Here is a 57,365-nt window from a genome sequence, read left to right on the forward strand (position 1 = left end):
AGCGGAGGTCCATTCGAGGCGGCCATCGCCGACGCTGGTGCGCCGGGCGTTGCTGAGGACGTGCACGGTCGTGTCGAGTGAAGTCATCGCAGTCCCTCCTTGTTGTTAATCAGTTGTACGGCGCTGGTGTTACTTGGGCGTTAAGGCGACATGCCCCACGGGTAAGGGCGTTCTCAAACCGGCATTGTCGGCATGCCCATGAGCACCGGTACCTTGCGCGGCCCGGTCTCGTCGAACACGACCGTCGGGTCTGCCTCGTCCGGCGCATTGACGAAAGAGACGAAACGAGAAAGCTTTTCGGGGTCCTCCAGAACGCCTGCCCACTCGTCCTTGTAACCGATCACGTGCTTTTCCATCGCGGCCTCGAGTTCGGCAGCAATTCCGAGACTGTCGTCACAAATAACGGCTTTCAGGTGCTCCAGCCCACCTTCCATCGCATCGAGCCACGGCGCCGTCCGCTGCAGACGATCCGCTGTGCGGATGTAGAACATCAGGTAGCGGTCGATGTAGCGGATCAGGGTTTCGTCGTCGAGATTGCCCGCCAGGAGCACCGCATGCTTGGGCGATTGCCCGCCGTTGCCTGCGACGTAGAGATTCCAACCGTGCTCGGTGGCGATGACGCCGACATCCTTGCCACGCGCCTCGGCGCATTCACGCGCGCAACCCGACACACCGAACTTCAGCTTGTGCGGCGAGCGCAATCCGCGGTACCGGTTTTCGAGATCGACGGCCATGCCGACGGAATCCTGGACACCGTAGCGGCACCACGTCGAGCCGACACAGCTCTTGACCGTCCGCAGCGACTTGCCGTACGCCTGGCCGGATTCCATCCCCGCATCGACGAGACGCTGCCAGATGGCAGGCAGCTGTTCGACTCTCGCACCGAACAGGTCGATGCGTTGGCCGCCTGTGATCTTGGTGTAAAGCCCGAAATCCCGTGCAACTTCACCGATCACGATCAGTTGCTCAGGCGTGACCTCGCCACCTGGCATCCGCGGCACCACCGAGTAGGTGCCGTTCTTCTGAATGTTGGCGAGGAAGTGGTCGTTGGTGTCCTGCAGACCCGCTTGCTTGCGGTGCAGGATGTGGTCGGAATCGGTCGACGCGAGAATCGAGGCGACCACCGGCTTGCAGATGTCGCAGCCAGTTCCCTTGCCGTACTTGGCGATCAGAGCCGAGAACGTCCGCGTCTGCGTCGCACTGACGATCTGGAACAACTCCGCACGAGACTGCTCGAAGTGCTCGCACAGCGCCTTCGACATGACGACACCCGACGACGCAAGCAGCTGCTTGATCATCGGAAGGCAACCGCCACAGGTGGTTCCAGCGCTTGTGCATTTCTTGACCGCTGGGATGTCGCACGCGCCGTCGGCGATAGCGCCGCAGATCGCGCCCTTGGTCACCGCGTTGCAGGAGCAGATCTCGGCGTCGTCGGGAAGTGCACCGACACCGACCTTTTCGCCTGCGGGCGAGATAAGAGACGCGGGGTCGCCAGGCAGCTCGCGACCGACGAGCGGCCGCAGGACCGAGTACGCGCTCGCATCGCCGACCAGAATTCCGCCGAGCAGAATCTTGGCATCGTCGGAGACGACGAGCTTGGCGTAGGTGCGCTTCGCGGCATCGCTGAGCACGACTTCGAGTGCACCGGGGGTCGCGGCATGCGCATCGCCGAAGCTCGCGACGTCCACGCCGAGCAGCTTCAGCTTGGTCGACAGATCGGCGCCTGGAAATTCTGCCGCGCCACCGAGCAGCCGATCGGCGACAACTTCAGCGGTCGAATAGCCAGGGGCGACGAGACCGTAGCAACGGCCCTCGACAGCGGCGACCTCGCCGATCGCATAGATGTAGGGGTCCGACGACGCACCGCCGAGGTCGGTGACGATGCCGCCGCGTTCGCCGATTTCGAGGTCGGCGTCACGGCCGAGCTGATCCGCGGGCCGAACGCCGGCCGAGAACACCAGCAGCGCCGCGTCGATGATCGAGCCATCGGCCAGGTGGACGTCCAGGCCGGAGCCGTCCTCGCGCTTTTCGATACGCGCTGTGCCGACGCCTGCGTGAACGGTCACGCCCAAGTCCGTCACGAGCCGTTCGAGCAGCGCGCCACCACCCTCGTCGACCTGCAAAGGCATCAACCGTGGTGCGAACTCGACGACGTGCGGCGTCATGCCGAGCAGCTTGAGAGCGTTCGCGGCCTCCAGCCCGAGTAGGCCGCCACCGACCACGACGCCGACCGCGCCAGGCTCGGCTGCCTCGGCTGCGGTGCGGATGCCGTCGAGGTCGGCGAGTGTGCGATAGACGAAGCATTCGGGCAGATCATGGCCGGGAATCGGCGGGACGAACGGATACGACCCCGTCGCCATGACCAGCGCGTCGTAGCTGAAGATGTCACCGGTACTCGTCGTCACCTTGCGCGAGTGCCGGTCGATCGACTGCGCGCGTTCGTTGAGCCGAAGCTCGACCAGCGCGTCATCGTCGTAGGTGTTGCCAGCCAGGGCCAGTTCCTTCGGGTCCCAGGCGCCGACGTAGGAGGACAATCCGACGCGGTCGTATGCAGGCAACGGTTCGTCACACAGGATGGTGACCTTCCATTCGCCCGCCTCGTCCCGGGCGCGCAGTGCCTCGACAAACCGGTGTCCGACCATTCCGTGCCCGACGACGGCCACGTTCTTGGGCGACACTGCTTTCGGGGACATGCTTGCTCCTTCTTGAAGATTTTCGATCGGCGCATGGAAACACTCCCGCTGCGTCGTCTCGACGACGACGCAGCGGGAGTGCAAGCGTCATACCGAGACAGAGACCTTGTCGTCGGATTCGCCGGTGACTGCGGGAGTTGCCTCGACCGTTTCTGGTGTCTTGGGCGACGGGGTGCGCAGGAAGACGGCCCATGTCACGATCGCGCAGACGACATAGAACGCTGCGAACACCATGAATGCGCTGGTAGCGGACTTGTCCGCACCGAGGTAGGACTGCCGGAGCACCAGGTTGATGAGCACACCACCGAAGGCGCCGATCGCACCGGCGAACCCGATGAGGGCGCCGGACATGTTGCGCGACCACGCTGCCTGCTCGAGCCGCGTCTTGCCTTCGAGGCTCTTGCTCTTGGCCTCGAAGATCGACGGGATCATCTTGTAGGTCGAGCCGTTGCCGATGCCGGACAGGATGAACAATGCGATGAACGCGACGATGTAGGTGACCAGCACCGCGCCGCTCGCGCCGGGGCGACCGTCGTTGTCATCGATGATGCCCGCCGTGACGAGGACACCTGCCGACACCATCATCAGAACGAAGGTGAACAGCGTGACCTTGCCGCCGCCGATCTTGTCGGACAGCTTTCCGCCGAACGGGCGCGAGATGGAACCGAGGAGTGGTCCGAGCCACGCGATCTGAGCAGCATGCAGTACTGCCTGGGGAGCCGTCTGGCCCGAGGCGACGAAGTTGATGTTGAGCACCTGGCCGAACGCGAAGCTGAAGCCGATGAACGATCCGAAGGTGCCGATGTAGAGGAACGCCATGACCCAGGTGTGGCTGAACTTGAACGACTCGGTCATGTACTTGAGGGTGGTCTGCTGGTTGGCCAGGTTGTCCATGTAGATCGCCGCACCGACGGCAGCGAGACCACACAGGACCAAGTAGATGGCGCACACGATCTCGGGGCTCGTCTTGGAGACGAATGCGATGACGAGGAGGCCGATGATCTGCATTGCCGGCACACCGATGTTGCCGCCGCCTGCGTTCAGGCCGAGCGCCCAGCCCTTCAACCGCTGCGGGTAGAAGGCGTTGATGTTGGTCATCGACGAGGCGAAGTTGCCACCACCGAGACCCGCGAACGCCGCAACGATGAGGAACGTCGTGTAGGAGGTCTCCGGATGCTGGACGAAGTACAAGGTCAGCGCCGCCGGGACCAGCAACGCGACCGCGCTGAAGATGGTCCAGTTGCGGCCACCGAACTTGGCCGTTGCCACCGTGTAAGGAATGCGCAGGATAGAGCCGACGAGGGTCGGAACCGCCAGCAGGAAGAATTTGCCTGCCGCGTCGATGTGATAGACGTTCTGCGGCATGAAGAGCACCATGACCGACCAGATCGACCAGACCGAGAAACCGACATGCTCGGCGAAGATCGAGAAGATCAGATTTCGCTTGGCGATCTTCTTGCCGCCAGCCTCCCAGGCTGCGACATCTTCCGAATCCCAGTCTTCGATCCAACGCTTGCGCGACTGTGTAGTCACCAGGGCCTCCTGATTAGTTTTGGTGGCCCAACGGTAGGAAACGGGTATTGCCGGAATGATGCGCTGAATGTCCTTGGCGTCAACTGGTCCTCACCTCCTCGGCGTTTGCACAGTGAGGGTTTCGGACATGTTACCGGCGCATTGCTACTAGTGTTTCGAGGCCATCCAGGAGTCTTCCAACACCCGCGGCTTGCACGCGTGCCATGCAGATATGACGACGATCACAACTGCGATGGTCAACATCGCGAACGGCGCGAACCAGGAATGTGTGGCCTCGTGCAGCACTCCGAAGCAGAGCGGTCCGAGGCAGGACACTGTGTAACCGACACCTTGCGTGAACCCCGACAGCGCAGTCGCACCGGCTTGCGTGCGGGTACGCAGATTGATCAGGGTGAGCGACATCGGGAACGTGCTCGGCCCCAGACCCAGGATCACCACCCAGACGACGGGTGCCGCCATCGGTGCCATGAGCAGACCTGTGAAGCCGATGAGATAACACGTCGCGCACGCCACGACCACAGGGAACGGGTTTGCCACACGGGTGACCAATGTCGGCGCGCCCAGCGCCGCAGCCAACCCGGTGAGGGCGAAGATGCCGACCATGCTCCCGCCGAACGCCTGGCTTGCACCGGCGTCGGTGAACAATTTCGGTAACCACGTGAACATCGCGTAGGTGATCAACGAGGTCATGGCAAACATGCCCGCCATCCCCCAGGCGACCGGCGAGCGCCAGACCTGGCCTTTCGGCTCGATATGGCTCGTCACGATCAAACCGTGGTGATCGGCTCGGCGACCGCGCAGCACCGCCACCCACGGCGCCGCCGCCGCGAAGCCCAACAGCGCCCACATTCCGATCGAGACGCGCCAGCCGAATGCGTCGGCGACGGGGACCGCGACAAGCGCAGGCACGACCGTGCCGAGCTGGACCATCGTGATGTAGACCGAGCTCACGATGGCGAGGCGGTCCGAGAAATAGCGTTTGACCAGTGGTGGGATCACAACGTTGCCGATACCCATCCCGGCGAGCGCGAGACCCGACAGCAGCAAGAGCGAGCCGACATCGGACACGACCGACCGTGCCAGCATGCCGAACCCCGCCATCAGCATCGCCAGCAGCGCAGTCAGCTCCAAGCCGAGTCGCTTGGCGAAATAGGGCGTGAGCAGGCCGGACAGGGCGAACATCGCCGGGGGAACCATGCCGAAGATGCCGACGATGGTCCCCGAGAAACCGATGTCTTCGCTGATCCGCGCAGCCAACGGCGTGAAGGCCGTGACTCCGACGCGCAACGTGAGGGCCGAGACGATGATCGCGGCGAAAACGAGTACGCGACCTTCGAGCAGAGCGCGGCGTTCCAGCACTGGCGGCGGTGGCGTCTCGGCTATTGCAGTCACCGATAAATCATAGGATGACCGGATGACAGGAGCAAATGAGTTATTCTGTGTCCATGGAGCCGGTACGACGCAATAGCCTGATTGCGCAGGTCACCGACCAGTTGCGTCGGGAAATTCGAGAAGGCCGCTGGTCCGTCGGGTCGCGCATTCCGACCGAACCCGAGCTCACCGAACTCACCGGAACCGGGCGCAACACAGTCCGCGAGGCGGTCCAAGCGCTGGTCCACGCCGGAATGCTCGAGCGTCGGCAAGGCTCCGGCACGTTCGTCATCGCGGCATCCGATCTCGGTGGCACGCTGGGCAAATACTTCGAAGACGCGCGTGAACGCGACATTCTCGAGCTCCGCCAAGCCTTGGACACCACCGCGGCGGCGCTCGCGGCGAAGCGACGCAACGACGCCGATATCGCGAACCTGCTCGAACTGCTCGAAGCGCGCCGCCAATCGTGGGACGACGAAAACCCGGGAGCCATCGCCGCCGACGTACAACTCCACCGTGCGGTCGTCGTAGCCAGCCACAACGCCGTCTACCTGGAGTTCTACGACTCGCTGCTCCCCGTCATCGAACAAGGAATTCGCCAACGCACCGCCAAATCCGGCGACGCCTTCCACGAAGAGCACGCCGAACTCGTGCATGCCGTGATCGACGGCGACGCCGACCGCGCGGCCCGCACTGCGCGGTGTTTCTTCAACGACCTATTGGCCGAATACCAGCAACAGAGCCCCTCGTGAGTCTTTTAGGAGTCCAGGGACTCCTAAAAGACTCACAACAGCATTCGGACTAAGTCGGAGGTTCGAGCCAGACCCGGGAACGCCTCGGCGGTGGAGCGTGGGTGCAGCGCATGGACCGCAAGGCGAAATATCAACGCACGCAACAGCATCTGCGGCCATTCGGGGAGATCGTCCCAGCGTTGGAGCAGTCCGTCGTCGGCGCCACCCCAGGAGAGCGCGTCGACGACCGCCACGCCCGACGCCCACGGCGCCGGCCGCCAGTACGGCGTGATGTCGGCAAGTCCGGGCGCCATGCTGCCGGAGAACAGAACAGTGCCGAACAGGTCACCGTGCACCAACTGCGGCGGCGTATGGATCGGTTTGCGCAGCGACGCGAGTTGCCCGATCAATTCGATGCTGCGTTTGCCGTCCGGCGACGTCGATTGCGGCGGCAGCGCACCACGCATGCCACGCAGTGGGACCGCTTCCCACGCCGCACGGTCCGCGGCGACGAACACGTCGACATCGACCCATGGGGCCGCGGGAGGTTGCACCAAGAAACGTGGCCGCTCGAGCTGCGCCGTCACCGCGTGGAGCCGCTGCGCCACCGATACGACTTCGTCATGACGCGGTTCCGGCGCCCCTTCGATGAAGGTGTCCGCGCGCCAGCCCGACACAACGTAGCGGCCATCGGTTGCGCGTACAGGCTTCGCAAGCCGAAGTCCGTCGACCTCTAGCGTCTCGCGCACTTTCGCCGACCAGGCGGCCCGAGCGTGGTCGGCGATGGGTGACAACACCACATCACCGCAGCGCCAACCGCCGTCCCAGTCCGCGAGCGGAACCGGATCGACGCCACGCAAGCCGAAGGTCGAGCGCACGTGTTCGGGGGGTTCGACTGAGCTCACAGCCGTCACGGTACCGGCGCAAACCCGCAGCACCGCGTAGGCGCTACACGGAACTGTGCGTGAATTTGGCCCCTCTGGGGGTCAGACGCGCGCACGGGGGCACGGTTAGTAGACAGGCAGGCTGGTGTCGACCTGGCGAGCCCAGGCGATAACACCACCCTGCAAATGCGTGGCGTCGGAGAAACCTGCCTTCTTCAACGCTGCCAAAGCTTCCGCCGAGCGGATACCTGTCTTGCAGTGCAACACAATCGGCTTGTTCTGCGGGAGCTCGGCGAGCGCTTCGCCGGACAGGATGCGGTCCTTCGGGATCAAGGTCGCGCCCGGCAAATGGACGATGTCCCATTCGACTGGCTCGCGGACGTCGATGATCGCCACGTCCTTACCTGCCTCGAGCATCTCGTGCAGCTCTTGGGCCGTGATCGTCGAACCCTCTGCGGCAGCCTGACCTTCGTCGGAGACGACACCGCAGAACGCGTCGTAGTCGATGAGGTGGGTGATCGGCTCCCGTGCCGGGTCGCGGCGCAGTTTGATCGTTCGGTAGCTCATGTCGAGTGCGTCGTAGACCATTAGACGGCCGAGCAACGGATCGCCGATACCGGTGATCAGCTTGATCGCCTCGGTCACCATGACCGAGCCGATCGAGGCGCACAGCACTCCGAGGACACCACCTTCGGCGCACGACGGCACCATTCCCGGCGGCGGCGCTTCGGGATAGAGATCCCGGTAGTTGAGACCGCGACCGTCGGGCGCATCTTCCCAGAAGACCGAAACCTGACCCTCGAACCGGTAGATCGATCCCCACACGTACGGCTTGCCTGCGAGCACCGCAGCATCGTTGACGAGGTAGCGCGTCGCGAAGTTGTCGGTGCCGTCGAGAATCAGGTCGTACTGGCGGAAGATCTCGATCGCGTTCTCGGGTTCCAGGCGCAGCTGATGCAGCCGGACCTCGACATGCGAGTTGGCTTCCTTGATCGAGTCGCGAGCGCTCTCACCCTTGGGCCGGCCGATATCGGACTCGCCGTGGATGATCTGGCGCTGCAGGTTCGACGAATCGACCTCGTCGAACTCGACGATGCCGATGGTTCCCACACCGGCCGCGGCAAGGTAGAGGAGTGCTGGCGAGCCGAGGCCACCGGCGCCGATGACCAGAACTTTGGCGTTCTTCAGGCGTTTCTGACCGTCCACACCGAGATCAGGAATGATCAAATGTCTGCTGTAGCGCGCAACTTCATCCCTGGTCAGTTCCGCGGCCGGTTCGACCAACGGGGGCAATGACGACACGTCGACTCCTTAAATCGGGGCATTCACAGTCGTACAACAGCTCGGTGGCCTTCGATCATCCCCTCGGGTAGGGCCACGGGTTGAACCTGCACACTTTGCCGTCCATCGGCACGACGCCTTCGGGGTCCAGCGTCGCGATGTCGTTATTCGCAGTGCCGAAGGACTGTTGCATCATGATCGGCGCCAGCCCGCCGTCGACGTCGCACGGCTGATGCTGTTCGTAACCGATCGCGTGCCCGACCTCATGGTTGATCTGGTACTGCCGATACGAGCCGATATCGCCGTCGAACGCGATTGCACCGCGAACCCAGCGGGCCTCGTTCAGCACAACCCTGCCCATTCCCTGGTTGTAACAAGACGTGTCGAGCGGAATGTCGTAGCCGCACGCCTGCCGCGTCGTCATCTGAGTGGTCAGCGAAACTCGAAAGTCCGGCTGGCCCTGGTCGATTCGGCGAAACGCGAAGCGCGGATCCTTCGTCCAACTCTTCGGATTCGCGAGCGTCAGATCGACCATTCTCGCGAACGATTCGTCGCCGCCGAAGCTCGACGTGTCGGTGCCGTCCTCGACCTCGACGGTGTAGGTGAAGACATGCTCCTGACCAGCCCCGACCTGGTTGGTCCCGCCGAGCACGATGTGCCACGTTCCCGCGCCTGCCTCGGTGAACGGTCCGCCGTCGGGTAGGGCCCCGGTGGGGATGTTGGCGGCGAATTTGCCACTACCGGGCGGGGGCGCACCGATGGTGGCGCTGCCCTTGGTGTTGGTGCTGAGAATTCCGAAGCCTGGATCGTCGAGACCTTCGACCGAGTCGGTGACGTTGCGGATCGCGTCGTAGCCGACCACGACCGTCAGAATTGCGAGGAACGGTATGGCATACGCGCGCCACCCGTACGTCGTCACAAATCGCCCGACGCGGCTCTGCTTCTTTGTGCGGCGTTCTGGACGTTGCGGCCGGGTTTTTCCGTCGGCGCGCGTCGTCGGATCCCATTGGGCCCGCAGCGGTTGATGGGTGCGTCCCGCTGCGGCGTAATGCGATTCCACATGGCCACTACGGCGCGACTCGTCGACGTCTGCGTCCCACTCGTCGAACGGCGACGGGGGGCGCCCGGCGGTCGGTAAGGACCCCCGCTCACGCGGTCCTCCGTGCTCGGTCACAAGTCCACATTCTCACAGTCAGGTGGTGTCGCTACTCTGCGCACCTCAACCGTCCGTCGAGGACAGTGCTGATCGCGGTGACGCAGGCGCGGGTATCGTGGCGAGACGATACACCCGAGAGAGCGGCGAATGTGATTGGAAAAGATATGACCGGCCTGGCCGACAGGACGCCGGTCGCCACACGACGCGGCACACGACTTCCGAAAGACGAACGGCGCCTGCAGCTGCTGGCAGCGGCCAGCGAGGTCTTCGTGATGCGCGGTTACCACGCGTCGGGGATGGACGAGATCTCCGAATGCGCCGGGGTGAGCAAGCCGGTCCTGTATCAACACTTCCCGAGCAAGCTCGATCTCTACATCGCCGTGCTCCAGCGCTATGTCGACAGCCTCATCGCGGGCGTGCGCCAGGCCTTGCGTTCGACGACCGACAACCGCCAGCGTGTACGGGCAGCCGTCGCTGCCTACTTCGACTTCGTCGACCATGACGCGCAAGGCTTTCGACTGGTTTTCGAATCCGATCTCATGGGTGAACCGCAGGTCCAAGCGCGGGTCGAACTGGCAACCGAGGCGTGCGTCGACGCCGTCTTCGATCTGGTGAGCCACGACTCCGGCCTCGATCCGTACCGGGCACGCATGCTGGCGGTCGGGCTGGTCGGGATCAGTCAATTCACAGCGCGCTACTGGCTGGAAGCAGACCGCCCCATTCCGAAAGAAGACGCGGTCGATACCACGGTCGCTCTCGCATGGGGCGGTCTGTCACACGTGCCGTTGCAGCCCAGCTGACATCAAGCTGCTAACAACTAGCTGCTTACAACGAAGCCGACCCGGCCGCCCTGCGACGCACCGATCTCGACGTAGGAGACCTTGCTCGACTGCACGAGGTACTTGCGTCCTTTTTCGTCGGTGAGCGTGATGACCCCGCCGTTGCCGAACGCCTCGTTCACCACGGCCTCGACCTCCGCCGGAGTCTGTCCGCTCGTGACAACCAATTCGCGCGGGCTATCCGAGATACCGATCTTGACCTCCACGGCCAACCTCCGCTGTGTGCTCGATTTCGACTGCTTCGACTTTCGTGACCAGGCTAGTGCAGACTGCGAGCGCGTATGGACGCGCGCACTGTGCTCTCAGCGAACAACGGCTTAGACCAGGCCGAGCAGCTCCATGCGCTGCGCGTGACTGTCCTGCATCCGGTCGAAGAGGGCGACAATATCGCCGAGCGCGCCTGCGGCGGTGATCATCAACTCGGTGAGATCGTCGCGCTGCGCCATCACGTACTGGGCCTGGGTGATCGCTTCGCCCAACAGCCGTCGACCCCACAACATGAGCCGATCCTTTTCCTGCCGGTTGGCCAGAACTGCGGACCGCACTTCCTCGACGACGAACTCCGAATGACCGGTATCGGCGAGGACATCGCGCACGACTCCCGCGATCTCCGGCGCCAACGCGCCCGCGATCTCACGGTAGAAATCGGCAGCAATTCCGTCGCCGACGTAGAACTTGACCATCGACTCGAGCCAGGTGGATGGGCTCGTCGACGCGTGATAGGCATCGAGCGCACGGACATACGGCGCCATGGCATCGAAAACGTCGACGCCGCGATCGGACAGCGCGCGCTCGACGGTCTTGAAGTGATTCATCTCGGCCGCGGCCATTTTTGCGACCGCCACCTTGCCGCGCAGACTCGGCGACAGCTGCGCCTCTTCGACGAGCCGGTAGAACGCCGATATCTCGCCGTAGGCCAGCACCGCGAATAACTCCGGAACGCCGGGGTGATCCAGCGCGACAGACGGCGTCAGCTCAGCAGACGAATTTGCTCCCATGACCGACAAGCCTAATCGCATTGCGGAGGTGCGTGCGCTGGTCCGGTCGGCGTCGATTCCACCATTTGGACGCGGCACGGTACCATTGACCTGGGTAACCGCTCGTATCGGCAATTTTCATATTGAGGCCGACGCGGATTATCCACCGATAATGTGCGCGCACCTGATCCGGATTGCTGCTGAGATCGCGAAGAATTTTCACGAATTCCTACGCTGAGGCGAGCAGCGAAATCACACCGGATTCGAGGGCAATCGGACTGTAAACCACAGGCCTGGCCCACACCTCGTGCGTGCAGAGGCAAGAGGAAGGCCAGTCCCCTGAGCAAGATCACCATCGACGACGAACCCGGCGTAGCCGAGACGTTCCTCGACGCAAAATTAGACGACACCCACACTCCCCCAACCTTCGCTGAGCTGGGCGTTCGCGACGAAATCGTTCGCGCGCTCGCCGAAATCGGCATCGATCGCACCTTCGCTATCCAGGAGCTGACGCTTCCGCTCGCGCTCGCAGGCGAAGACCTGATCGGCCAAGCCCGCACCGGCATGGGCAAGACTTTCGGCTTCGGTGTTCCGCTGTTGCACCGCATCGCTTCGGCCGATACCGGAACCGCTGTGCTCGACGGAACGCCCCGCGCTTTGATCATCGTTCCCACCCGTGAGCTGTGCGTTCAGGTCGCTTCGGACCTCGAAAATGCCGGTAAGTACCTCCGTGGTGACGACCGCAAACTGAAGGTCCTCTCGATCTACGGCGGTCGCCCGTACGAGGCGCAGATCGACGCTCTCCGTAAGGGCGTCGACGTGGTCGTCGGTACCCCGGGCCGCCTGCTCGACCTCGCCAACCAGGGTCATCTGATTCTCGGCAAGATCGGCGTTCTCGTCCTCGACGAGGCCGACGAAATGCTGGATCTCGGCTTCCTGCCGGACATCGAACGAATCCTCAACATGGTGCCCGATCGCAGGCAGACCATGTTGTTCTCGGCGACGATGCCCGGCCCGATCATCACCCTCGCCCGGACCTTCCTGAGCAGGCCGACGCACATTCGCGCCGAAGAGGCGCATTCGTCGTCGGTGCACGAAAGCACGACGCAGGTGGTCTACCGGGCGCATGCACTCGACAAGGCCGAAGTGATCGCGCGCGTGCTGCAGGCCCGCGGCCGCGGCGCCACGATGATCTTCACCCGCACAAAGCGCACCGCGCAGAAGGTCTCCGACGACCTCGCCGACCGTGGTTTCGCAGTGGGCGCAGTGCACGGCGATCTCGGCCAGGTCGCTCGCGAGAAGGCGCTGAACGCCTTCCGTAAGGGCAAGATCGACGTGCTCGTCGCCACCGACGTTGCCGCGCGTGGCATCGACATCGACGACGTCACCCACGTCGTCAACTACCAGTGCCCCGAGGACGAGAAGACCTACGTCCACCGCATCGGTCGTACCGGCCGCGCGGGCAAGACCGGAATCGCGGTCACGCTGGTCGATTGGGACGACATCCCGCGCTGGCAGCTGATCGACAAGGCGCTCGGACTCGACAACCCCGAGCCGACCGAAACCTATTCGAGTTCGCCGCACCTGTTCGACGATCTCGACATTCCCGAGGACGCGAAGGGTTCGGTCAAGAAGGTGAAGCCGGTCGTCGAGGCCGCCGCTCCCGCCGAGGCCGGCTCCGACGAGTCCGACAAGCCCGCGCGGCAGCCACGCAAGCGCAACCGCACGCGGACTCGCTCGGGTAAACCGATCACCGCGGATGTCGAGCATCCCGCCGAGTCGGTCCAGGTCGAGGTCGAGGTCGCCTCGGCATCGCCCGAAAACTCGGACGCTCCCGCGCCTGCTCGTCGTCGCCGTCGTCGCCGCAAGCCCAACGCCGATTCCAACGCCGCAGCTGCGGTCACCGACACGGTTTCGGCAGGCGCGGAGTAACCTCGCAGCGTGCTTGCACCCGAGCGCCGTACGCGCGGCGATCTTGCCGTCGCGGCGGCGATTGTGGTGGCCATAGTCGTTGCCGCAACGCTGATTTGGCTACACAGCGACGCCCGAGGCACGACATCCATCACCGCTGGAACACCGATCCCGGTACCTGCGGCAGCAGTGCAGGTACCGGACCGCCTTGCCGAGCTCTGGCACGCCCCTGACGGAGCGATCGACGCTCCGCTGACTGTCGACGGTGCCGTGGTGACCGCGGACGACGGCACGGTCACCGGTCGCGATCCACAGACGGGCAATGCCCTCTGGAGCTACCAGCGCAACATGCCGCTGTGCGGCGTTGCGAGCGCATGGCATTCGGCGATCGCCGTGTATCGCGATCGCCGCGGTTGCAGCCAGGTCACTGCGCTCGATGGCGCAACCGGGCTACGCAAAGGCCACCGGACCAGTGAGGCCGACGATTCGGTGCACGTCACTTTCGACGGCACCTACGTCATGTCGCAGGGTCCGACGCGGCTGGAATTGTGGCGCTACGACCTCGTCCGCACCATCGAGTACGGGCACGTCGATGCGCCGGTCAACTCCCATTCGCAACCACGGTCCGGGTGCGATCTCCTGTCCGCAGCATCGAGCAGCAGCCGCCTGACCGTTCTGGAGCGATGCCCGGACGAACCCGCGCTTCGGCTCACCATCTTGAATCCCGCACCGAAAGACTCCCAGAAGCCCGAGGAGTACGGGTCGTCCACCTTGACGAATATCGTTGCCGCGCCTGCCGACGTTCGTGTGCTCGCGGTCTCCGGCGACCGCACAGCCGTGTACATCGACGGCGGCAGTTCGTCGGGGCCGGTGATCGCCACCTACGACGGCAGCGGAAAGGCCGTCGCCCAGTTCCCGCTCACCGCTCCCCTGGCGCCCAACGCGACCATCGAGAAGGTGGGTGTGGGGTTCACGCTGTGGACCGGCACCCAATTGGTCGCGCTGCGATCGGATTTCGCGCCGATCTGGGCGATCAACGGCGCGCTCGGTCCGGGGGTGTTGATGGCCGCCAGCGTCTTGGTGCCGATTCCTGGTGCGATCGCCGTCGTCGACCCGGTCACCGGGCAGCTGCGCTCGCAAATTCCGTTGGACCGCAAAGGAACCGAGACCACACCCATCACGATGGCAGTACTGGGCAACGTAGTACTCGAGCAACGCGGCAAAGAAGTATTTGCACTGGGCAGCTGACGCGATTATTCGCTGAAGGTGACCAATTCTTCGCCGCCCCACCAGTAACCGGCCAACGACTCGGCCAGTTCGCGGTACGCCTCGGCGCCTTTGTTCTTGCGTCCCGCCATGACCGTCGCGCCCGAAGCCGTCGCCTCGGCGAAACGGACCGTACGCGGAATCGCTGGGGCGAGCACAGGCATGCCGTAGCGGTCCGCAACGTCGGCAAGAACGTCGCGAGCATGGGTGGTGCGTGAGTCGTACAGCGTCGGCAGCGCACCGAGCAATTGCAGATTCGGGTTCGTGATCTGCTGGACCTCGGAGACGGTGCGCAATAGCTGACCGACACCGCGGTGGGCCAGCGTCTCGCATTGCAGCGGAACGAGGACCGCGTCTGCGGCGGTGAGCCCGTTCAGCGTCATGATGCCGAGCGACGGCGGGCAGTCGAGAATGATGACGTCGAACTCGTCGTGCAACGGCTTGAGCGCGCGCTTGAGCGCGAACTCGCGGCCAGGCTTCATCAGCAGCACGGCATCGGCACCCGCGAGGTCGATCGTCGCGGGCAACAGCGACACACCTTCGGCGGTGTCGAGCAGGACTTCCTTCGCGTGGATATCCGATGTCAGAACGTCGTAGATCGACACGTCCAAGCGGTCCGGATTATGGCCGAGCGAGAAGGTCAAACATCCTTGCGGGTCGAGGTCGACGACAAGAACGCGCTGGTCAAGGCCAACAAGCGCGGCCCCCAACGAAGCAACAGTCGTCGTCTTTGCGACGCCGCCCTTTTGATTAGCAACCGCAAGCACCATCGTCACGGTGACGATCCTTCCGTAAATTCTCCGATAGAGCGAACGCTTGCTCATAGCTAGCGTGGCGCGCGACAGACTGGTCTGTCGACCATCTGCCGAACCCCAAATGAAATCCTGCCGGTCGACATCGGCAACCCCACCCGAAGACATACGCGGGCACGGCATGATTACGCCCATGAATGCCCCCGATCCCCGGCTCATCGTTATGAGACACGGCGAGACCGAGTGGTCGAAGTCAGGCCAGCACACCGGATACAGCGACATCCCGCTCACCGACGTCGGCGAAGCGCAGGCGAAGGCGGCAGGGCCTGAACTCGCCACGCTGGAGCTTCGAAACCCGTTGGTGTTGTCGAGCCCCCGCCAGCGCGCGATCCGGACCGCCGAACTTGCTGGACTATCGATCGAGCGAACGTGGGACGACCTCGTCGAATGGGACTACGGCGAGTACGAGGGTTTGACCACCCCGCAGATTCGCGAGGTGGTCCCGGACTGGACCGTCTGGACCCATCCGTGTCCCGGTGGCGAGACGGCCGCCCAGGTGCAGGCACGCGCCGACACTGTGCTGGCGGAGGTCATGCCGCAGCTAGCCGATCGCGATGTCATCCTCTTCGGCCACGGGCATTTCTCGCGCGTGCTGATCGCGCGGTGGATCGGCCTGACGGCAGTCGACGGCGTGCGGTTCGGGATGGCCGCGGCGGCGTACTCGATCCTCAGCTTCGAGCGTGGAGTACATCAGGTCGTCGCCCACAGCGTCTGTGCATGGCAGAGCTGACCGGCGTCGAATGATTCGACGCGCAACGCCCGACGACGTCGACGCGATGGTCGGCTTGGTCTACGAACTGGCCGAGTACGAGAAACTTCGCCACGAGTGCACGCTGACCAGCGACCAACTACGGACCGCACTGTTCGGTCCGCAGCCAGCGTTGTACGCCCACGTGGTGGAGGTCGAGGGCGAGATCGTCGGGATAGCGATCTGGTTCCTCAACTATTCGACGTGGGACGGGGTACACGGCATCTACCTCGAAGATCTCTACGTGACGCCGCAACGGCGAGGAGCGGGCTACGGGCGGGCACTGCTCGCCGAATTGGCCCGCGAATGCACTCGCAAGGGCTACAGCCGGCTGGCATGGTCGGTCCTGGACTGGAACGCACCCTCGATCGCGTTCTACGAGTCGCTGGGCGCGATCGCACAGGACGAATGGACGACCTTCCGGCTCAGCGGTGGGGCGCTTGCGAATCTCGCGGCACGCGAAGACTGAGGGCCTAAGCCTGCGCGGACCAGCGGACCGCCGCAGGCGAGAAGAGCAGCACGAGCGAACTCAACACCACGACGCCCAAGAGCACTCCGTAGAGCGGCTGGTGCGAGTCGGTCAACAACGCCCAGGTCACCGGCAGCAGGAGCAGTTGCGCAACGACCGCTACCGCTCGGCCCCACCGATGCCCGAAGACGAGCGCAACGCCGGAGGCGAGGACAGCGCCGCCGAGAGCCAGGAACCAGATCGCCGTGCCATACCCGTTGGCTTGACTTTGATCGCTGCCCGCAAGACCACGGATGACGAGGACCACCGCTGTGACGACCGCGACCGCGCCCTCCAGCGCGACGAGCGAGCCCGCCCAGCGAATCGGCTTGGGAGGCGAGTTCGGCTCGGTCTTCGGCACGGCGTCCAGCGTATTGCAACCCCACCCGACCGACCGACCGTGGGTTTGCGCTCATGTCCGTTTAGGCTGGTGACCCGTGCGAGCACTGTTGATCGTCAATCCGAACGCCACGTCGACCACGCCGGCGGGCCGGGATCTGCTCGCGCATGCACTGGAGAGTCGAGTCGAACTCGCCGTCGCCCACACCGGTCATCGCGGCCACGCCGCCGAACTGGCGCAACAGGCTGCCGCGGACGGAATGGGACTCATCGTCGTGCACGGCGGCGACGGCACGGTCAACGAGGTGATCAACGGCTTCCTCCCCAAGCCCGTCCTCGGTCCAGCGAATTCGCTGTCCGCGGGCTGGATGCCGCGCATCGCGGTCGTGCCGGGTGGCTCGGCCAACGTCTTCGCCCGCTCGCTCGGAACGTCGTCCGATCCGGTGGTGGCCACCAACCAGCTGATCGACCTGCTGTCGTCGGATACGACAAGGCGAATCGGGCTCGGCTACGCGGACGATCGGTGGTACACGTTCACGGCCGGAATGGGCCTCGATGCGCGGGTGTGCGAAGCGATCGATTCGAGCCGCAACGACGGCCATGCGGTGACGCCTGCGCGCTACGTTCGGACGACGGTCCAAGAGTTTTTCAAGTCGAAAGGCAGCCATCCGACGCTGACCGTGGAGCTGGAAGGCGCCGAACCGGTGAGTGGCGTTCATTACGCGTTCGTTTCCAACTCGAGTCCGTGGACCTACCTGAACACACTCCCGGTACATACGAACCCCGGAACGTCGTTCGACACAGGACTCGGCGTGTTTGCCATGCGATCGACGAGCATGGTGTCGACCCTGCGGCTCGCAAGGCAACTGTTGACACCGGGCGCAGAACCCAAGTTGGACAAGCTATTTCGCGTCGACGACGTCCCGTGCGCCCGGTTCACATCGAGTGTGCCGATCGGTCTGCAGATGGACGGCGACTACCTCGGATTGCGCGAAGAAGTGGTGTTTCATTCGGTGCCGCAGGCGCTCGAAGTGGTGGCCCCGAAGCCCGATCCGAAGGGCTGACATCGGCCGCGAAGGTCCGACAAGAGGGCATGGCAGAACATTCGTTCGCACAAAATCCCATCTTTATAGTGCGAAAACAGGATTGACGGAGTAAAAAGGACTGCGGACCTCTGAAGGGGAGCCTAACAGAGTGATGTACCCCACGGAGCGCGGCATACCTATTGACATCTCGCGTGTTCGTGAAAGCATTCACAAGCAACCGTGCGGAAACATTCGAGACGCACAAGTAAACGTGTAACGACTTAGTGGTGCTGCAAATACGCACCCGACGAAGGAGCAGAGGATGGACTGGCGCCACAATGCAATCTGTCGTGATGAAGACCCCGAGCTGTTCTTCCCGGTGGGAAACAGTGGGCCTGCACTCGCGCAGATCGCTGATGCCAAAATCGTCTGCAATCGCTGTCCGGTGACCGCGGAGTGTCTTTCGTGGGCGCTGAAGTCCGGACAGGACGCAGGCGTATGGGGCGGAATGAGTGAAGACGAGCGACGCGCACTGAAGCGTCGCAACGCGCGGACGCGGGCACGTACTTCAGTTTGATCGAAGCGGAATGGGGCCCGGCACCTCGGTGCCGGGCATTTTTTTGTGCGCGAACCGGACTAACCACGTCCCGCCCGCCGACCCAAGGGCACTCGGAGAACCGCATCGGTCCCACCGCCGGTACCCGGATGTAGGCCGATCGAGCCACCGAGTTCCGCGGTCACGAGGGTGCGCACGATCTGCAAACCCAACCGATCGGACCGCTCTAGACTGAAGCCGGGCGGCAGGCCACGACCGTCGTCGTGAACAACCACGTCGAGCCAGCGCGCCGACCGCTCGGCCTTCATCGACACCGTGCCGACCGCACCAGGATCGAAGGCGTGCTCGATCGCATTCTGAACTAGTTCGGTCAGCACCATCACCAACGGCGTCGCCCGCTCGGCAGAGAAAACACCGAGCTTGCCTTCGCGTCGGATGTGCACGGGGGTCGTGCTGACGGTCGCGACGTCAGCCATCATCGGCACGAGCCGGTCGACGACGTCGTCGAGATCGACCTCCTCGTCCACCGACATCGACAGCATCTCGTGCACGGCAGCGATCGACGTGACGCGGCGGACCGACTCGGTCAGCGCCACCCGCGCCTCTTCGTTGTCCGTGCGGCGCGCCTGCAGCCTGAGTAGGGCGGCGACCGTCTGCAGGTTGTTCTTCACCCGGTGGTGAATCTCGCGGATCGTCGCGTCCTTGCTGAGCAACGCGCGGTCGCGCCGCTTCACCTCGGTCACGTCGCGGACCAGGACCGCCGCGCCCGCGAGGACCCCTTTGGGCCGCAGCACGAGGGTCCGCAGCAGCACGGTCGCGCCGTGCGCATCGACCTCCATTCGCCGGCCGGTCAGCCCTGCCAGCGCCGCGCGGATGTCGTTGACGACCTCCTGTGCGTCGAACGGATCGGTGATCAGCGACCGTGTCATCAGTGCGAGGTCTTCGCCGTTCAGCTCGGCGGACATGCCCATGCGGTGATAGGCGGACTGCGCATTCGGACTCGCGTAGACCACGCGGCCTTCAGTGTCCAAGCGGATGAATCCATCGCCTGCGCGTGGGCTGGAGTGCGTGGCCGCGCGATCCTCGGGTGTGGGATATGTTCCGTCGCTGATCATTTGGAACAGATCATCCGCGCATGCCGTATACGCCAACTCCAGGGTGCTGCGGATTCTCGAGCGCAAAAAGTCGGTGTCGCGGCTCAGCACCGCAATCACATCGTCACCGCATCGGACCGGAATTGCCTCGCGTAGGGACGCAGGCGGTGGCTGGTCGGACGTCGACCCGTCCGCGCGGACGATCTGCCCATCGATCAACGCGCGAATCACCTGCGGGTGTTCGGACTCGGACGCCAGCTTGCCGACGAGGTCTTTGGCGATGACGGTCGGCGCAGTCGTCGGCCTGCACTGCGCCACACAGACCACGGCGCTGCCCTCGCTGACCGGTCCGCTCCCGACCCACATCAACAGGTCCGCGAAGGAGAGGTCCGCAAGCAACTGCCAGTCCCCCACCACTCGCTGTAGGTGATCGACAGCAGCCCCTGGCAAGTCGGTGTGCTCGGCCAGCAATTCACTCAGCGTCGACATATCAGCTCGCTCTTCTAGGAGATCACTGCGATGAGGTCGCCTTGTTGGATGACGTCGCCGACCTTGACGTCCAACGAGGTGACGGTCCCCGCGATCTCAGCGAAGACGGGGATCTCCATCTTCATCGATTCCAGGATGACGAGCGTATCGCCCACAACGACATCGTCACCGGTCTTGGCGACCACCTCGAAGACAGTCGAAACCATCTCGGCGCGCACGTCTTCCGCCATACGAGCTCCTCATCCACGGGCCTGCGATCTACAGCCAACCACACGTGGGAGAATGGACTTCAACCGAAGGGAGTCCCACATGGGCAAGCGTGGCCGTAAGAAGCGTGACCGCAAGAACAACAAGGCCAATCACGGCAAGCGTCCAAACAGCTGATGCAACAAGGGCCCGGAGAAATCCGGGCCCTTGTCTTTTCCCTCGTGAGTCTTTTCGGAGTCCCTGGACTCCTAAAAGACTCACGAGGCGCTAGTCTTTTCCGAACACACCACCGGGGGGAACCAGTGGGCGCATTCGTCGTCTTGATCTTGATTGCCGTGCCGTTCTCGATTTGGGCAATCGTCAGCCCGAAGGGCATGTGGTGGGCAACCACAGCATGGAAATTTCGCGATCCCGATGCGAACGAGCCGAGTGACAGCTCCTACACGGTGACCAGAATCAGTGGCATCGTCGCGATTGTGGCCTTGGCCGTCATGGGCGGCATCGCACTCGCCGCTCAGCGCGACAACAATGAACGGGCTGATCAGCAAGCCGCCGCCGAGAGTTCGCGAAAGAACCCGCCCAAGTTCGATGCGCCGCCCGCGGAGGATCTCGGTCCGTTGCCGGTGATCGGCTATCGCCTCATGGCCAACGGCCAGATCGGTATTTTGCACTTCGCGCCACCGGTCTTGCAGTACAGACACTGCGACCCCGCTGCGTCAGCCGATGGTCTGGGCACGGCATTGGTCACGGTTCACGTTCACGGCCGCTTCGCCCCCCAGAAGGCGGGTGACAAAATCGCCGACTGCAAAGTTGACCGGTACATGATCCACGGCAAATACGTCGTAGCCACAGACTTCGCTTACGTCGGGACGGCAGCTGAGGGTCAAGTCGTCATGACCGACAGCCCGATCGGCACGAAGGACGGCACAATCGTGGCGCCTGCCGGCAACAACGTCGTGCCGCTTCTGCCCTAGGTCTCGGTTTCGCGGATGACTACGGTCCGGCGGATCTCGAGCGAGAGGCGCTGCCGTAAACGCTCGGGCGCGCGCTCGCCGCCGCATTTGCGGCTCAGCAGGTTCTTGATCTGCTCCTCGATGCCGTAGACCGCCAGGCATGAGCTGCAAGTATCGAGGTGATGCTGCAACCGCTTTCGGCTCTCTTGGTCGCACTCGTTGTCGAGTACGAGCCACACGTCAGCGATGACCGCTGAACAATCGAGTTCCAGATCTTCCGGGCCGCTCACGACGTAACCTCCTGCTCCGCCACAGCATCTTCGACGCTGTCGCGGTTGAATCCGCGTTCTCGCGCAACCTCACTGAGCAGGCCACGCAATTGCTTACGTCCACGATGTAGCCGGGACATCACTGTGCCGATCGGAGTGCCCATGATGTCGGCGATCTCCTTGTACGGAAAGCCTTCGACGTCGGCGTAGTAGACCGCCATCCGAAATTCTTCGGGAAGCTCCTGCAGTGCCGCTTTGATGTCGTCGTCCGGCAACGCGTCCAACGCCTCAACTTCGGCAGAACGCAGACCTTGCGACGTGTGCTCCGCAGTTGCCGCGAGCTGCCAGTCACTGATCTCGTCGGTCGGATACTGCGCAGGCTGCCGCTGCTTCTTCCGATACGAGTTGATGTAAGTGTTGGTCAGGATCCGGTACAACCACGCGCGGATGTTGGTGCCGTCCTTGAACGACCGGAACGCCGAAAACGCCTTGACGTAAGTCTCCTGCACCAAATCCTCGGCGTCGGCCGGGTTGCGGGTCATGCGCAGCGCAGCGCCGTAAAGCTGGTCGAGCAACGGGAGCGCATCGCGCTCGAACCGTTCGGCCAGTTCGGTATCGGTCTGGTCGCCGCCACCCACACGTGCCCCTTCGTTTGCTGTAGAGAACAAACTTACCTCTAGCTCGAGGGGACGCTCATCGCAGAGCACTGGCACCGAGGACTCCTTCATCTGTTTGCCTCTTCAACACACCGCACGCGATGCCTGTTCCCGACGTCCTAAGGTGACCGTATGGCCGCGTCCGCGACACCCGCCACGACACTGTTGGTGGCGCGTGGCGTGCCCCACAATGTGCACGCGTACGCGTACGCGCACGATCCGCGGTCGACGTCCTACGGCGACGAGGCGGTCGAGGCACTCGGGGTCGCCGCGGCGCAGGTGTTCAAGACCCTTGTGGTCGAGCTATCGAGCGCACGGTTGGCGGTCGCCGTGGTGCCGGTCGAGACGAAGTTGTCGTTGAAGGCGGCCGCGGCAGCGCTCGGTGCTGCCAAGGCGGTCATGGCAGACGTAGCCAAGGCGCAGCGTTCCACCGGCTATGTTGTGGGCGGAATTTCACCGTTGGGCCAACGTCGACCGCTCGCGACGGTCGTGGATTCGTCTGCGCTGCAATGGGATCGGATATTCTGCAGCGCCGGGCGCCGTGGGCTGGAAATCGAACTCGCGCCCGACGATCTGGTCGCGCTGACCTCTGCCGTCGTCGCGGACATCACAGCAGGCTGATCTGCTCCGATTGCTCGGCCTGCTCGGCGCGCTCGACCAAGTCCGGACTGTTGTTCCTGACGCTGTTCACCTTCGGCGACACCGGACGGATTTCGAGGCTCGCGACCAGTTCGGCGGAGGGCGACTCGAGCAGGCCGGTGTCGACAGGGTGGTCCGGATCCAGCCATGCCGCCCAATGCTCCCTAGGCATGATCAGCGGCATTCGGTCGTGAATGCGCTGCAACTCCCCGACCGAGTCGGTCGTCAAGATCGTGCAGCTCAGCAGCGGCGAGCCACCGTCTCGCCACACCGACCACAGGCCAGCCATGTAGATCCGCGACCCGTCGGCAGGCGTCATGTAGAACGGCCTCTTCACCGCCTTTCCCGCACTGTCGGGTTCGGTGATCCACTCGTACCATCCGTCCATCGGGACGAGGCAGCGCTTGAACTTCAACGCGTCGCGAAACGCCGGCGTCGTCGCGGCCTTATCCGCACGGGCGTTGAACAGCGGCTTACCCTTTGCCGGGACTCCGGGTTCGGCCGCCTTCGTCCAGTGCGGCACCAGTCCCCACCGCATCCGGCGAACGCGCAAGGTGGCCTCAGCATCCGGCGCGTCACGGTCGTGACGCTTGACCACCGTCGCTACTTTGGTCGTCGGCGCAACATTGAAGTTGGGGCCCGCTTCCTCGGGCTTCAGCTCTTCATTGGGATCGGTCTCGTCGATTGCATCCAACTCGACCGCCAGAAGCCCCGGATCGACCGTCGTCGCGTATCTGCCGCACATCGCCCCATGCTGCCACGGGGTACCGACCAAAACCGGGTCTTATGTCCGAGCACGGTCCAGCACGTAACCCCGCAGCCGCTGCAGCGGCGGCATCAACCCGTAGATGACGATCGGCACCGCGACGCTGGCAAGAACGAAGGTCCGCACGATAATCGGCGTCTCGTCGAGTAAGCCGCGAAGCAACAGATTCAGCACAGTCAGGGTGGGGAATACGGCGACCCAGATCATCAGAGCCAGCTGGTGCCTGGATGGTGGTCCAACTCGCAGTTGCTTTGGGTCAGTTGAGTTTTCGGACATAACTCTTCTCCTTCTCGATTGGGGACTGCAGCCCGTGCCGTCGGTCGCCGAGAACTACCTCGGCGACCCGCCGCTCGGCATCAGTGGAAAACCACTCATCGGTCTTGTCGTGTTCGCTTGCTGCTTCGGTCATGCAGTCAGGTTGCGCCCATTCGTGCCCAATTGGCAAGCATGTTTGCCGTTTCAGCAATCTCCCAACGTAACGCTAACGGCACGGTGCGGGGGTAATCTGACGCGAGTGAATGTGCGATCGTCGGCGCGTATCCGCGCAGTCGTGCTGATTGTGGTCGCTGCGCTCACCGGAGCGTGCGGGTCGAGCCTCTCAGGTGCTCCCAAAGCCGGCGAGATCGATATCCGCCAGTTGAATATCGGCAGTTACTCCGTCGAACCGGTGACCCTTCCATCGCCATCGCAGGAGTGGGGCCGCTACCGCGAGGCGGACCGGATGGCCGACGCGGTTGCCACTGTGATCGACGTCGATCCGACACTGGAGTTTCAGGAAGCGGGAGTGGTCGACGACCCCGAGAGTGCGGCAAATGTGTTGTCGTTCATACCCGGTGTCCCAGTGATCAAGCCAGTCCTCGAGAAGTACGGCATGATCATCGGTTTCTACGCGAACGGCCTCAATCAGGAGTTCGTGAGAGGAATGAACCTCGACGGCGCGCAATTCTTGATGATCATGGTCAATCGGTTTCCGAGCGAGGACGCCGCGCGCCAAGCCGCAGTCGAGATCGATGCGACAGATTTCAACGTCAGCAAGGACAACGTGGCGGTGCCCATCGGCAAACACCCTGACGCGAAAGCGCATTGGCGACCGGGAAATGCGTCGATCGCGGCAACTCTCGCACGACGGCAGTTCGTTGTCTCGCTGCAGGCGGTCTATCCGACGCCCAACCTGGATGCTCTCGCCAAGCAGGTGAGTGACGCCTTGGATGCAGAGGTTCCGCTCATCGACGCCTTCGCGCCGACCCCGACCGACAAGATCGCAACCCTCCCCCTCGACCCGGATCACCTTGTTGTTCGGGCCCTGAACATCTCCTCCGACCACGCAATGAAGCCCGGTGATGTGCAGCAATTCGGTCCGCGCGGGGCGCTGCACTTCACGTGGAACGGCCATTACAAAGACCGATTGCTGCAGCAATACGGCGTCGACCGCCTCGTACTGGGCACCGCATCCTCGATCTACCGAGTCCGCGACGACCGCGCGGCCACCGAGATCTTCCCAACCTGGATCAAGGCCTTCGCAGACTCGAACAAAGCGGAGGAAATCGAGGCCAAGACAGGCGTCCCGAACGCCCGGTGTTTCGAGCGAAAGGATGCGGCGGTCGCCGAGGTCCCCCAACTCAGGTTCACGTGTTTCTTCACCTACCGCGACTTCGTGGCGCGGGTCTTCAGCGGCGACAAAGGCGACGCCCAAGAACGTGCGGCAGCGCAGTACGCCCTGTTGGCCAACACGAACTAGCACAACTGCAAAGATGAGGGTCGTGAGTTACTGGAGCGCGCCCCTCGCAACCCGACCTGTCACAGCGTCGGTGACGCTGCCAGGTTCCAAATCGATCACCAACCGAGCGCTCGTTCTCGCCGCGTTGGCAACCGGACCGTCGACCGTCAGTGGAACGCTGCGCAGCCGCGATACGAACTTGATGATCGACGCTCTTCGCACGCTCGGCATCGGGATCGAAGGCGACGGCACGACAGTTGCAGTCACGCCCGGACCGTTACACGGCGGCGCGGTGGACTGCGGACTGGCCGGAACCGTCATGCGCTTCCTACCGCCGGTCGCGGCACTGGCCAACGGCGCGGTCCAGTTCGACGGCGACGAGCAAGCCCGGACCCGGCCGCTCGGCATCATCCTCGACGCTCTCCGTGCGATCGGTGCCGATATCGACGGCAGCAGTCTGCCGTTCACGGTCTCTGGCAGTGGGTCGCTGCGCGGCGGCGACGTGACCATCGACGCGTCCGGCTCCTCACAATTCGTGTCCGGCCTGCTGCTGTCGGCGGCGCGCTTCATCGAAGGCGTGACGGTCCACCATGACGGCAAGTCCGTGCCGTCGATGCCGCACGTCGAGATGACGATCGAAATGCTTAGGGAAGCCGGCGTTCGCGTCGAGACACCGACCGACAGCGGCGAAGCCAACACCTGGCGGGTGTTCCCGGGTGCAATCGCGCCGGTCGACTGGATCGTGGAACCCGATTTGTCCAATGCGACAGCGTTTCTCGCCGCCGCGGCCGTGACGGCAGGCGAGGTCTCCGTTCCGCTGTGGCCGAGCAAGACCACGCAGCCAGGCGACGCCATCCGCGGCATCCTGACCGACATGGGCGCCGAAGTCTCGTTAGCGGACTCGATCCTCACGGTCCGGGGCCCGGAGCGGTTGCGCGGGATCGACATCGATCTGCACGACGTCGGCGAACTCACTCCGACGGTCGCCGCGTTGGCCGCCCTGGCGGACTCGCCGTCGCACTTGCGCGGAATCGCTCACTTGCGTGGACACGAAACAGACCGCCTCGCAGCGCTTTCCAACGAAATCAATCGCCTCGGCGGTAGGGTGACAGAAACCGCCGACGGCCTCGACATCGACCCGGAACCGCTGCGCGGCGGCCGATGGCACTCCTATGCCGACCACCGAATGGCCACCGCCGGAGCGATTCTCGGACTCAAAGTCGACGGAATCGACATCGAGGACATTGGCACGACAGCGAAGACGCTGCCGGACTTCGTCGGAATGTGGCAGCAGATGCTGGAGAACGAACCAGCTCGGGGCGAGCGAAGCGACGGGGCAACAGAACACTGAGAAAGCGCGAGTACGACGAGTCGGATGTCCGGGTTCGCCCGGGCAAAGCTTCGCGACCGCGCACCAAAATCAGACCGCAACACGACGACGCCGAAGCCGCAATGGTGGTCGCGGTCGATCGTGGTCGATGGGGCTGTGTGCTCGGCGGCGACCCGAACAAACCGGTCGTCGCCATGCGGGCTCGCGAACTCGGCAAGACGCCGATCGTCGTCGGGGACGAGGTCGGGATAGTCGGCGACGTGTCCGGGAAGACCGACACACTCGCCCGCATCGTCCGTGTCGAGGAGCGCCGGACGGTCCTACGTCGAACGCCCGACGACACCGATCCGTACGAGCGGATCGTCGTCGCCAACGCCGCTCAACTTCTCATCGTCGTCGCACTTGCCGATCCACCACCACGGACCGGGTTCGTCGAACGCGCGCTGATCGCCGCGTTCGCCGGCGGCCTGCAACCGATTCTGTGCCTGACCAAGAACGACCTGGCGGCCTACGAAGAGTTCGCGGCGTCCTTCAGCGACCTCGAACTTCCCGTCGTCCTGGCCGGCAGCAACGACCCGATCGATGAGGTCACCGCGATGCTGAACGGCAAGGTCACGGCCATGATCGGTCATTCAGGGGTTGGCAAATCGACCTTGGTCAACCGCTTGGTCCCCGACGCGTACAGAGCCGTGGGCGTCGTGTCCGGAGTCGGGAAAGGCCGGCATACGTCAACGCAATCCGTCGCGCTCCCTCTGCCCGGTGGCGGCTGGGTCGTCGATACGCCAGGCATCAGATCGTTCGGACTGGCCCACATTTCGTCCGCGGACGTCATCGCCGCATTCGCCGACCTTGCCGCCGCCGCGGAGGACTGCCCGCGCGGCTGCACGCACGCCGGTCCGCCCGCGGATCCCGAGTGCGCGCTCGACCTCCTCGAAGGCAAAGCGGCACGTCGGGTTACCGCGATTCGGCTACTGCTCGCCGCGGTCCGGTCCAACGACACCTATTAGAACCAACGACACCTATTCGAACCGTGCGCGATTTTTACCCTTGGAAGGGTTAGACGCGCGCACGGGAACGGAGGGCACTGAGCAGGCCGTGGCGCTTCCCCGTCACCGGATCGATAACCGGCTTGGGGTCGACGAACTTTCGCTCGGATGCCGTCTCAGGCGCATCGTCGGACGTCGACTTCAGGTACTTGTTCGGCAGCGCGAGCTTGGCGATCGTCCGCCACGACTTCAGGTACTGCAACGGCAGCGAGCCGGTGGTGTACGGGAGGTCGTACTTGTCGGCCAGCGCGCGCACCCGTACCGAGATCTCCCGGTACCGATTGCTCGGCAGGTCGGGGAACAGGTGGTGCTCGATCTGGTAGCTCAGGTTGCCGCTCATGAAGGCGAGGATCGGGCCCGACTCGAAGTTCGCGCTCCCCAACATCTGCCGCAGGTACCACTCGGCCTGTGTTTCGTTCTCGATGTCGGCTTTGGTGAACTTCTCCGCGCCGTCGGGGAAATGGCCGCAGAAGATGATCGCGTTCGTCCACACGTTGCGGATGATGTTGGCAGTGAAGTTCGCGGCCAGCGTCGAGAGAAACGCCGGGCCCGTCAACAGCGGGAAGATGATGTAGTCCTTGGCGACCTGACGGCCAGCCTTCTCCAGCACCTCACGACGCTTGCGTTCGAACTCGTCGCGATCCGCGCGCCCTGCCGCCACCTTGCCCAGCTCGAGATGCTGGACGGCGACGCCCCACTCGAAGAAGAGCTGGAGCACCAGGTTGTAGATCGGGTTGCCGAGATAGAACGGCTTCCAACGCTGGTCGCGCGTGACGCGGATCAATCCGTAGCCCACGTCGTCGTCCATCCCGAGCACGTTCGTGTACTTGTGATGGATGTAGTTGTGGGTCTGTTTCCAGTGCGCCGACGGGTCCGGGTTGTCCCACTCCCACGTCGTCGAGTGGATCTCCGGATCGTTCATCCAGTCCCACTGGCCATGCATGACGTTGTGGCCGATTTCCATGTTCTCGATGATCTTCGCGGCACCGAGCATCGCGGTCCCTGCGAGCCAGGCCGGCGGGAACAGGCTCGCAAACAAGGTTGCTCGACCGCCGATTTCGAGTGCCCGCTGCAGGCGGATCGTGTTGCGGATGTAGCGCGCATCGCGCTCGCCTCGTGAAGATTCGATATCTCGCCGGATGGCGTCGAGCTCGATTCCCAGGGCTTCTACGTCCGCCTCGGTGAGGTGTGCGTACTCCTTGATATGCGAAATCGCCATGATCCTACGATACCGTAAGTTACGGGACCGTAGGTTAGCGAACGGTGGTGTGAAATAGCTCTCAGTTGCTGGTGGGAGCGTTATCAGACGCGGCGAAACCGGCGCAAACCTCGCGCACGCTGCCCGTCGAGAGCCGCCTTACCCTTGGCTTTCTGCTCATCGAGAGCAGCCTTGCCTTTCGCCTTCTGCTCTTTCAGCGCGGCCTTCGCTTCGGCCTTCTTCTCTTTGAGCGCAGCCTTGGCCTCGTTCATTGCCGAACGCAATCCGCGGTGCTGCCCGGTCGCCGAATCGATGCGCAACGCATTCATCGTTTCGGTGAGATGGGCGAATCGATGCTCCGACGACGTTTCTGGCGCGTCGTCTGCGGTCCGCTTGAGGAATCGGTCCGGCAGGGCGAGCTTGTGAATCGTGCGGAAGGCCAGCATGTACTGCTTGCCGATGGACCCGGTGGTGTACGGCAGGTCGTACTTGTCGCACAACGCCCGCACCCGGACCGAGATTTCGGCATACCGGTTGCTCGGCAGGTCCGGGAACAGGTGGTGCTCGATCTGGTAGCTCAGGTTGCCGCTCATGAACGCCATGACCGGTCCTGATTCGAAGTTCGCGCTGCCGAGCATCTGGCGCAGATACCACTCGGCGCGAGTCTCGTTCTCGAAGTGCTCGACGGTGAACTTCTCGGCACCGTCGGGGAAATGGCCGCAGAAGATCACGGCGTATGCCCACAGGTTGCGGACCAGATTCGCGGTCGCGTTCGCGGTCAGCGTGGACTTCCACGCCGGACCGGTGAGGGCCGGGTAGATGACGAAATCCTTCGACGCCTGGCGCGCGACCTTCCCGAAAAACTCTTTGTTCGGCTCGGAAAGCAGCTGCATGGGATCTACTCCCATCAGCTCCTTCTGCTTGTCCAAGTCGTGCAGGGCAATACCCCACTCGAAGGTGGCCGCGAGCAGAACGTTGGCGATCGGCTGGATGAGGTTGATCGGCCGCCACTCTTCGTCACGAGTCATGCGCAGGATGCCGAAGCCGATGTCGTCGTCCATGCCGACGATGTTGGTGTAGGTGTGATGGGAGTAGTTGTGTGCGCGTTTCCACTGCGGCGACGGCCCGACCTGGTCCCACTCCCAGAACGCGGAGTGAATCTCCGGATCGTTCATCCAGTCCCACTGGCCGTGGCTGACGTTGTGGCTGATCTCCATGTTCTCGATGATCTTGGCGACCGACAGCAATGCCGTTCCCGCCAGCCACGCCGGCCGATATTTGCTGGCAAGCAGCGTCACACGGCCCGCAGCCTCGAGGTAGCGCTGCAGCCGGATGGTGTTCCTGATGTAGCGCGCATCGCGCACACCCCGTGACTCTTCGACGTCACGTCGGATGGTGTCGAGCTCGCGACCGAGCGCTTCGATGTCCGCCGCAGTCAGGTGCGAGAACTGTTTGATGTCGGTGATGGCCACCGCGTTCCTCCGATTATTTCTTTTCGAACACGGTAGCCCGTGCTAGCGAACTACGGGCAAAGGTTACAAGTCGAGGGTGCAATCGCCTGCAGCGACAGAGATGCAGGTTTGGATCCGGTCACCCTCACGCCGCTCCTCGCCGGAGCGGAGGTCGCGCACGTAGCCCTTGGTCAATGGGACAACACACGATTGACAGATACCCATTCGACAACCGAAAGGCATCTGCACACCGACCTGCTCGCCAGCCTGCAGGAGACTGGTCGCGCCGTCCACTTCCACGGACCGATCGGACCGCGCGAACCGGATCGTGCCGCCGGTCCCCTCGTTGTCCGAACGGGCGATTTCGAACCGCTCCTGATGCAGTTGATCCGCGAGACCCGCATCACGCCAGACCTTTTCGATCTCGTCCAGCATCGCCAGCGGCCCGCATGCCCAGGTCTGACGTTCACGCCAGTCGCCGAAGAGCTCGTCGAGCGACGCGAGCGAGAATTTCCCTTGCGATCGGGTGAGCTGGATATGCGACACGTACGTCGGATTCGTCGCCGCGATTCCTGCGATCTCGTCCGCGAACATCACGTCGTCGGTGGTCGGCGCCGAGTGAACGTGGACGACGTCGGGCAATTGCCCTCGCCGAGTCATCGTTCGCAGCATCGCAATCACTGGAGTGATGCCGCTGCCAGCGGTGATGAACAGAATCTTCTCGGGTGGCGGATCCGGCAGAGCGAAATCACCCTTGGGCGCCGCCAAACGGACGATGGTGCCGGACGGCACTCCCCCGACGATATGACTGGAGAGAAAGCCCTCCGGCATCGCCTTGACCGTGATGGAAATGAGCTTGCTCTTCCAACTCGGCGGCGTCGTCAGCGAATACGACCGCCAATGCCATCTGCCGTCGATGTGCAGCCCGATTCCGATGTACTGCCCCGGCTTGTAGCCGAAATCGAAACCCCATCCCGGCTTGATGACCAGCGTCGCCGAATCGGCCGTTTCCTTCCGGACCTCGACGATTTGACCACGCAGCTCACGCGCAGACCACAACGGATTTGCGAGGTGCAGATAGTCGTCAGGAAGCAGCGGCGTCGTAATTCTCGCTACCGCGCCGCGCAACAGATTAAGGCCAGGCCTCCGGGGCGCTGCCACGTTCGCAGCTGGCGCCTCGAGCCATTCCTTCAAGCCCATACCTATCCAATCTGTCGCCGACAGCCTACCCTCACCTTCCCAGAAATAGGTTACGGCATCGTAAGTTACTCGCAAGTAATACGCGTGGTCCGCTCACATGAGTTCGAGCAAGAACGGCAGCTCTTGCGTTGCGTACCAAGCCAATTCATGATCTTCGGCATCGCCGACCAAGAATTCCGCCTCGGTATCACCGAGGTCTGCGTCGTCGACCACCTCGATCGCCTTCGCAATAGTCGGCTCGGCCTCAGCCAGATCGACATGGGCCGACGCGACTTGCGTGTAGCTGATCGGACCGGCCAGACGAACCACCGCATCATCGAGGTCCGGCCGCAGTTTTGCGTCGTCGACGTCGGCAGCAATCACCGCGCGGCGCCACACCGGTTCACCCGTCACGTGAACCGCTTCGCTGCCGTCGAGGTGCTCGGACGCGAGCAGTCGAAGCGACGCCCGTGCGGCCTCGGCCATGGCAACCTCGCCGAGCTCGTCGTCGTCACCCGACGAATACGCCTCGCGCAAGGTAGGCGTGATGGCGAACGCCGTCCCGTTGATCGGCTGCAGCTCCCTATCTGCGACGAGCTGTCGCAACATCCGGATGGTCGCGGGAATGTAGACCCTCACGAAGCGCTCACGTCAGGCACAGGCATTGAGCAATTCCTCCAACGATTCGTACAAGAGTGCCGTCATCACATCGACATCCGCCATGGCTTCGCGGTCGGCATTCAAACCGTAGTAGACCTTGCCGTCATATGACGTGAGGCCGATGCTCATCGCCTGATTTCGCAACAGCGGCGAGACCGGATACATCTCAAGAGCTCGCGCTCCACCGATGTACATCGGGATCTGCGGACCCGGCGCGTTCGTGATGAGCAGGTCGAACGTGCGCTGGGAGTAACTGCTCGCGGCTCGCACGCTCATCGCATGCAGGCTTGCGGGCGCGAAACCAGCAAGGCGAACCAACGTGCGTGCGGTGACGCTGCGCGTTTCGCGTCCGTGCGCCTCCGTCGCATGCGAGATGTGCGACAGCCGGATCACCTGATTCGGCTCGCCGACCGGTAGATCGACGACGAACGACGACAGCTCACTGCCCGAGATGCTCGTTCCGTCGCCCAGATCGCCGACGTAGACCGACATCGGAACGAACGCCCGGACCGTCGTGTATACCGTCACCGGTTCGCCGCGTGAGAGCAGCCAGGTGCGCAGGGCGCCGGTGACGGTGGCGAGAATCGCGTCGTTGATCGAGCACCCGAAATGCGCTCGGATCTTGCGATAGTCCTGCAGATCGGTCTTCACGACGTCGAACCGACGGTTGCGCGAGATCGATGCGTTCAGCGGGCTCGACGCCGCGTTGTCGCTTTTGGAGTGCAAGCCGGCAGCGACTCGGCCGAACGCCTTTGCGGTGTAGCCCGCTGCCCTGCCAGCATTTCCCACGACGCGGCGTGCGATCTCCACTCCGTCACCTGGCCTGGTCACGACCTCAGCCAGTGCGCTGACCGCCAATTGCGCGTCGCCGGGCTCCTCGCCGGGCATCCACAGATCGTCCGCAACTGCGCGCGGAGTATTGCTCGAGTCCAGAATCACATGCCCGATTTCGAGGGCCTCGTCACCGTCGACCAGAGCACTGTGCGACTTGGTGAAAATCGCGCACCGGTTGTCCGACAGCCCCTCGACGAGATACATCTCCCAGAGTGGCATGTTGCGGTCCAGCGGCCGGGACGACAGCCGGGCCACCAGCTCGTAGAGCTGTTGATCCGAGCCTGGACGCGGCAATGCCGAACGGCGAATGTGATAGCTGATGTCGAACTCGCTGTCGTCCACCCACACCGGCCGACCGAGTCCGAACGGGACCTCACGAACCTTCTGTCTATATCTCGGAACCAGGCACAGCCGCTTCTCGACGATGTCGAGCAAGGTCTCATAGGAGAGCGCGCCGTTGACGTTCTCGAGAATCGCCAAGGAGCCGATATGCATCGGCGTACTGCTCGCCTCTGATTCGTAGAACGCCGCGTCCTGCGGTGTCAGCCTGCTGACCATTGTGTGCAATGACTCCATTCGGTGCTGCGCTCCAGGCGCGTCACACTTACCCTAATCTGCAGGGTCCGGACGGCGGTCGAAGTCCACCACGTAAGGTAGGCGGCGCTGGGCCAATGGGGGGAACATGAACCGAGCACGATCGTATTTGTCGCGCGCGCCGCACTGCGAGCCACCGCTCGCCGAGGCGCTCGACACTGCCGCGGACGCGCCGTCCGGGCGCTGCCTGCCGCAGCTGACGCACTCCACGCGCCGCTCACCGCACAGCGGCCGATCGCCCGGCACCACTGCCGTATCGAAACGCGAACTCCCGATCACTGCAAAGAGATTCGCCGAGACTGTGTTTCGGCTGGCACTCGAAGTCGTCGACCGCAGACGCTCACCAGCTCAGCTACGGACCGTGCTGGACCCGGCGCTCGTCGACATGCTGCGAACGCTCTCCACCGCCGCACTCCCAGGCCGCGACCTCGGGGCCGCGACGCTTGGGCACGTCCACCTGAAGACGATCGACGCCGGCAACGCCGAGGTCTTCGGCACCTACAACCGGGGTCCGCGCGTGTTCGCCATCGCGGGCAAAGTGCGCCTGCACAACGGCAGTTGGCAGGTCACCTCACTCCGCATCGTGTAGCCCCCTCGTGAGTCTTTTTGGAGTCCAGGGACTCCAAAAAGACTCACGAGGGTCAACGCCGACGCTTGGACCGCGGCGGCTTCGCGCTCGGCTTCGCCTGCTTGCGAGCAGCTTCGCGCCGATCCCTGCGCGACAGTCCGTCCGCGCCGGTATCGGCAGCTTGTGCGGTCTTGCGGACCGATGCACTGCCGTCCTCGGCCGGACCGGAGAAGGTCAGACCCTTGGGTTCGGACTGATCGAGCCCCTTGGCACGCAATGCGCTCGGCGCCGCGGGCTTGGCCGAGGTCTTCGCGTCCTCGGTCGGCAGCGGCTTCGACAGTGCCGGCTTGGCGGCTCGCGCACCGGCTCCGACCGGTGACCGCAGTCCCGCATCAACCGAGACGCCCTCGGGCTGTGCCGGTGCGGCCTCGACCTGCAGGTTGAACAGGAACCCGACGGACTCTTCCTTCATGCCGTCCAACATCGCGGCGAACATGTCGAAGCCCTCGCGCTGGTATTCGACCAACGGGTCGCGCTGAGCCATCGCGCGCAGGCCGATGCCCTCCTTGAGATAGTCCATCTCGTAGAGGTGCTCACGCCACTTGCGGTCGAGTACCGACATCAACACCTGACGCTCCAGGTTGCGCATGCCGCCCTCGCCGGCGATTGCGTCGATCTCCTTCTCGCGGGCCGCGTACGCAGCATGCGCGTCCTTCAGCAACGCCTCGAGCAGTTCGTCGCGCGTCAGCTCGCCCGCCTCGCCGACCTCTGTCTCGCCGGTCAGCGTCTTGTGATCGATGCTGACGGGATAGAGCGTCTTGAGTGCGGTCCACAGCTGCGCGAGATCCCAGTCCTCGACATAGCCTTCCGCTGTCGCGCCGTCGACATAGGCCGTGATCACGTCGGTGATCATGCCCTCGACCTGGCCCTCCATGTCCTCGCCCTCGAGGATCTGGCGGCGCTCGCCGTAGATGACCTTGCGCTGCTGGTTCATCACCTCGTCGTACTTCAGAACGTTCTTGCGGATTTCGAAGTTCTGCTGCTCGACCTGCGTCTGTGCACTCTTGATCGCCTTCGAGACCATCTTGGCTTCGATCGGCACATCGTCGGGCAGGTTCAGCCGCGTCATGATCGATTCGAGCGCTGCACCGTTGAATCGGCGCATCAATTCGTCACCGAGCGAGAGGTAGAAGCGCGATTCACCGGGATCACCCTGACGCCCGGACCGACCGCGCAACTGGTTGTCGATACGCCGCGACTCGTGGCGCTCGGTGCCCAACACATACAAACCGCCGGCCTCGCGCACCTTTGCTGCATCCTCGGCGACTTCTGCCTTGACCTTCTCCAGCGTCGGCTCCCACGCCTGCTGGTACTCGTCCGGCGTCTCGACCGGGTCCAGCCCCTGCTTGCGCAACGCGAGGTCGGCAAGGATGTCAGGGTTGCCGCCGAGCACGACGTCGGTACCACGACCGGCCATGTTCGTCGCCACGGTCACCGCACCGGCCCGACCGGCCTCGGCGATGATCGTCGCCTCCTGCTCGTGGAACTTGGCATTCAGAACACTGTGCGCCACACCACGTTTGGTGAGCTGCTTGGACAAGTACTCCGAGCGCTCGACGCTTGTCGTACCGATCAGAACGGGCTGGTCCTTCTCGTGCCGTTCGACGATGTCGTCCACAACCGCGGAGAACTTCGCCTCCTCGGTCTTGTAGATCAAGTCGGAACGATCTTCACGAATCATCGGCTTGTTGGTCGGGATCGGCACAACACCGAGGTCGTAGATCGAGTGCAGCTCTGACGCTTCGGTCTGGGCCGTGCCCGTCATTCCCGAAAGCTTGTCGTAGAGGCGGAAGTAGTTCTGCAGCGTGATCGTGGCCAGCGTCTGGTTCTCGGCCTTGATCTCGACCTTTTCCTTCGCCTCGATGGCCTGGTGCAGACCTTCGTTGTAGCGACGACCGATCAAGATGCGACCGGTGAACTCGTCGACGATGATCACCTCGCCGTCACGGACGATGTAATCCTTGTCGCGCTGGTAGAGCTCCTTGACCTTGATCGAGTTGTTCAAGTAGCTGACCAGCGGCGAGTTGGCCGCCTCGTACAGGTTGTCGATACCAAGCTGGTCCTCGACGAACTCCACGCCTGCCTCGTGCACACCGATCGTGCGCTTCTTGATATCGACCTCGTAGTGCACGTCGCGCTTGAGCAGCGGTGCAATGCGGGCGAATTCGCCGTACCACTTCGACGACGCATCCGCCGGCCCCGAAATGATCAGCGGCGTACGCGCTTCGTCGATGAGGATCGAGTCGACCTCGTCCACGATCGCGAAGTTGTGACCGCGCTGGACCAAGTCGTCGAGCGAATGGGTCATGTTGTCGCGCAGGTAATCGAAGCCGAACTCGTTGTTCGTGCCGTAGGTGATGTCGGAGTGATACGCCGCGCGACGCTCGGCTGGAGTCAGTCCAGACAAGATGACGCCGACGGACACACCGAGGAATCGATGCACCCGACCCATCCACTCGGAGTCGCGCTTGGCCAGATAGTCGTTCACGGTGACGACGTGGACGCCCTCGCCGCCGATCGCGTTCAGATACGCAGGCAACACACACGTGAGGGTCTTGCCTTCACCGGTCTTCATCTCGGCGACGTTGCCGATGTGCAGCGCAGCGCCACCCATCACCTGCACGTCGAAATGTCGCTGCGACAGCACCCGACTCGATGCTTCACGCGCAACGGCGAACGCCTCGAGCAGCAGCTCGTCGAGCGATTCACCATTGTCGTGACGCTTGCGGAACTCGGCGGTCTTCCCGCGAAGTTCGTCGTCGGTCAGCTTCTCGATCTCCGGAGAAAGGGCAGACACCTCGTTGGCGAGGTGGGCTAACCGCTTGACGGTTCGACCCTCACCTATCCGTAGCAACCTCGAAAGTGTGAACGTCGGCACGGCCTTGTCAATCCTCTGATCGGCGAATGTTTGGCGACTGGCACAGCACACAGCAAGCCGGTCGCATCGTCCATCGTATGCGACGACGAAGGATCAGCCCCGGGTCGCGGGGCTGATCCTTCGCAGGTGAGCTTTCGAGGTCGCGAGTTACGCGAGACGAATCAAGCCGTAGTCGAACGCATGCCGTCGATATACAACCGATGGCCGGTCGCTCGCACTGTCGTGGAAAAGGAAGAAGTCGTGACCGACCAACTCCATCTGATACAACGCATCGTCGACCGTCATCGCGGCCGCCGAGTGGACCTTCGTCCGTACTATCCGACCTGGACCGGCGTCCGACTTCGGCGGCTCGAAATCAGGTTCGGGTTCGGCCGCAGCCGCTGTGCTCGCTGCAGTATCGACCTCGATCAGCGCGGCCGTCGCCCTCGCAACGGACACCGGCGTCTTCTCGCCGTAATGGACCTTTCGACGATCCTTCGTGCGACGCAAACGATTCTCTAGCTTTGCCGTGACCGATTCGAGTGCGGCATAGAAGCTGTCGGCGCACGCTTCAGCCCGTACGACGGGACCTTTGCCCCGGGCTGTGATTTCCACACGCTGGCAGTTCTTGCGCTGGCGGCGGTTGCGTTCGTGAAAGAGTTCGACGTCGAACAGGTAGATCGACGGGTCGAAGCGTTCGAGCCGAAAGAGCTTCTCGGAAACGTAGATTCGAAAATGGTCAGGAACTTCGACATTGCGGCCCTTGACCACAATTTCGGCGTGTTGGGTGTCTGGCGATGTTGGTTCTGCTGGGTCTTCTTTGAATACCGAGGATTGTGAAGCGGTCGTCACGCGTACCTCCCGATTTCAGCCGCGCCACGTGTGGTCACGGCGATTGACTACGTGCCGAGAGGGGAACCGCCCGGCACCAGGATCCGAGGCACCACCTCCCACCTGTGTCTTTCGGGTGTTTCCCGACGGTAGTCCGTTCACCCACGCCGTGCCAGTGTTCACGCAGAATTTGGGTAAGTCGTGTCGAAAATGCATCACGCCGAGGCGACCACCAACACCACGGTGACTGCGATACCTGCACGGCGAAGGGTGCGGACCGACTCACGCGCGGTGGTGCCGGTGGTGATGACGTCGTCCAGCAGGACGACGTTCGCGCGCGGCGGAATCGAGGATCCCGACCGCAGCTGGACGCGGCCTGCGAGGTTGCGTTGCCGCTGATCGACGGTGAGACCGACCGAGTCGCGGGTACGGCCTGCCAACCCGAGCACCGGCGCGACCGTGCAACGTGGCAACGCCCGCGCCGCGACCGACGCGGTCCGGGTGACCGGGTCTCCCCCACGCATCCGTGCCGCTCGCGACCGCGTCGGAGCAGGCACCAGCGCGAGCGACGCTAATTCGGGCGGATCGAGCTCACCTTCGCGGCGCAGCCAGTCCAGCGCGGAGCCCAAGGCTGCTCCGAGCGGCTCGGCGAGGTCACGACGCCCTCGTTCCTTCGCCGCGAGCACCGCACGCCGCCGCGGACCCGAATACCGACCCAAAGCCCAGCAGGGCACTCCAGGTGAGACGCGTGGCTCCACGACGATCGGCTCGACTGCCAACTCCGCGCGACATCGTGGGCACCATGCGACTCCGGCAGCAGCGCAACCCCCGCACTCCATCGGCAGGATCAGGTCCAACAAGGTCCGCATCAGCGGAGTCTGACCTATGAGTCCGACAGATCAGCCCGGCAGCACGGGAATCGCGTTCAGCCCTGAAAGCCCCGGCACCTCGCGCCAGTTGCGGTCGGCTTCGGCGTCGGTATTGGTCAACTGAAACACCGCGCGAGCATCGGCGACGTACTCCGATGTCGTCGTCGCATCGACGACAGTGACCGGACCGGTCAAGTTGCGGTTCGGCAGCATCTCCAAGCGGGACCCGTCGATGCTGACCATCACCACGGGGATCTCCGTGGCATCCAGCGCCACAACGACATTCTCCGAGGTACTCCAGTCCAACGATCTCGCGATTCCGGCTCCTGTCGGCACCGCACGCGGATTGGTGATGGCATAGCCGGCAGGTCCTGGAATGACGTTCGCAATGTAGACCTTGCCGTCGATGATCATCGCAACGCGCACGCCGTCTCTGGACAGCCGCAGCTCGGTGATCTTCCCGATCGAGGAAACGGCAGTCGCATCGACGTCGACAACGGACACCAGACTGGTGTCACGGACCGCCCTGGTCACGCGGGCGCCATCGATCACAGCCCAAGCAGATCCGTCGTCGGGTGCCCACGACGGTCGCGTGATCATCCCGCCCTCGGCGACGGGAAACGCTGTGCCGTCGTAGCTTCCGACCATCAAGGCGCTGGTCGGGTCCGGCGCCTGACGCCCGGTATCGACAACTGCAGCGACGAGAGTGCCGTCACTGGACAACGAGACCGACCGGACATTTCGCACGCCGCCGAAGTATCCCGATGCCGGCGTGAGGATGCCGTCCTTCACGGCAACCAGCCCACCGTCGCGGATCGCGTGCAGACCCACATCGTTGAGAGTATTCGCGAGCGGATTCAGCTCGGCGACATCGGATGTTGTCCACCCGCTCGCGAACTGCTCGTCGAGCGGCTCACCATCGGCGAGCAACACGTACGGACCCGATATGTCCGCATTCTGCAGCGTCCAGATGACTTGACCGGCGAGAAGCTTGCGGTCCTTGGCGTCCATCCCGGCGAGGCCACGGAAATCCACCCGAATACCGCCGGGGCCGACGCCGACGGAGCTGGTCCGGCCGTCGGCTTTCGTGACGGGCCCGATCATCGAAATCTTGTCGTTGAACTGGCTACGAACGGCAGGCGCGAGCGACGGCGACGGACCGGCGAGCAGCAGCCCGAGCAGATGATCGGCGACCTGGTCCTGGCGCGCGGCGATCCAGCGCGGATCGGGCACGGTCTTGGTGCCGGAGGGATCGAGGTAATACAGCGCGACGTCACGGTAGTTCTTGACGAACAGTCCGCGTTCCATCATCACGCCGTCGGGAATCTCGGAGATCCGCCACTGGCCGTCGACTCGCTTGAAGCGCGCTTTCCCTTCGAACACCCCGTCCAGCGGCTCGTAGGTCCCGCCGGACGCAAGCTGCGCGACCTTGGTCGCTCTGATCGTGTAGCTGGCCTCGTCGCCGCTGCGCGGTTCTTCGAGAAAGTCCATCTTGTCGACGATGATCGTCGAGTCGCCGTCCTGCCAGGTGCGCGCCCGATCGGCGGTGAGGTACTCACGCGCGGTGCCGTGCCGATTCGACGGATCCGTGCTGGCCTCGAAGAACTTCCGCAGCAACAAGCTCGGCTCGGCGCCTGCTGCCGGCGGCGGCGCGACCGGTTCGGTGGGTTGCTGGCCGATCGTGCCGATCGCCTCCGGGGTCGACGTGTCCGGCAGACTCGCGCAGCCCGACAATGTCAGCGCGACGCTCACCACCGCAACCACGAGGACGCGCGGCCTAACGAATTTCATGCGAGCCATCATGCTCGATTGCTCTCGGAGTCGACCTTCACCGAGTCGACTTTGGCCGAGTCTGGACCGCCGGGGGTAGGCACGAGCGGATCGCTGCCATTGGACACCGGCGCGTCGTTGTTCGGCTTGCCCTGCACATGCTTTCGCGATCCAGGCCGCAACGGCAGCGGGCTGCCGGTCACCTTCGTTCCGCGAACGAGCGGGACGGTCAGGCGGAAACACGAACCCTGGCCGGGCTCGCCCCAGGCCTCCAGCTTGCCTTCGTGCAGATGTGCGTCTTCGACGCTGATCGCGAGACCGAGGCCAGTGCCGCCGGACCGTCGAACGCGCGACGGATCAGAGCGCCAGAACCTGTTGAACACCAACTTCTCTTCACCAGGACGCAGGCCGATTCCTTGGTCGCGGACGATGATCGCGGCCGCATCGTCGTTGGCGCGCAGTCGCAGCAAGACCGGCTTTCCTTCGCCGTGATCGATCGCATTGGCGAGCAGATTTCGCAGGATGCGCTCGACTCGACGCGGATCGACCTCGGCGATGACGGGGTGATCGGGCAGGTCGACGAGCAGCTCGATCCCGGCCTCGCGCGCAAGGTGGCGCACGGTCGAGATCGCGGCACGCGCGCACATCCGCATGTCCAGTTGCTCGCCCGCGAAATCGGCCACACCGGCGTCGTGCCGACTGATCTCGAGCAGGTCGTTCAGCAGTGCCTCGAATCGGTCGAGCTCGGTGACAAGGAGCTCCGACGACCGCCGTAGTGCGGGATCGAGTTCGTCGCTGCCGTCGTGAATAAGGTCTGCCGCCATTCGGACCGTCGTCAACGGGGTCCGCAACTCGTGGCTGACGTCGGAGGTGAATCGGCGCTGCAGATTGCCGAACTCCTCGAGCTGGGTGATCTGTTTCGACAGACTTTCCGCCATCTCGTTGAACGACATCGCAAGTCGAGCCATGTCGTCCTCACCGCGGACGGGCATTCGCTCCTTGAGCCTGCCGTCCGCGAATCGGACCGCGATGCGCGACGCCGAACGAATCGGCAGCACGACCTGCCGCGACACGAGCATGGAAATAGCGGCAAGCAGCACCAGCAGCACCGCGCCGCCGATCAACATGGTCCCGCGCATCAGCGCAAGGCTGCGGTCCTCGCTGGCGAGGGGGAAGACGAGGTAGAGCTCCAAGGTGGACAGATCCGACGCGGTCGGGCTGCCGACGATCAACGCAGGACCGCGGTATCCGTCGGGGTCGGAGACGGTCGCGAATTGGTAGCTGACCTGGCCCTGCTGGACGAATCGACGAAGGGCACCTGGGATCTGATCGTCGGGTCCGGTGGCGACGGTGGCCCGCGAGCGGTCACCGGGCACGATCAGCACCGAATCGAATGTGCCTGCCGCGCCTGCGGATTGGCCCGGGTCGGACTCACGATTCGATAATGCCGAACGCGCACCTTCGAGCCGGCCACGCAGCGTGCTGCCCTCGTCGGCGCCTGCCAATTGGGCCTGGACCTGGTTGCGAGCGCGATCCATTTCCTCGATCGCCGCCGAGATCTTCGCTTCGAGCAACCGGTCGGTGATCTGGCTCGTCAGCACCACGCCGAGGATCGTGATCACGATCAGCGACAGCGTGAGCGTCGAAACGACGACTCGCAGCTGGAGCGATCGACGCCATGCATGACCGAGCGAATTCGAAAGTGCCTGAAACCAGCGCAGCAGCGGAGCGAATGTAATCGCAATCCGCCGCCGCATCCTGGAAAAATTGATCACGGCGGTCCGGCCTTGTAGCCGACCCCCCTGACAGTGAGAACGACTTCTGGCACTTCGGGATCCTTTTCAACCTTTGCGCGCAGGCGCTGAACGTGCACGTTCACCAACCGAGTATCCGCCGCATGGCGGTATCCCCACACCTGTTCGAGCAGCACCTCACGAGTGAAGACCTGACGGGGCTTGCGCGCAAGCGCGACGAGCAGGTCGAACTCCAGCGGCGTCAGCGAGATCAGCTGGTCAGCGCGGCTGACCTTGTGCGCGGGAACATCGATCACGATGTCGGCGATCGACAGCAGCTCGGCCGGCTCTTCCTCGGTCCGACGCAGCCGGGCGCGCACACGCGCGACGAGTTCCTTCGGTTTGAACGGCTTCATGATGTAGTCGTCGGCACCGGATTCCAGGCCGAGCACCACATCCACAGTGTCGGTCTTGGCCGTCAACATCACGATCGGCACGCCCGAATCGGCGCGCAGAACACGACAGACATCGATGCCATTCATGCCAGGGAGCATCAGGTCCAGCAGGACGAGATCCGGGCGAGTCTCCCGGACCGCGGCAAGCGCCTGGGTGCCGTCGCCGACCACGAACGGTTCGAAGCCCTCGCCACGAAGGACGATGGTGAGCATCTCCGCGAGAGCCGTGTCGTCATCGACAACAAGAATCCTTGGTTTCATGTCTCTATCGTGTCACTTCCTGCTGTTCAACCCGCTGATTGAGGACGTTCGCGGCGAGTTGAGCCACGTCGAACGAACCTTCGACCACTAGCCACGGCGACACCCACGACCGCGCAGCCAGTTCGTCGTAGACCTGAGCTGTTCGATGTTGCAGACTTTCGTCCCGCTCGTAGGTATCGCGCTCTCTACTCGCATCCTGCTCTTCACGGCTCCTTGCGCGCTCGGCAGCCACCTCGACCGGCACGCGAAGCAGCACCTGGACGTCGGGAACCGGAATCGCGAAACGGTCGAACTCCAGCGCGCGGACCCACTCCACCGCCGCGCCCTCGGCGCCTTCGTTGAGGCGAGCGGCGCTGTACGCGGCGTTCGACGCGGCATAACGGTCGAGTAGCACGACATCGTTTCGATTGACGAGCCTGCGAAGATCGCGGGCTGCGTCGTGCCGGTCGAGAGCGAACAGCGCCGCCATTGCAAACACGCTGCTCGACAGGTCGCCGTGCTCACCGTGCAAAGCCTCGGCAGCCAGGTCCGCATGGAGCGATTCGCCGTAGCGCGGAAAACCCATGCGAAGCACATCGAGCCCTTCGGCTTCCCAAGCAAGCGTGAGGCCCCTCGACAGCGTGTGCTTACCCGCGCCGTCGACGCCTTCGATCGTGATCAGGATGCCCACGGCTCGCATCGTAGAAGACGACAGCTCGGTCGCGGACGAGTACACGACTATCGGAGGTTTCTGGCAAATGCGAAGGTCGGTGGCGATCCAGTACTCTCACACGTCCGGCAACCACACGTTTCGACGCAGGGGGATCTGTGACGTACCCGCCCCAAGGTCCAGGTCAGTATCCCGGCGGCTTCCCCGGTCCACAGGGTTACCAGCCACCGCAAGCACCGAATCGCACGCCGCTCATCGTCGGCATCGTCCTCGCGGTCGTGTTGGTCCTCGGCGGCATCATCGCCGTCGTCGTGATTCTGAGTTCGAAGAACGACGACTCCACCAGCGCATCGGCGACCACGACCCGTAGCAGCACGTCGACGACGAAGAGCAGCAATTCCGACAAGGCCGATGTCGAGACCGCTATCAGAGACTTTTTCGACGTCTGGGCCAGCGACGGTGTGAAAGCCGCGGTCAAGCTCGAGTGCAGCGACGTGCGCGCCGCCGACGAGAAAGACCTCCAAAGCAAGACAGCGGACGAGATCGCAGATCTCGACAAGGTCAGGCTGTCGGATGTCGAGAATATCGTCGTATCCGGTAAGACGGCGACAGCGGATATCACGTTGACCTCGGGATCCAAGTCGAAGACCGACCAAGTCGAAGTCAAGAAGGAAAGCGGCGAATGGAAGCTCTGCAAATTCGGAATGGGCAACTGACGCCGCCTAACTGAAAAGTCGACAGAGGTATCATTGCGAGTCACAGGGTCCGTGGGCGACTCCATCGCAGGGGTGCTGGGAACAGTGCACGAGGGTGCGATGCACGAACGCGGAGGTGAATGGTGGCCCTAGAGGCTGGATCGACCTTTGCCGGGTATCAGATCGAACGTCGCCTGGGCACAGGCGGCATGGGGGCGGTCTACCTGGCCAAACATCCCCGGCTTCCGCGGCGCGATGCGCTCAAGGTACTCGATGCCGGTCTGGGTGCGGACAAATCGTTTCGCATCCGGTTCGAGCGTGAAGCCGAGCTGACGGCTCGGCTCGATCACCCGAACATCGTGTCGATCCGCGACCGTGGCATCGAAGGCGATCAGCTCTGGATCTCGATGCAGTTCATCGACGGCACCGATGCTGCAGGCCTCATTCAGCAAGGACCTGCAGTGCTTCCGCCCGCGCGGGCGGTCAACATCGTCGCCGAGGCGGCGAAAGGGCTCGACTACGCGCATCGCCACGGGTTGCTGCACCGCGACGTCAAACCCGCGAACTTGCTGATCTCCACCGATGACGAAGGCGACAAGGTCGTCGTGACGGACTTCGGCATTGCCCGCACGCTCGACGACAACACGGCACTCACTTCGACCGGCTCGTTTCTCGCCACTATCGCCTATGCGGCACCCGAATTGATCGAAGGGCGCACGATCGACCACCGCATCGACGTCTACGCACTCGGTTGCACACTCTTCGAAATGCTCACCGGCTCCGTCCCTTTCGCGCGGCCGAATCCGGTGGCGATGATGCACGCGCACATCACCGCGCCGGCGCCGCACCCGTCGGAGAAGAACCGGGCCGTGCCACCGGCATTGGACCTGGTCATCGAGCGAGCGATGGCAAAGGATCCGGCCGATCGCTTTCAGACCTGCCGCGACTTCGCCAACGCAGCCCGCGCAGCGCTGACCGGTGTCGCGCCCCGACCGACTCCTCCCCCAACGGCGGTGCGGAACTTCACGCCGCCACCGACGCAGACCCGGCCACCGACTGCGTCTGGGCCGCACCCCGCGCCGTCTGGACCCCACCCTGCGCCGTCCGGTCCACATGCCGCCGCGTCAGGGGCCCATCCCGCACCATCCGGGCCGCATTCGCCGCCATCGGGACCGCAGCGTCCGCCGTCGGAACCCCACCGCGCACCATCGGGGCCGCAACCGCAGCCGCAAGCGACGTCCCAACCACAACAGGTGCCGCCGTCACAGCCGCGAATCTCGGCACCGCAGCAATTCGCACCAACCGGCGCGACGGCTGTCGGGACTCCGCCATCGCGGTCAGGGCCGAGCAAGAACGTGATCATCATGGCGCTGTCGACACTGGCGGCGGTCATCCTCGTTGTCGTGGTCGCCGTCGCGCTCTCCGGCGGCGACAAGAAGAGCCCGACCCCCAGCAAGTCCGACGAGGAGCAGGTCGAGGACGCGATCAGGACATTCGCAATCACTGTCCACGACAAGGGCTTCACCGCTGCTGCCAAGTTGGCGTGCGCCGACTCCCGTGCCAACATCGAAAAGCAGATCGAAGAAGGCAAGCTCGAGGGCGATGCCGGTGTCTACATGATCGTCATCGAAGAAGTGAAAGACATCATCGTCGACCGCAACCGCGCGACTGCCGACGTGACGTCACAGGTATCGAAGACCGGTGAAACCGCCGACAGCACAACCGATTCCGAGATCCTCGAACGCGAGGACGGCCAATGGAAGATCTGCGACCCGCCGACCTGACCCCGTCGGCGCCTGCACCACAATTCGAGCTTCAGGGGGAGTCGTGACCAATCCGCCTTACGGACCTAACTACGGTCCGCCGCCCAACTACGGCCCGCCGCAGTACAACCCAGGTCCCCAGTACAACCCAGGTCCCCAGTACAACCAGTGGGCGCCGAACAACCAGTGGGCGCCGATTGGTCCCCCGCCGCCGCGCCGCAACAAAACGGCGCTGATCATCGGACTGGTTGTTGCGTTGGTTCTCGTCGTGGGCGGCATACTGACCGCGATCCTGGTGACTACTGGGGGCGACAGTTCCAGCACAGCGACGTCCACCTCGACGTCGAACAAGGCCAAGACCGCCAGCAAGACGGCGACCAAAAGCGGTGCAGACGACGCAGCCGATGTCGAGGCCGCCATCCGGCAGTACGTCAAAACCTGGTCGAGCAGTGGTTACGGGGCTGCCCAGGAACTAGCCTGCGATTCGAAGCAAAAGGCGTGGAAGCGACTGAGCGAGTCGAAGCGAAGCGAACTCGAAGCAGAGCGCGATGGCACGCAGACCATAGACAGGATCCAGAACGTCGACGTCAGGGGCGACTCCGCGACGGCGGACGTCACCGGCCACAGCGGCACCGGAAAGATGGGCACCAAGCCGATCGAATTCTCCACCGCCAAAGAGGACGGTCAGTGGAAGGTCTGCAAGGATCTGTTCGACAAATCGAGCTGACCCAAAAAACTTTGGGTCAGCCCGAGCCGCACGTCAGTACCTGTAGTGCTCCGGCTTGTACGGACCCTCGACGTCGACGCCGATGTACTCGGCCTGATCCTTCGTGAGCTTGGTGAGCGTGCCACCGAGCGCCTCGACGTGGATGCGTGCCACCTTCTCGTCGAGCACCTTCGGCAAGCGGTACACCTCGTTGTCGTACTCTTCCGGCTTCGTCCACAGCTCGATCTGGGCGATGACCTGATTGCTGAAGCTGTTGCTCATCACGAACGACGGATGGCCGGTCGCGTTGCCGAGGTTGAGCAAGCGGCCCTCGGACAGCACGATGATCGCCTTGCCGTCTGGGAAGACGAACTGGTCGACCTGCGGCTTGATGTTGATTCGAACGACGTCGGACGCACGCTCGAGCCGAGCCATTTCGATCTCGTCGTCGAAGTGACCGATGTTGCCGAGGATCGCCTGGTGCTTCATCTGCTGCATGTGCTCGAAGGTGATGATGCCCTGGTTACCGGTCGCGGTGATGACGATGTCGGCGTTGCCGATCGCTTGCTCGACCGTGACGACGTCGTAGCCGTCCATCAGCGCTTGCAGCGCGTTGATCGGATCGACCTCGGTGACCTGGACGCGTGCGCCCTGACCGGCCAGCGACTCTGCGCAGCCCTTGCCGACGTCACCGTAACCACAGATCAGGACCTTCTTGCCACCGATCAGGACGTCGGTGCCGCGGTTGATGCCGTCGATCAGCGAGTGGCGCGTGCCGTACTTGTTGTCGAACTTGCTCTTGGTGACCGAGTCGTTGACGTTGATGGCCGGGAACACGAGCTCACCGGCAGCCGCGAACTGGTACAGGCGGAGCACGCCGGTCGTCGTCTCTTCGGTGACACCCTGGACCGACTTTGCGATCCTGGTCCACTTGTCCTTGTCCGTCTCGAAGCGGGCCCGAAGCAGTTCGAGGAAAACCTTGTACTCAGCCGAGTGATGGTCGTCGTCCAGCGGCGGCACAACGCCCGCCTTCTCGAACTGCGCGCCGCGCAGTACGAGCATGGTCGCGTCGCCACCGTCGTCCAGAATCATGTTCGCCGGCTCGCCCGGCCAGGTGAGCATCTGCTCGGCGGCCCACCAGTAGTCCTCGAGCGACTCGCCCTTCCACGCGAAGACGGGGGTGCCCTTGGGCTCCTCTTCCGTTCCGTGCGGGCCGACAACAACAGCCGCGGCCGCATGGTCCTGCGTCGAGAAGATGTTGCACGACGCCCAGCGCACCTCGGCGCCGAGCGCGACCAGCGTCTCGATGAGCACCGCAGTCTGGATCGTCATGTGCAGCGAGCCGGAGATGCGAGCGCCCTTGAGCGGCAACACATCTGCGTATTCGCGGCGCAACGCCATCAAACCGGGCATCTCGTGCTCGGCGAGGCCGATCTCCTTGCGACCGAATTCGGCCAGCGAAAGGTCGGCCACCTTGTAGTCGATTCCATTTCGGCGGTCGGCTTCGACCATGGTTATGCACCTCTCCTGGTTCGGAAATTCCCCCCAGCAAGGTTAGCCTTGCGTCCCGAGTGGAGTTACTTCGCCTCTGCCAGAACGGGACTGTCGTGCACAACGCCGGTGTTCACGCGGGTGATGTCGCCGTCGTAATGCGCGAGGACGCGGGGGTCCATGATCGCGCGCCACAGTGGCGGAATCATCGCGTAGACGACCATGGTCGCGTAGCCCGCCGGAAGTTGTGGGGCCTCATCGCTGGACCGCAGGGTCTGGTAGCGCCGGCCAGGGTTGGCGTGGTGGTCGCTGTGCCGTTGCAGATGGAACAGGAAGACGTTCGTGACCAGTCGATCGCTGTTCCAGGAGTGGCGCGGTGCGGTCCGTTCGTAGCGACCGTTGGGCAGCTTCTCCCGCAACAATCCGTAGTGCTCGACGTAGTTGACGGTCTCGAGCATCGAGAATGCGATGACGGCCTGCAGCAACAGATACGGAACGATCGGCAACCCGAAGACGGCGATCAGGGTGCCGAACAAGACCGCGCTCATCGACCACGCTTGTAGGACATCGTTGTGCACCGTGAAGGGTGACTTGCCTTTGCGCTTCAGACGCTCGGCTTCCAGACGCCAGGCTGACCGGAAGCCGCCGCTGATGCTGCGGGGCAGGAAGCGCCAGAGGCTCTCCCCATAACGCGAGGAAGCAGGGTCGGCAGGCGTGGCGACGCGGACGTGATGGCCACGGTTGTGCTCGACGAAGAAGTGACCGTAACCGGACTGAGCGAGCGCGACCTTGGCGAGCCAGCGTTCGTGCTTCTCGGCGCGGTGGCCCAGTTCATGGGCGGCGTTGATACCGATGCCCGAGACGATGCCGACGGTGACGGCGAGACCAATCTTGTTCAGGACCGACAGTTCGGTGCCTGCCCAAAGATAGCTGGAAACTAGCAGGCCGGCCAGCAAGATGGGCAGGAAGAGGTAGGTACACCACCGGTAGAAGCGGTCGTTGGAGAGTCGTTCGTACTCCGCGTCGGGGACATTCTCGCCGTCTTGACCGACGACAGCGTCGAGGATCGGGATCGCGACGAAAACCACGATCGGACCGATCCACCAGAAGATTTCCAAACCGGTCCAGTACACCAGCTGCGATGGCAGCAACGCGCACGATGGGGCGAGCAGTCCGAGAATCCACAACGAGCGTTTCGGATCACGCCATGCGAGTGCATGGCTGGCATCTCTTCGCACGACTCCTCCTGAAACATACCCTCGGTCTGTTTCAGTGAATATATCGAGCGTTGAGCAGGGCGTTAACCGCTCTCACGAAAAAGGGATGGACGTCACGCAAGCGAACGTCTGGCTATCAAAGCGTCGACGAAGGGGCTGAATACAGTCGACAGTTCGGCCGCGACGTCCCGAAACGACGACGGCGGCATGGCGATATAGCTCATCGCAATCCGAACAAGAGCCTCGGAAAAAGTGTTCGCTTCGGCTTCGGTGGCGCGCACCCAGCTCTTCTGAAATGACTCGCTGAGCCGTTGCCGCGCCTTGTCGATGATCGGTGCCGCGTCGAGGGTGATCAACCGCAGCAGGTCCGGCTTCACCTCACCCGTCCGCAACGAAACGATCAAGGGGTCCGACGCGCTGTCCAAAAAGAACGCACGTAAACCCTCGATCAACGCAGATCGAACGTCGTCGACATTTCGCCACATGGCGGCATCGACATGGTCGACGAAGTCCTCGGCCAACCGCAACGCGTACGCCTGACCGAGGCCGAGTCGCGAACCGAACTCGTTGTACAAGGTCTGCCTGCTGACGCCTGCGCGAGCAGATACGTCGGACAACGTCACCTTCGACCAGTCACGCTCCAGCAGCAGATCGCGCATGGCGTCGAGGACCGAGTTCCGCAGTAACGCCCGAGAAGCCTCGGGATACGGAACTGTCGTCTCGTTTCGCACCATGCCCGCGACATTGTCACGGGCATATTTAGTAGTCAATTCGACGTCACGATCGCTCGATCTCGACCATGAAGAAGTCCGACTTCGCGGCGCCACAGTCCGGGCAACTCCAGTCTTCCGGGATGTCTTCCCAGCGTGTGCCTGGCTCGATTCCGTCCTCCGGCCATCCGATGGCTTCGTCGTACTCGAACCCACACTGAATACATTGGAAAAGCCTGTAGTCGTTCATCGTCTACTCCTCACACACTCGCGTTGGTCGCCTCGAAGTCGACTTTCTCACGAACGCCGCAGTCGGGACAGCACCAGTCGTCCGGAATGGCATCCCACTGCGTTCCAGCTGGGAATCCTTCGCGGGGCGCGCCTTTCGCCTCGTCATACACGTACTGGCACACGGGACAGATGTACGCACTCACTGCGCATCCTCCGTCACCCCGTATTTGGCCAGAATCTTCGCGCGCTTGCTCGGCTGAATGTTTGCCTTGGTGATGTCGCCGTTGTAGTGCGCCAACACCTTCGGATCCATCACCTTGCGCCAGATCGGCGGGAAGTAGGCGAGCAGGATCATGCTGGCGTACCCACTCGGGAGGTTCGGCGCGCCGTCCCAGCTACGCAGCGTCTGGTAGCGGCGAGTCGGATACGCGTGGTGATCACTGTGCCGCTGCAAGTGGTAAAGCAGGATGTTCGTGACGATATGGTCGCTGTTCCAGCTGTGCTCCGGAGCCGGCCGTTCGTAGCGTCCGCTTGCCGTCTTCTGCCGCATCAGTCCGTAGTGCTCCAGATAGTTCACGGCTTCCAGCAGGCTGAACCCGATGATCGCCTGCAGCACCAGGAACGGCAGCAGCTTGATCCCGAAAATCCCGACGAGAACTGCCCAGAGTGCGGCCGACATCAGCCACGCGGTCAGAACCTCGTTCTGCAAAGACCAGGCGGACTTGCCCAGACGCTGCAAACGCGTCTTCTCGACCGACCACGACGACTTGAAGCTCCCCGAGACCGTTCGCGGCCAGAAACCCCAGAACGTCTCGCCGAAGCGCGAGCTAGCCGGATCCTCCGGCGTCGCGACGCGTACGTGGTGGCCGCGATTGTGCTCGATGTAGAAGTGGCCGTAGAACGTCTGCGCCAGCGTGATGCGCGAGAGCCAACGCTCCAGGTCTTCCTTCTTGTGCCCCAATTCGTGGGCGGTGTTGATACCGATACCGCCGAGGCAACCGACGCTGATCGCCAGACCGATCTGATCCCAGCCGCGGAGGCTGCCGTCGATACCGAGCCAGCTCAGGTTGTCGGCTGTGATCAAGTAGCACGCGAGCAGGAGGGTTCCGTACTGCAACGGGATGAACGCGTACGTGAGGTAGCGGTAGTACTTGTCGTTTTCCAAGTACTCCATCGCTTCTTCCGGCGGATTCTCACCGTCCGGACCGAAGAACAGATCGAACGTCGGAATCAGCACGTAGATGAGGATCGGACCGACCCACCACAACACGTGTGAAACGGGATCCCACCCGATGTAGTTGAGGCCGTAGACCACGGGTAAGGCGATGAACACCGCGGTGACGGGGAAGAGTCCCCACAACCACATATAACGCTTCCTGTCCCGCCATGTGACAGCGGGCGCCTCCGATTGTCCGGGATCGGCGTTGACAGACATCGATGTCTCCATTCGCAGGCTGTGTTCCTCGAGATGTGAGGTGGAACACCACTGAAATGGACAGTACTCAGATCTTTGTACCCTGTCTATACAAACGCGCCAATTTGTAAACCTCCAGTTACTGCCCAGCACGTTCCCGCAGGCCAATGACAGCGTGACGCCTGCCGTACGCGAAGTAGACCAATACGCCCACCGCCATCCACACGATGAATCGCAACCAGGTCTGCACCGAAAGATTCAGCATCAACCACAGGCACGCGAGAACCGCGAGAACAGGAACCAACGGCACCAACGGAACCCGGAAACCGCGCGGCAGTTCCGGCCGTGTTCGACGCAGAATCAGCACGCCTACCGACACGAGCACGAAAGCGAACAACGTGCCGATATTGACCATCTCCTCGAGCGCTCCGATGGGCGTGAAGCCCGCCAAAGCGATGCAGATGACGCCGACGATCAGCGTGATCCGGACCGGTGTGCCGTGCTTACCCGTGTGCGCTAGCTGACGCGGAAGCAGGCCGTCGCGCGAGAGCGCGAACATGATGCGAGTCTGCCCAAGGAAGAGCACCATCACGACCGTGGTCAATCCGGCGAGCGCACCGAAGGAGATCACATTCTTCGCCCATTCGGCACCGTTGAGGTCGAAGGCAGTCGCAAGTGTGGCCTTGTCCCCCGCGAGGTCGGTGTACGGCACCATCCCGGTCAGCACCAACGTCACCGCAATGTAGAGGACGGTGACGATAGCCAGTGAGCCGAGAATGCCACGCGGCAGTGCGCGCTGTGGGTCCTTGGTCTCCTCGGCAGTGGTGGCGACGACGTCGAAACCGATGAACGCGAAGAAGACCAGGCTTGCGGCAGCGAGCAGTCCGTACCAGCCGAAGGTGCTGTTGCCTGCACCGGTGAAGTACGAGAACAACGACTGATGAATGCCCTCGCCCGCATCGCGTGGCTGCGACGGCGGCAGGTACGGCGTGTAGTTCGACGTCTTGATGTAGGTAGCTCCGACGACCACGACGAGCAGCACCACTGCGATCTTGATCGCGACGGCCACCGCCGACACTCGCGACGACAACTTGGTTCCGGTGGCGATGACGAACGTGACCACCGCCAGGATGACGACAGCACCCCAATCGAATTCGACGGACCCGATCTGCACGGTCGGTGTGAACGAGCCCAACACCTCCCCCAGATACAGCGACCAACCCTTGGCGACAACCGATGCGCCGAGGGCGAATTCGAGAATGAGGTCCCAGCCGATGATCCACGCGACGAGCTCACCGAACGTCGCGTAGGAGAACGTATAGGCGCTACCCGCAACCGGGACGGTCGACGCGAACTCGGCGTAGCACAGCGCCGCCAACGCGCAGGCGATTGCTGCGAGCACGAACGCGAGCGACACCGAAGGTCCGGCGATATTTCCCGCGGTGCGCGCAGTCAGAGTGAAAATTCCTGCGCCGACGACGACAGCAACGCCGAAAACAGTGAGGTCCCACGCATTGAGGTCCTTGCGGAGTCTGGAATCCGGCTCGTCGGTATCGGAGATCGATTGCTCGACCGATTTCGTTCGAAACAGCGGATTTCGAGCCACCACAGCCTCCTTGCTCGGGGATCATTCGAGCGTAGTGTTCCCACGCCCGGAATTGTTCACACAACAGACAATTCGGGTATGCGTCGTTAGTCGAGAGGACGAAATGCAGATCATTCATCAGGTCGTCGTGTTCGATGCCGCGGACCTCACGGCCGAGAGCGCCTTCTGGGCCGAGGTCCTGGGCGGCAGCGTGGAGGTCGACGACGACTGGCACATGGTGCTTGTCGACGGCGAGCCGCGCATCGGGGTCCAGCTCGCGCCGAATCACGTTCGTCCCGAATGGCCGGACGGCGTACAGCAGCAACAGATCCACCTCGATCTGTACGTTGCGGATTTCCCCGCCGCACACGAACGCGTCATGGCGCTGGGCGCCCAGGTGCTCCAGCCCGTCAAAGACGGCGAGTCGAACGATTTCCAGGTCTATGCAGACCCCGCGGGGCATCCGTTCTGCTTGTGCTGGTTCAACAAGAGCTAGCTCACGACCGGTACAGGTCCGGCTCCAGGTAGATGACCCGGGCGGCAGGGACCGAGCTACGCACGCGCGCTTCGGCATCGTCGATGGCGGCTGCAAGAGCTGCGATGTCGAGACCGGGAACGATCGCGAGCTTCGCCGCCACGAGGATCTCCTCCGGACCCAGATACTGCGTCTTGAGGTGAATCACGCTCTGGATTCGGTCGCCATCGACCAGTCCTTCGAGGATGCGCCGCTCCTCGGCGTCGGTCGCGCCTTCGCCGATCAGCAAGCTCTGCATTTCGACGATGAGAATGATGGCGATGACGGCGAGCAGCAGTCCGATCGCCAACGTGCCGATCCCATCCCAGATCGGTTCGTCGGTCAGCATCGTCATACCGACGCCGATGAGGGCGAACACCAGACCGATCAGCGCGCCCGCATCCTCGAGCAGGACCACCGGCAACTCGGGGTTGCGGGAGTTTCGGATGAAACCCCACCACGTTGCTTCGCCTTTGAGGGGTTTCGACTCGCCGATCGCCGTGGTGAAGCTGTAGCTTTCGAGCGCGATTGCGATCACCAGGATCGCGACCGCGACGAACGGCGATTCCAACTCGTGCGGATCGGAAATCTTGTGGATGCCTTCGTAGATCGCGAACATCGCACCGAGGCTGAAGATCACCAACGCCACGACGAACGAGTAGAAGTAGCGGTTACGGCCGTAGCCGAACGGGTGCAGCCGGTCGGCTTCCTGTGCCGCCCTCCGCTGACCGAGCAGCAGCAGACCCTGGTTGGACGTGTCCGCGACCGAGTGCACGGCCTCCGCCAACATCGACGACGATCCCGTGATCGCCCAGCCGACGAATTTCGCTGCCGCGATTCCCGCATTGGCGGTCAGCGCCGCAATGATCGCCTTTTTGCCGCCACCAGCGGACATGCGCGCTCTCCTCTTGTTCGAGTCGGCATAAGGCTACACAGACAAAACACCCACGCGCGCGCAAAACACCTGCGTTTCAGGCGCCCTGGCCGACATCGTCACCACCGGATCGGCTGCGGCAATCCAGGCCGCGGAGCCGCGAGTCAGCACGAGACGATCGGGCCCGCACACCAATTCGGCCTCGCCGGCAGAACACAACACGATGCTCGGGCCATTCACCGTCGGCTGCTGCGCCACATCGAGATCGAAGCGCGACAGCGCGAACTCGGCGGCAGGAGTGTCGTACTGCAAAGGCCCACCAGCTGGACCGTGCGGCGTGAGCACCGGGACGGTGACGGGCTCGAAGTCGAGCACCCGAAGGAGTTCGGGGACGTCGACGTGCTTGGGGGTCAGGCCGCCGCGCAGCACATTGTCGGAATTCGCCATCAGCTCGACCGCCATGCCCCGCAGGTAGGCATGCAGATTGCCTGCGTCGAGGAACAGCCCTTCGCCGGGCTGCAACGTCACGCGATTGAGCAGCAGCGAAGCCAAGACACCAGCATCACCGGGATAGGTTTCGGCAAGCTCGAGCGCGGTCTGCGCCTCCGCCGCGAAGCGGCCCTTCCCCCGGCACTCAGAGAGATAGCGCACGCAACCGTCGAGCACGTCCGGAAGCAGCGAAGACAACGTCGACGGCGGCAATGTGATCCACGTTGTGAACAGCGCCCGCAGCGCCATCGAATCACGCTGGCCGGCAAGCAAACCGCTGTACTTCTGCAACGCCTCGACGTCGAGTGCGTCGAACAACTCGATCGTCGCGCGTGGATCGCGGAAGCCGGCAAGCGCCTCGAAGCGATCCAGCGCGACCACGAGTTCCGGCTTGGGATTGTCGTCGCGATAGTTGCGGATCGGGGAATCGAGCGGCACCTTCGCGCGGTTTTCGCGAGCGAAACCGTCGCGAGCCTGCCGAGCGCTCGGGTGCGCTTGCAACGACAGCGGCTCCTCCGCTGCGAGCACCTTCAACAAAAACGGCAAGCGCGCGCCGAACTGCGGCACGACCGCGCTACCCAGCTCGTGTTCAGGGTCCGCGCTGAGGACGTCGAGCAGTGACTTCTCGGTGTCTCCGACGACGAGCTTCGCGGGGTCGGCCGGGTGCGCGCCGAACCACAATTCGGCTTCCGGATGCGCCGAGGGAGCAGGTCTGCCACACAAGTTGGCCAGCGCAGTCCGTGAACCCCACGCGTAGTTGCGGAGCGCACCTCGCAATAAGTGCACTAGCCGGACTCCCCGTCGTCGACGCCGCCGAGCAACTGCATGTACGCCGCTGCCATTTCGATTCGAACCGCAAGTATCGCAAGCTGTTCCAGCTCCCGACCGGTGCGGACCGTGTCGGTCCCGCCGAGCGGAGCCGGTCCAGCAACGGCCTGGCCGACATCTTCGTCGTCGGCGACCACGAGCTGCGCGTCGGGCAGCACGGCTATGCGCCGCTGCGCCTGTGTCCGGTCCGAATCGGTGCTCAACGCGAACACCCGGACCTGGTTGCGCGGCGCGGGACCGTCCAACTGTTCGTCGTGGAAGAACGGATCGTAGTCAGGCGCCGAACCCGATTGGCCGGAGCGCGCGAGCGTCCGTGCCGCAGCTACCACGTCAGCGAGATCGACTGCCGCAGAGACTGTTCCCGCAGCGCGCACGAGAACGTCCGACCCATGCCTGGCAAGTTCGGTCGTCGCCGCGCTGTCGCCCGCAAGCACGATGTCGCGACTCTGCATCCGCGCCGCGAGTGACTTCGCCGGATTGTGGAACACCTCGTTGCTGGGATGATCGCGTGCGGCCTCGGCATCGAGTTGGTCGGCCAGGAAGTCCAGGTCCGGAATGAACGGTCCGGAACGCGAGCGATCCACCGCAGCGAGGACCGCAATGCCTGCGGCAAGGAAACGGGCCAGTGTGTTGTGGCCTGCCACCGTCAGTCGCGGGGCCAGCATGGATGCACGCCCTGCGCCGGCGGCTCGCAACGGACCTTCGTCGGGAGCGGCGATCACCACTTCGGCGCCACGGCGCAACCCGCGGTCGACCGCCTCCATCAGCTTTGGGTCACCGGCATCGTCACCCGCGACGACGACAACGTCGAGCGGCCCGATCCATGGCGGGACACCACCGAGATGGAGCAGCGGAAGTCCGGCGTTGCCGCCGATCGCAGCAACAAGGATCGCCGCGGCACGCGCCGCACGACCGGTCCCGCTGACCAGCAGAACGGAACGGGGCCGGAGATCGGCCAACCGCGCGAGCGCGTCTTCACTGACCGCGGCCGCAGTTGCCCGCACTTGCGCGCCGCCCAACGCAGCAGAACGCAGCGCACCGGACGAGTCCGCTGCCTCCAGCGAAGCAACGTCATCGAGATCA

60 protein-coding genes (2 of these 60 cut by a window edge) are annotated in these 57,365 nt (G+C 63.5%); 20 read left to right on the forward strand and 40 right to left on the reverse strand.

Translation table 11 applies throughout. The annotated features are described in order from the left end of the window. The 4 genes from nirD to FGL95_RS13405 all read right to left on the reverse strand — a co-directional run. Positions 1–87, reverse strand: partial view of a nitrite reductase small subunit NirD gene (gene nirD / locus FGL95_RS13390; protein WP_169587503.1) — the 5' portion only. The gene continues 336 nt to the left of window position 1, outside the view; only the first 87 of its 423 coding nucleotides appear in the window; the start codon lies at positions 85–87; the stop codon falls past the left edge of the window. Positions 88–173: 86 nt separating this feature from the next. Further along, a complete protein-coding gene (nirB, locus tag FGL95_RS13395; RefSeq protein ID WP_206071830.1) occupies positions 174–2,693 on the reverse strand; it encodes a nitrite reductase large subunit NirB in 2,520 nt (839 codons plus the stop codon). Between the two features lie 87 nt (positions 2,694–2,780). Further along, positions 2,781–4,226 (reverse strand): MFS transporter, encoded by a 1,446-nt coding sequence (locus FGL95_RS13400; protein WP_169587505.1) that lies wholly within the window; start codon positions 4,224–4,226, stop codon positions 2,781–2,783. A gap of 147 nt (positions 4,227–4,373) precedes the next feature. Next, complete coding sequence (locus FGL95_RS13405) at positions 4,374–5,618, reverse strand: MFS transporter (RefSeq protein ID WP_338079850.1); 1,245 nt, start codon at positions 5,616–5,618, stop codon at positions 4,374–4,376. A gap of 53 nt (positions 5,619–5,671) precedes the next feature. On the opposite strand from FGL95_RS13405, the gene FGL95_RS13410 reads away from it, so the two are divergent. After that, positions 5,672–6,349, forward strand: coding sequence for a FadR/GntR family transcriptional regulator (locus FGL95_RS13410; protein ID WP_169587507.1), 678 nt, complete (start codon positions 5,672–5,674; stop codon positions 6,347–6,349). A 32-nt stretch (positions 6,350–6,381) separates the two neighbouring features. On the opposite strand, the gene FGL95_RS13415 is transcribed toward FGL95_RS13410, so the two are convergent. The 3 genes from FGL95_RS13415 to FGL95_RS13425 form a co-directional block, all read right to left on the reverse strand. Continuing rightward, a complete protein-coding gene (locus FGL95_RS13415) occupies positions 6,382–7,233 on the reverse strand; it encodes a TIGR02569 family protein (protein WP_169587509.1) in 852 nt (283 codons plus the stop codon). Positions 7,234–7,338: 105 nt separating this feature from the next. After that, positions 7,339–8,514: an adenylyltransferase/sulfurtransferase MoeZ gene (moeZ, locus tag FGL95_RS13420; RefSeq protein ID WP_169587511.1), complete on the reverse strand. Its 1,176-nt coding sequence runs from the start codon at positions 8,512–8,514 to the stop codon at positions 7,339–7,341. A gap of 55 nt (positions 8,515–8,569) precedes the next feature. After that, a complete protein-coding gene (locus FGL95_RS13425; RefSeq protein ID WP_169587513.1) occupies positions 8,570–9,667 on the reverse strand; it encodes a DUF3152 domain-containing protein in 1,098 nt (365 codons plus the stop codon). 146 nt (positions 9,668–9,813) lie between these two features. On the opposite strand from FGL95_RS13425, the gene FGL95_RS13430 reads away from it, so the two are divergent. Beyond that, complete coding sequence (locus FGL95_RS13430) at positions 9,814–10,449, forward strand: HTH-type transcriptional activator FasR (RefSeq protein WP_169587515.1); 636 nt, start codon at positions 9,814–9,816, stop codon at positions 10,447–10,449. A gap of 17 nt (positions 10,450–10,466) precedes the next feature. Here FGL95_RS13430 and FGL95_RS13435 read toward each other — a convergent pair whose 3' ends face one another. Next, the gene (locus FGL95_RS13435; RefSeq protein WP_169587517.1) at positions 10,467–10,694 is read right to left on the reverse strand and encodes a DUF3107 family protein; all 228 of its coding nucleotides are present in this window, start codon (positions 10,692–10,694) and stop codon (positions 10,467–10,469) included. Between the two features lie 111 nt (positions 10,695–10,805). After that, positions 10,806–11,486 (reverse strand): ferritin-like fold-containing protein, encoded by a 681-nt coding sequence (locus FGL95_RS13440; RefSeq protein ID WP_169587519.1) that lies wholly within the window; start codon positions 11,484–11,486, stop codon positions 10,806–10,808. Between FGL95_RS13440 and FGL95_RS13445 the strand changes: the two genes are divergently transcribed. The 3 genes from FGL95_RS13445 to FGL95_RS13455 all read left to right on the forward strand — a co-directional run bounded on the left by FGL95_RS13445 (position 11,485) and on the right by FGL95_RS13455 (position 14,624). Next, positions 11,485–11,703 carry a hypothetical protein gene (locus FGL95_RS13445; protein ID WP_169587521.1) on the forward strand — a complete coding sequence of 73 codons (219 nt, stop codon included), beginning with the start codon at positions 11,485–11,487 and terminating at the stop codon, positions 11,701–11,703. The genes FGL95_RS13440 and FGL95_RS13445 overlap by 2 nt on opposite strands. A 101-nt stretch (positions 11,704–11,804) precedes the next feature. After that, positions 11,805–13,397 carry a DEAD/DEAH box helicase gene (locus tag FGL95_RS13450; RefSeq protein ID WP_240963011.1) on the forward strand — a complete coding sequence of 531 codons (1,593 nt, stop codon included), beginning with the start codon at positions 11,805–11,807 and terminating at the stop codon, positions 13,395–13,397. Positions 13,398–13,406: 9 nt separating this feature from the next. Continuing rightward, positions 13,407–14,624, forward strand: coding sequence for an Rv3212 family protein (locus FGL95_RS13455; RefSeq protein ID WP_169587523.1), 1,218 nt, complete (start codon positions 13,407–13,409; stop codon positions 14,622–14,624). Between the two features lie 5 nt (positions 14,625–14,629). Here FGL95_RS13455 and FGL95_RS13460 read toward each other — a convergent pair whose 3' ends face one another. After that, positions 14,630–15,418 carry an AAA family ATPase gene (locus FGL95_RS13460; protein WP_169587525.1) on the reverse strand — a complete coding sequence of 263 codons (789 nt, stop codon included), beginning with the start codon at positions 15,416–15,418 and terminating at the stop codon, positions 14,630–14,632. A 169-nt stretch (positions 15,419–15,587) separates the two neighbouring features. Between FGL95_RS13460 and FGL95_RS13465 the strand changes: the two genes are divergently transcribed. Then, the gene (locus FGL95_RS13465) at positions 15,588–16,184 is read left to right on the forward strand and encodes an acid phosphatase (RefSeq protein WP_206071832.1); all 597 of its coding nucleotides are present in this window, start codon (positions 15,588–15,590) and stop codon (positions 16,182–16,184) included. Positions 16,185–16,194: 10 nt separating this feature from the next. After that, positions 16,195–16,671 carry a GNAT family N-acetyltransferase gene (locus FGL95_RS13470; protein WP_169587529.1) on the forward strand — a complete coding sequence of 159 codons (477 nt, stop codon included), beginning with the start codon at positions 16,195–16,197 and terminating at the stop codon, positions 16,669–16,671. Positions 16,672–16,675: 4 nt separating this feature from the next. Here the strand turns inward: FGL95_RS13470 and FGL95_RS13475 are convergent, their stop codons facing one another. Next, positions 16,676–17,071 carry a hypothetical protein gene (locus FGL95_RS13475; protein ID WP_169587531.1) on the reverse strand — a complete coding sequence of 132 codons (396 nt, stop codon included), beginning with the start codon at positions 17,069–17,071 and terminating at the stop codon, positions 16,676–16,678. Positions 17,072–17,147: 76 nt separating this feature from the next. Here FGL95_RS13475 and FGL95_RS13480 point away from each other — a divergent pair, with 76 nt between their 5' ends. Then, positions 17,148–18,113 (forward strand): diacylglycerol kinase family protein, encoded by a 966-nt coding sequence (locus tag FGL95_RS13480; RefSeq protein ID WP_169587533.1) that lies wholly within the window; start codon positions 17,148–17,150, stop codon positions 18,111–18,113. Positions 18,114–18,396: 283 nt separating this feature from the next. Next, positions 18,397–18,651 (forward strand): WhiB family transcriptional regulator, encoded by a 255-nt coding sequence (locus FGL95_RS13485; RefSeq protein WP_169587535.1) that lies wholly within the window; start codon positions 18,397–18,399, stop codon positions 18,649–18,651. A 59-nt stretch (positions 18,652–18,710) separates the two neighbouring features. On the opposite strand, the gene FGL95_RS13490 is transcribed toward FGL95_RS13485, so the two are convergent. Together FGL95_RS13490 and FGL95_RS13495 are read right to left on the reverse strand one after the other, a co-directional pair. Next, positions 18,711–20,213 carry a sensor histidine kinase gene (locus FGL95_RS13490; protein ID WP_169587537.1) on the reverse strand — a complete coding sequence of 501 codons (1,503 nt, stop codon included), beginning with the start codon at positions 20,211–20,213 and terminating at the stop codon, positions 18,711–18,713. Between the two features lie 14 nt (positions 20,214–20,227). Then, on the reverse strand, positions 20,228–20,443 hold the full coding sequence (locus FGL95_RS13495; RefSeq protein ID WP_169587539.1) for a biotin/lipoyl-binding carrier protein: 216 nt from the start codon (positions 20,441–20,443) through the stop codon (positions 20,228–20,230). 79 nt (positions 20,444–20,522) lie between these two features. Here FGL95_RS13495 and FGL95_RS33150 point away from each other — a divergent pair, with 79 nt between their 5' ends. Next, on the forward strand, positions 20,523–20,597 hold the full coding sequence (locus tag FGL95_RS33150) for a 50S ribosomal protein bL37 (protein ID WP_369299099.1): 75 nt from the start codon (positions 20,523–20,525) through the stop codon (positions 20,595–20,597). A 125-nt stretch (positions 20,598–20,722) separates the two neighbouring features. Next, entirely contained in the window at positions 20,723–21,394 is a 672-nt protein-coding gene (locus FGL95_RS13500) for a DUF6199 family natural product biosynthesis protein (RefSeq protein WP_169587541.1), read from the forward strand. Here FGL95_RS13500 and rsrA read toward each other — a convergent pair. Together rsrA and FGL95_RS13510 are read right to left on the reverse strand one after the other, a co-directional pair. Beyond that, positions 21,391–21,663, reverse strand: coding sequence for a mycothiol system anti-sigma-R factor (gene rsrA, locus FGL95_RS13505; RefSeq protein ID WP_169587543.1), 273 nt, complete (start codon positions 21,661–21,663; stop codon positions 21,391–21,393). The genes FGL95_RS13500 and rsrA overlap by 4 nt on opposite strands. Beyond that, positions 21,660–22,370 carry a sigma-70 family RNA polymerase sigma factor gene (locus FGL95_RS13510; protein ID WP_240962980.1) on the reverse strand — a complete coding sequence of 237 codons (711 nt, stop codon included), beginning with the start codon at positions 22,368–22,370 and terminating at the stop codon, positions 21,660–21,662. The genes rsrA and FGL95_RS13510 overlap by 4 nt, the downstream gene beginning before the upstream one ends. Positions 22,371–22,430: 60 nt before the next feature. Between FGL95_RS13510 and ybaK the strand changes: the two genes are divergently transcribed. Beyond that, entirely contained in the window at positions 22,431–22,919 is a 489-nt protein-coding gene (ybaK, locus tag FGL95_RS13515) for a Cys-tRNA(Pro) deacylase (RefSeq protein WP_169587545.1), read from the forward strand. Here ybaK and FGL95_RS13520 read toward each other — a convergent pair. Genes FGL95_RS13520 through FGL95_RS13530 form a run of 3 tightly spaced genes read right to left on the reverse strand, consistent with a single transcriptional unit; the run spans position 22,906 to position 24,112 of the window. Then, complete coding sequence (locus tag FGL95_RS13520; protein WP_169587548.1) at positions 22,906–23,682, reverse strand: SOS response-associated peptidase; 777 nt, start codon at positions 23,680–23,682, stop codon at positions 22,906–22,908. The two genes, ybaK and FGL95_RS13520, sit on opposite strands and share 14 nt — an antisense overlap. A gap of 39 nt (positions 23,683–23,721) precedes the next feature. After that, positions 23,722–23,910, reverse strand: coding sequence for a putative antibiotic biosynthesis monooxygenase (locus FGL95_RS13525; protein ID WP_206071833.1), 189 nt, complete (start codon positions 23,908–23,910; stop codon positions 23,722–23,724). A 49-nt stretch (positions 23,911–23,959) separates the two neighbouring features. After that, positions 23,960–24,112: a hypothetical protein gene (locus FGL95_RS13530; RefSeq protein ID WP_169587552.1), complete on the reverse strand. Its 153-nt coding sequence runs from the start codon at positions 24,110–24,112 to the stop codon at positions 23,960–23,962. Positions 24,113–24,217: 105 nt separating this feature from the next. On the opposite strand from FGL95_RS13530, the gene FGL95_RS13535 reads away from it, so the two are divergent. Genes FGL95_RS13535 through rsgA form a run of 3 tightly spaced genes read left to right on the forward strand, consistent with a single transcriptional unit; the run spans position 24,218 to position 27,757 of the window. Further along, entirely contained in the window at positions 24,218–25,441 is a 1,224-nt protein-coding gene (locus FGL95_RS13535; protein WP_169587554.1) for a DUF7373 family lipoprotein, read from the forward strand. A 22-nt stretch (positions 25,442–25,463) separates the two neighbouring features. Then, positions 25,464–26,771, forward strand: coding sequence for a 3-phosphoshikimate 1-carboxyvinyltransferase (gene aroA / locus FGL95_RS13540; RefSeq protein ID WP_420838042.1), 1,308 nt, complete (start codon positions 25,464–25,466; stop codon positions 26,769–26,771). Further along, entirely contained in the window at positions 26,768–27,757 is a 990-nt protein-coding gene (rsgA, locus tag FGL95_RS13545; protein ID WP_169588192.1) for a ribosome small subunit-dependent GTPase A, read from the forward strand. The genes aroA and rsgA overlap by 4 nt, the downstream gene beginning before the upstream one ends. Positions 27,758–27,806: 49 nt before the next feature. On the opposite strand, the gene FGL95_RS13550 is transcribed toward rsgA, so the two are convergent. The 5 genes from FGL95_RS13550 to FGL95_RS13570 form a co-directional block, all read right to left on the reverse strand. Further along, positions 27,807–29,015, reverse strand: coding sequence for a fatty acid desaturase family protein (locus FGL95_RS13550; RefSeq protein WP_169587558.1), 1,209 nt, complete (start codon positions 29,013–29,015; stop codon positions 27,807–27,809). 83 nt (positions 29,016–29,098) lie between these two features. Next, complete coding sequence (locus FGL95_RS13555) at positions 29,099–30,466, reverse strand: fatty acid desaturase (protein ID WP_169587560.1); 1,368 nt, start codon at positions 30,464–30,466, stop codon at positions 29,099–29,101. A gap of 63 nt (positions 30,467–30,529) precedes the next feature. After that, a complete protein-coding gene (locus tag FGL95_RS13560) occupies positions 30,530–31,645 on the reverse strand; it encodes a ferredoxin reductase (RefSeq protein WP_169587562.1) in 1,116 nt (371 codons plus the stop codon). A gap of 93 nt (positions 31,646–31,738) precedes the next feature. Continuing rightward, the gene (locus tag FGL95_RS13565) at positions 31,739–32,263 is read right to left on the reverse strand and encodes a DUF6912 family protein (protein WP_169587564.1); all 525 of its coding nucleotides are present in this window, start codon (positions 32,261–32,263) and stop codon (positions 31,739–31,741) included. 12 nt (positions 32,264–32,275) lie between these two features. Beyond that, positions 32,276–33,676, reverse strand: coding sequence for a WS/DGAT/MGAT family O-acyltransferase (locus FGL95_RS13570; RefSeq protein ID WP_169588195.1), 1,401 nt, complete (start codon positions 33,674–33,676; stop codon positions 32,276–32,278). Between the two features lie 124 nt (positions 33,677–33,800). Here FGL95_RS13570 and FGL95_RS13575 point away from each other — a divergent pair, with 124 nt between their 5' ends. Further along, complete coding sequence (locus FGL95_RS13575; RefSeq protein WP_169587566.1) at positions 33,801–34,301, forward strand: Rv3235 family protein; 501 nt, start codon at positions 33,801–33,803, stop codon at positions 34,299–34,301. A 52-nt stretch (positions 34,302–34,353) separates the two neighbouring features. Here FGL95_RS13575 and secA read toward each other — a convergent pair whose 3' ends face one another. The 7 genes from secA to FGL95_RS13610 form a co-directional block, all read right to left on the reverse strand. Then, positions 34,354–37,218: a preprotein translocase subunit SecA gene (gene secA / locus FGL95_RS13580; RefSeq protein WP_169587568.1), complete on the reverse strand. Its 2,865-nt coding sequence runs from the start codon at positions 37,216–37,218 to the stop codon at positions 34,354–34,356. Positions 37,219–37,365: 147 nt separating this feature from the next. Then, on the reverse strand, positions 37,366–38,049 hold the full coding sequence (gene hpf, locus FGL95_RS13585; RefSeq protein ID WP_169587570.1) for a ribosome hibernation-promoting factor, HPF/YfiA family: 684 nt from the start codon (positions 38,047–38,049) through the stop codon (positions 37,366–37,368). A gap of 194 nt (positions 38,050–38,243) precedes the next feature. Further along, positions 38,244–38,897: a ComF family protein gene (locus tag FGL95_RS13590; RefSeq protein ID WP_206071834.1), complete on the reverse strand. Its 654-nt coding sequence runs from the start codon at positions 38,895–38,897 to the stop codon at positions 38,244–38,246. A 30-nt stretch (positions 38,898–38,927) separates the two neighbouring features. Continuing rightward, positions 38,928–40,688, reverse strand: coding sequence for an MtrAB system accessory lipoprotein LpqB (gene lpqB / locus FGL95_RS13595; protein WP_240962981.1), 1,761 nt, complete (start codon positions 40,686–40,688; stop codon positions 38,928–38,930). Positions 40,689–40,696: 8 nt separating this feature from the next. Next, positions 40,697–42,424 carry an MtrAB system histidine kinase MtrB gene (gene mtrB / locus FGL95_RS13600; protein WP_169587572.1) on the reverse strand — a complete coding sequence of 576 codons (1,728 nt, stop codon included), beginning with the start codon at positions 42,422–42,424 and terminating at the stop codon, positions 40,697–40,699. Positions 42,425–42,438: 14 nt separating this feature from the next. After that, entirely contained in the window at positions 42,439–43,116 is a 678-nt protein-coding gene (mtrA, locus tag FGL95_RS13605; protein ID WP_169587574.1) for an MtrAB system response regulator MtrA, read from the reverse strand. Between the two features lie 4 nt (positions 43,117–43,120). Further along, positions 43,121–43,786 (reverse strand): dTMP kinase, encoded by a 666-nt coding sequence (locus FGL95_RS13610; protein ID WP_169587576.1) that lies wholly within the window; start codon positions 43,784–43,786, stop codon positions 43,121–43,123. A gap of 137 nt (positions 43,787–43,923) precedes the next feature. On the opposite strand from FGL95_RS13610, the gene FGL95_RS13615 reads away from it, so the two are divergent. From FGL95_RS13615 to FGL95_RS13625, 3 genes are all read left to right on the forward strand, one after another. Next, the gene (locus FGL95_RS13615; protein WP_169587578.1) at positions 43,924–44,481 is read left to right on the forward strand and encodes an Rv0361 family membrane protein; all 558 of its coding nucleotides are present in this window, start codon (positions 43,924–43,926) and stop codon (positions 44,479–44,481) included. A 119-nt stretch (positions 44,482–44,600) separates the two neighbouring features. Then, positions 44,601–46,244, forward strand: a complete 1,644-nt coding sequence (locus FGL95_RS32005; protein ID WP_206071836.1) for a serine/threonine-protein kinase — start codon at positions 44,601–44,603, stop codon at positions 46,242–46,244. Between the two features lie 43 nt (positions 46,245–46,287). Further along, positions 46,288–46,950, forward strand: a complete 663-nt coding sequence (locus tag FGL95_RS13625; RefSeq protein ID WP_169587580.1) for an Rv0361 family membrane protein — start codon at positions 46,288–46,290, stop codon at positions 46,948–46,950. A gap of 33 nt (positions 46,951–46,983) precedes the next feature. Here FGL95_RS13625 and ahcY read toward each other — a convergent pair whose 3' ends face one another. From ahcY to FGL95_RS13660, 7 genes are all read right to left on the reverse strand, one after another. Then, entirely contained in the window at positions 46,984–48,441 is a 1,458-nt protein-coding gene (gene ahcY / locus FGL95_RS13630) for an adenosylhomocysteinase (RefSeq protein WP_169587582.1), read from the reverse strand. 65 nt (positions 48,442–48,506) lie between these two features. Then, a complete protein-coding gene (locus tag FGL95_RS13635; RefSeq protein WP_338079853.1) occupies positions 48,507–49,658 on the reverse strand; it encodes an alkane 1-monooxygenase in 1,152 nt (383 codons plus the stop codon). A 92-nt stretch (positions 49,659–49,750) separates the two neighbouring features. Continuing rightward, positions 49,751–50,371, reverse strand: coding sequence for a TetR/AcrR family transcriptional regulator (locus tag FGL95_RS13640; RefSeq protein ID WP_169587584.1), 621 nt, complete (start codon positions 50,369–50,371; stop codon positions 49,751–49,753). A 43-nt stretch (positions 50,372–50,414) separates the two neighbouring features. After that, on the reverse strand, positions 50,415–50,597 hold the full coding sequence (locus FGL95_RS13645) for a rubredoxin (RefSeq protein WP_169587586.1): 183 nt from the start codon (positions 50,595–50,597) through the stop codon (positions 50,415–50,417). A gap of 10 nt (positions 50,598–50,607) precedes the next feature. Beyond that, a complete protein-coding gene (locus FGL95_RS13650; RefSeq protein ID WP_169587588.1) occupies positions 50,608–50,781 on the reverse strand; it encodes a rubredoxin in 174 nt (57 codons plus the stop codon). Then, a complete protein-coding gene (locus FGL95_RS13655) occupies positions 50,778–52,013 on the reverse strand; it encodes an alkane 1-monooxygenase (RefSeq protein WP_206071837.1) in 1,236 nt (411 codons plus the stop codon). Before FGL95_RS13655 ends, FGL95_RS13650 begins: the two co-directional genes overlap by 4 nt. Positions 52,014–52,131: 118 nt before the next feature. Continuing rightward, positions 52,132–53,598, reverse strand: a complete 1,467-nt coding sequence (locus FGL95_RS13660; RefSeq protein ID WP_338079854.1) for an amino acid permease — start codon at positions 53,596–53,598, stop codon at positions 52,132–52,134. Positions 53,599–53,701: 103 nt separating this feature from the next. Here FGL95_RS13660 and FGL95_RS13665 point away from each other — a divergent pair, with 103 nt between their 5' ends. Next, positions 53,702–54,073: a VOC family protein gene (locus tag FGL95_RS13665; protein WP_169587595.1), complete on the forward strand. Its 372-nt coding sequence runs from the start codon at positions 53,702–53,704 to the stop codon at positions 54,071–54,073. A gap of 1 nt (position 54,074) precedes the next feature. Here FGL95_RS13665 and FGL95_RS13670 read toward each other — a convergent pair whose 3' ends face one another. The 3 genes in view from FGL95_RS13670 to FGL95_RS13680 are tightly spaced (at most 33 nt apart) and all read right to left on the reverse strand, a layout consistent with a single transcriptional unit that may run on beyond the window. Beyond that, positions 54,075–54,986 (reverse strand): cation diffusion facilitator family transporter, encoded by a 912-nt coding sequence (locus FGL95_RS13670; protein WP_169587597.1) that lies wholly within the window; start codon positions 54,984–54,986, stop codon positions 54,075–54,077. A 33-nt stretch (positions 54,987–55,019) separates the two neighbouring features. Beyond that, complete coding sequence (gene manA / locus FGL95_RS13675) at positions 55,020–56,240, reverse strand: mannose-6-phosphate isomerase, class I (RefSeq protein WP_169587599.1); 1,221 nt, start codon at positions 56,238–56,240, stop codon at positions 55,020–55,022. Continuing rightward, positions 56,240–57,365, reverse strand: the 3' portion of a protein-coding gene (locus FGL95_RS13680) for a tobH protein (protein ID WP_169587601.1). Its footprint extends 23 nt past the window's final position; the window shows 1,126 of its 1,149 coding nt (coding positions 24–1,149); its start codon lies off the right edge, out of view; its stop codon occupies positions 56,240–56,242. Before FGL95_RS13680 ends, manA begins: the two co-directional genes overlap by 1 nt.

Source organism: Antrihabitans stalactiti (genome assembly GCF_012932915.1).
GTDB lineage: Bacteria > Actinomycetota > Actinomycetes > Mycobacteriales > Mycobacteriaceae > Antrihabitans > Antrihabitans stalactiti.

Bases quoted from the DNA above. Each gene is read 5' to 3' on its own strand.
- FGL95_RS13570 (WP_169588195.1), bottom strand. From the start codon at position 33,676: ATGGTCAGCAGGCTGACACCGCAGGACGCGGCGTTCTACGAATCAGAG.
- FGL95_RS13530 (WP_169587552.1), bottom strand. From the start codon at position 24,112: ATGACCGAAGCAGCAAGCGAACACGACAAGACCGATGAGTGGTTTTCC.
- FGL95_RS13670 (WP_169587597.1), bottom strand. From the start codon at position 54,986: ATGTCCGCTGGTGGCGGCAAAAAGGCGATCATTGCGGCGCTGACCGCC.
- FGL95_RS13520 (WP_169587548.1), bottom strand. From the start codon at position 23,682: ATGTGCGGCAGATACGCGACGACGGTCGATCCGGGGCTTCTGGCGGTC.
- FGL95_RS13430 (WP_169587515.1), top strand. From the start codon at position 9,814: ATGACCGGCCTGGCCGACAGGACGCCGGTCGCCACACGACGCGGCACA.
- FGL95_RS13490 (WP_169587537.1), bottom strand. From the start codon at position 20,213: ATGTCGACGCTGAGTGAATTGCTGGCCGAGCACACCGACTTGCCAGGG.
- FGL95_RS13655 (WP_206071837.1), bottom strand. From the start codon at position 52,013: ATGTCTGTCAACGCCGATCCCGGACAATCGGAGGCGCCCGCTGTCACA.
- FGL95_RS13485 (WP_169587535.1), top strand. From the start codon at position 18,397: ATGGACTGGCGCCACAATGCAATCTGTCGTGATGAAGACCCCGAGCTG.
- ahcY (WP_169587582.1), bottom strand. From the start codon at position 48,441: ATGGTCGAAGCCGACCGCCGAAATGGAATCGACTACAAGGTGGCCGAC.
- FGL95_RS13470 (WP_169587529.1), top strand. From the start codon at position 16,195: ATGATTCGACGCGCAACGCCCGACGACGTCGACGCGATGGTCGGCTTG.
- FGL95_RS13465 (WP_206071832.1), top strand. From the start codon at position 15,588: ATGAATGCCCCCGATCCCCGGCTCATCGTTATGAGACACGGCGAGACC.
- FGL95_RS13550 (WP_169587558.1), bottom strand. From the start codon at position 29,015: ATGGCGATTTCGCATATCAAGGAGTACGCACACCTCACCGAGGCGGAC.
- FGL95_RS32005 (WP_206071836.1), top strand. From the start codon at position 44,601: ATGGTGGCCCTAGAGGCTGGATCGACCTTTGCCGGGTATCAGATCGAA.
- FGL95_RS13525 (WP_206071833.1), bottom strand. From the start codon at position 23,910: ATGATCTGGGTCGCCGTATTCCCCACCCTGACTGTGCTGAATCTGTTG.
- mtrA (WP_169587574.1), bottom strand. From the start codon at position 43,116: ATGAAACCAAGGATTCTTGTTGTCGATGACGACACGGCTCTCGCGGAG.
- FGL95_RS13445 (WP_169587521.1), top strand. From the start codon at position 11,485: ATGACCGACAAGCCTAATCGCATTGCGGAGGTGCGTGCGCTGGTCCGG.
- FGL95_RS13495 (WP_169587539.1), bottom strand. From the start codon at position 20,443: ATGGCGGAAGACGTGCGCGCCGAGATGGTTTCGACTGTCTTCGAGGTG.
- FGL95_RS13510 (WP_240962980.1), bottom strand. From the start codon at position 22,370: ATGAAGGAGTCCTCGGTGCCAGTGCTCTGCGATGAGCGTCCCCTCGAG.
- FGL95_RS13440 (WP_169587519.1), bottom strand. From the start codon at position 11,486: ATGGGAGCAAATTCGTCTGCTGAGCTGACGCCGTCTGTCGCGCTGGAT.
- nirB (WP_206071830.1), bottom strand. From the start codon at position 2,693: ATGTCCCCGAAAGCAGTGTCGCCCAAGAACGTGGCCGTCGTCGGGCAC.
- FGL95_RS13665 (WP_169587595.1), top strand. From the start codon at position 53,702: ATGCAGATCATTCATCAGGTCGTCGTGTTCGATGCCGCGGACCTCACG.
- FGL95_RS13575 (WP_169587566.1), top strand. From the start codon at position 33,801: ATGAACCGAGCACGATCGTATTTGTCGCGCGCGCCGCACTGCGAGCCA.
- mtrB (WP_169587572.1), bottom strand. From the start codon at position 42,424: ATGCGGCGGCGGATTGCGATTACATTCGCTCCGCTGCTGCGCTGGTTT.
- FGL95_RS13590 (WP_206071834.1), bottom strand. From the start codon at position 38,897: ATGCGGACCTTGTTGGACCTGATCCTGCCGATGGAGTGCGGGGGTTGC.
- FGL95_RS13560 (WP_169587562.1), bottom strand. From the start codon at position 31,645: ATGGGCTTGAAGGAATGGCTCGAGGCGCCAGCTGCGAACGTGGCAGCG.
- ybaK (WP_169587545.1), top strand. From the start codon at position 22,431: ATGGCCGCGTCCGCGACACCCGCCACGACACTGTTGGTGGCGCGTGGC.
- FGL95_RS13640 (WP_169587584.1), bottom strand. From the start codon at position 50,371: ATGGTGCGAAACGAGACGACAGTTCCGTATCCCGAGGCTTCTCGGGCG.
- FGL95_RS13645 (WP_169587586.1), bottom strand. From the start codon at position 50,597: ATGAACGACTACAGGCTTTTCCAATGTATTCAGTGTGGGTTCGAGTAC.
- lpqB (WP_240962981.1), bottom strand. From the start codon at position 40,688: ATGAAATTCGTTAGGCCGCGCGTCCTCGTGGTTGCGGTGGTGAGCGTC.
- FGL95_RS13410 (WP_169587507.1), top strand. From the start codon at position 5,672: ATGGAGCCGGTACGACGCAATAGCCTGATTGCGCAGGTCACCGACCAG.